51 protein-coding genes and 2 tRNA genes (2 of these 53 cut by a window edge) are annotated in these 55918 nt (G+C 72.4%); 29 read left to right on the top strand and 24 right to left on the bottom strand.

The genetic code is table 11. The features are described from left to right. On the bottom strand, positions 1-225 hold the 5' portion of the coding sequence (locus tag AB0O82_RS14985) for a YidC/Oxa1 family membrane protein insertase (protein ID WP_363583688.1). 468 nt of this gene lie to the left of the window's left edge; 225 of the gene's 693 nt are visible here — the first part of the coding sequence; its start codon is at positions 223-225; its stop codon lies beyond the left edge, outside the window. A gap of 81 nt (positions 226-306) precedes the next feature. Beyond that, positions 307-600: a DUF6412 domain-containing protein gene (locus tag AB0O82_RS14980; protein ID WP_063349248.1), complete on the bottom strand. Its 294-nt coding sequence runs from the start codon at positions 598-600 to the stop codon at positions 307-309. Between the two features lie 261 nt (positions 601-861). Here AB0O82_RS14980 and AB0O82_RS14975 point away from each other — a divergent pair, with 261 nt between their 5' ends. Both AB0O82_RS14975 and AB0O82_RS14970 read left to right on the top strand, forming a co-directional pair. Then, positions 862-1146 (top strand): type II toxin-antitoxin system Phd/YefM family antitoxin, encoded by a 285-nt coding sequence (locus tag AB0O82_RS14975; protein ID WP_363583686.1) that lies wholly within the window; start codon positions 862-864, stop codon positions 1144-1146. After that, positions 1139-1561 (top strand): type II toxin-antitoxin system VapC family toxin, encoded by a 423-nt coding sequence (locus AB0O82_RS14970; protein ID WP_350882649.1) that lies wholly within the window; start codon positions 1139-1141, stop codon positions 1559-1561. Before AB0O82_RS14975 ends, AB0O82_RS14970 begins: the two co-directional genes overlap by 8 nt. Positions 1562-1698: 137 nt before the next feature. On the opposite strand, the gene AB0O82_RS14965 is transcribed toward AB0O82_RS14970, so the two are convergent. From AB0O82_RS14965 to AB0O82_RS14955, 3 genes are all read right to left on the bottom strand, one after another. Then, on the bottom strand, positions 1699-2787 hold the full coding sequence (locus AB0O82_RS14965; protein WP_363583684.1) for a Gfo/Idh/MocA family oxidoreductase: 1089 nt from the start codon (positions 2785-2787) through the stop codon (positions 1699-1701). Between the two features lie 134 nt (positions 2788-2921). Then, positions 2922-3782 carry a right-handed parallel beta-helix repeat-containing protein gene (locus AB0O82_RS14960; protein WP_363583682.1) on the bottom strand — a complete coding sequence of 287 codons (861 nt, stop codon included), beginning with the start codon at positions 3780-3782 and terminating at the stop codon, positions 2922-2924. Between the two features lie 197 nt (positions 3783-3979). Beyond that, positions 3980-4417 carry a hypothetical protein gene (locus AB0O82_RS14955; protein WP_363583680.1) on the bottom strand — a complete coding sequence of 146 codons (438 nt, stop codon included), beginning with the start codon at positions 4415-4417 and terminating at the stop codon, positions 3980-3982. Positions 4418-4931: 514 nt separating this feature from the next. Between AB0O82_RS14955 and AB0O82_RS14950 the strand changes: the two genes are divergently transcribed. From AB0O82_RS14950 to AB0O82_RS14935, 4 genes are all read left to right on the top strand, one after another. Then, positions 4932-5711, top strand: coding sequence for an HAD-IIA family hydrolase (locus AB0O82_RS14950; protein ID WP_063349252.1), 780 nt, complete (start codon positions 4932-4934; stop codon positions 5709-5711). 96 nt (positions 5712-5807) lie between these two features. Beyond that, the gene (locus tag AB0O82_RS14945; RefSeq protein WP_363583678.1) at positions 5808-7058 is read left to right on the top strand and encodes a low temperature requirement protein A; all 1251 of its coding nucleotides are present in this window, start codon (positions 5808-5810) and stop codon (positions 7056-7058) included. 78 nt (positions 7059-7136) lie between these two features. Next, positions 7137-7865, top strand: a complete 729-nt coding sequence (locus AB0O82_RS14940; RefSeq protein ID WP_363583676.1) for a uracil-DNA glycosylase — start codon at positions 7137-7139, stop codon at positions 7863-7865. A 195-nt stretch (positions 7866-8060) separates the two neighbouring features. After that, entirely contained in the window at positions 8061-9134 is a 1074-nt protein-coding gene (locus AB0O82_RS14935; RefSeq protein WP_363583674.1) for a glycoside hydrolase family 6 protein, read from the top strand. Positions 9135-9205: 71 nt separating this feature from the next. On the opposite strand, the gene AB0O82_RS14930 is transcribed toward AB0O82_RS14935, so the two are convergent. From AB0O82_RS14930 to AB0O82_RS14915, 4 genes are all read right to left on the bottom strand, one after another. After that, positions 9206-11065, bottom strand: coding sequence for a galactose oxidase-like domain-containing protein (locus tag AB0O82_RS14930; protein WP_363583765.1), 1860 nt, complete (start codon positions 11063-11065; stop codon positions 9206-9208). A gap of 139 nt (positions 11066-11204) precedes the next feature. Next, complete coding sequence (locus AB0O82_RS14925) at positions 11205-13052, bottom strand: cellulose synthase catalytic subunit (RefSeq protein ID WP_363583763.1); 1848 nt, start codon at positions 13050-13052, stop codon at positions 11205-11207. Positions 13053-13933: 881 nt separating this feature from the next. Then, complete coding sequence (locus AB0O82_RS14920) at positions 13934-14671, bottom strand: 3-oxoacid CoA-transferase subunit B (protein WP_363583672.1); 738 nt, start codon at positions 14669-14671, stop codon at positions 13934-13936. Positions 14672-14675: 4 nt separating this feature from the next. Beyond that, positions 14676-15437: a CoA transferase subunit A gene (locus AB0O82_RS14915; RefSeq protein ID WP_363583670.1), complete on the bottom strand. Its 762-nt coding sequence runs from the start codon at positions 15435-15437 to the stop codon at positions 14676-14678. Positions 15438-15770: 333 nt separating this feature from the next. Here AB0O82_RS14915 and AB0O82_RS14910 point away from each other — a divergent pair, with 333 nt between their 5' ends. The 6 genes from AB0O82_RS14910 to AB0O82_RS14885 all read left to right on the top strand — a co-directional run bounded on the left by AB0O82_RS14910 (position 15771) and on the right by AB0O82_RS14885 (position 21846). Then, complete coding sequence (locus AB0O82_RS14910; RefSeq protein WP_363583668.1) at positions 15771-17045, top strand: substrate-binding domain-containing protein; 1275 nt, start codon at positions 15771-15773, stop codon at positions 17043-17045. A gap of 5 nt (positions 17046-17050) precedes the next feature. Next, on the top strand, positions 17051-17863 hold the full coding sequence (locus tag AB0O82_RS14905; RefSeq protein WP_363583666.1) for an ABC transporter ATP-binding protein: 813 nt from the start codon (positions 17051-17053) through the stop codon (positions 17861-17863). 71 nt (positions 17864-17934) lie between these two features. Next, on the top strand, positions 17935-18741 hold the full coding sequence (locus AB0O82_RS14900; protein WP_363583664.1) for an ABC transporter ATP-binding protein: 807 nt from the start codon (positions 17935-17937) through the stop codon (positions 18739-18741). Further along, entirely contained in the window at positions 18741-19607 is an 867-nt protein-coding gene (locus AB0O82_RS14895; RefSeq protein WP_363583662.1) for a branched-chain amino acid ABC transporter permease, read from the top strand. The genes AB0O82_RS14900 and AB0O82_RS14895 overlap by 1 nt, the downstream gene beginning before the upstream one ends. A gap of 251 nt (positions 19608-19858) precedes the next feature. Continuing rightward, positions 19859-20944: a branched-chain amino acid ABC transporter permease gene (locus AB0O82_RS14890; protein WP_363583660.1), complete on the top strand. Its 1086-nt coding sequence runs from the start codon at positions 19859-19861 to the stop codon at positions 20942-20944. Continuing rightward, positions 20941-21846 (top strand): alpha/beta hydrolase, encoded by a 906-nt coding sequence (locus AB0O82_RS14885; RefSeq protein ID WP_363583658.1) that lies wholly within the window; start codon positions 20941-20943, stop codon positions 21844-21846. Before AB0O82_RS14890 ends, AB0O82_RS14885 begins: the two co-directional genes overlap by 4 nt. An 89-nt stretch (positions 21847-21935) precedes the next feature. On the opposite strand, the gene AB0O82_RS14880 is transcribed toward AB0O82_RS14885, so the two are convergent. Together AB0O82_RS14880 and AB0O82_RS14875 are read right to left on the bottom strand one after the other, a co-directional pair. Then, a complete protein-coding gene (locus AB0O82_RS14880; protein WP_363583656.1) occupies positions 21936-23216 on the bottom strand; it encodes a hypothetical protein in 1281 nt (426 codons plus the stop codon). A gap of 377 nt (positions 23217-23593) precedes the next feature. Continuing rightward, complete coding sequence (locus AB0O82_RS14875) at positions 23594-24181, bottom strand: VTT domain-containing protein (protein ID WP_350882667.1); 588 nt, start codon at positions 24179-24181, stop codon at positions 23594-23596. 657 nt (positions 24182-24838) lie between these two features. Here AB0O82_RS14875 and AB0O82_RS14870 point away from each other — a divergent pair. After that, positions 24839-25930: an LLM class flavin-dependent oxidoreductase gene (locus AB0O82_RS14870; RefSeq protein WP_363583654.1), complete on the top strand. Its 1092-nt coding sequence runs from the start codon at positions 24839-24841 to the stop codon at positions 25928-25930. Between the two features lie 56 nt (positions 25931-25986). Here AB0O82_RS14870 and AB0O82_RS14865 read toward each other — a convergent pair whose 3' ends face one another. Then, entirely contained in the window at positions 25987-27954 is a 1968-nt protein-coding gene (locus AB0O82_RS14865) for an EAL domain-containing protein (RefSeq protein WP_363583652.1), read from the bottom strand. A 645-nt stretch (positions 27955-28599) separates the two neighbouring features. Then, a complete protein-coding gene (locus AB0O82_RS14860) occupies positions 28600-29025 on the bottom strand; it encodes an OsmC family protein (protein ID WP_363583650.1) in 426 nt (141 codons plus the stop codon). Positions 29026-29288: 263 nt separating this feature from the next. Between AB0O82_RS14860 and AB0O82_RS14855 the strand changes: the two genes are divergently transcribed. Next, the gene (locus AB0O82_RS14855) at positions 29289-29624 is read left to right on the top strand and encodes a chorismate mutase (protein ID WP_363583648.1); all 336 of its coding nucleotides are present in this window, start codon (positions 29289-29291) and stop codon (positions 29622-29624) included. A 155-nt stretch (positions 29625-29779) separates the two neighbouring features. Continuing rightward, positions 29780-30589: a signal peptidase I gene (gene lepB / locus AB0O82_RS14850; protein WP_363583646.1), complete on the top strand. Its 810-nt coding sequence runs from the start codon at positions 29780-29782 to the stop codon at positions 30587-30589. Here the strand turns inward: lepB and AB0O82_RS14845 are convergent. The 3 genes from AB0O82_RS14845 to AB0O82_RS14835 form a co-directional block, all read right to left on the bottom strand. Continuing rightward, positions 30552-31610 (bottom strand): EamA family transporter, encoded by a 1059-nt coding sequence (locus tag AB0O82_RS14845; protein WP_363583644.1) that lies wholly within the window; start codon positions 31608-31610, stop codon positions 30552-30554. The genes lepB and AB0O82_RS14845 overlap by 38 nt on opposite strands. A 180-nt stretch (positions 31611-31790) precedes the next feature. Beyond that, positions 31791-34220, bottom strand: a complete 2430-nt coding sequence (locus tag AB0O82_RS14840) for a transglycosylase domain-containing protein (protein ID WP_363583642.1) — start codon at positions 34218-34220, stop codon at positions 31791-31793. Positions 34221-34443: 223 nt separating this feature from the next. Continuing rightward, positions 34444-34517: transfer RNA gene (locus AB0O82_RS14835), tRNA-Lys, on the bottom strand. A 202-nt stretch (positions 34518-34719) separates the two neighbouring features. On the opposite strand from AB0O82_RS14835, the gene AB0O82_RS14830 reads away from it, so the two are divergent. Together AB0O82_RS14830 and AB0O82_RS14825 are read left to right on the top strand one after the other, a co-directional pair. Next, complete coding sequence (locus tag AB0O82_RS14830; protein ID WP_363583761.1) at positions 34720-35457, top strand: DUF998 domain-containing protein; 738 nt, start codon at positions 34720-34722, stop codon at positions 35455-35457. Next, on the top strand, positions 35454-36335 hold the full coding sequence (locus tag AB0O82_RS14825) for an alpha/beta hydrolase (RefSeq protein ID WP_363583640.1): 882 nt from the start codon (positions 35454-35456) through the stop codon (positions 36333-36335). Before AB0O82_RS14830 ends, AB0O82_RS14825 begins: the two co-directional genes overlap by 4 nt. A 111-nt stretch (positions 36336-36446) precedes the next feature. On the opposite strand, the gene AB0O82_RS14820 is transcribed toward AB0O82_RS14825, so the two are convergent. The 4 genes from AB0O82_RS14820 to AB0O82_RS14805 all read right to left on the bottom strand — a co-directional run bounded on the left by AB0O82_RS14820 (position 36447) and on the right by AB0O82_RS14805 (position 40629). Continuing rightward, positions 36447-36520, bottom strand: a tRNA-Lys gene (locus AB0O82_RS14820). 113 nt (positions 36521-36633) lie between these two features. Next, positions 36634-38706, bottom strand: coding sequence for an ABC transporter ATP-binding protein (locus AB0O82_RS14815; RefSeq protein ID WP_363583638.1), 2073 nt, complete (start codon positions 38704-38706; stop codon positions 36634-36636). After that, the gene (locus tag AB0O82_RS14810) at positions 38703-39632 is read right to left on the bottom strand and encodes an ABC transporter permease (RefSeq protein WP_350882605.1); all 930 of its coding nucleotides are present in this window, start codon (positions 39630-39632) and stop codon (positions 38703-38705) included. Before AB0O82_RS14810 ends, AB0O82_RS14815 begins: the two co-directional genes overlap by 4 nt. 16 nt (positions 39633-39648) lie before the next feature. Then, positions 39649-40629: an ABC transporter permease gene (locus AB0O82_RS14805; RefSeq protein ID WP_350882603.1), complete on the bottom strand. Its 981-nt coding sequence runs from the start codon at positions 40627-40629 to the stop codon at positions 39649-39651. Between the two features lie 345 nt (positions 40630-40974). Here AB0O82_RS14805 and AB0O82_RS14800 point away from each other — a divergent pair, with 345 nt between their 5' ends. Beyond that, positions 40975-42678, top strand: a complete 1704-nt coding sequence (locus AB0O82_RS14800; protein ID WP_363583636.1) for an ABC transporter family substrate-binding protein — start codon at positions 40975-40977, stop codon at positions 42676-42678. A 453-nt stretch (positions 42679-43131) separates the two neighbouring features. Further along, positions 43132-44322 carry a low temperature requirement protein A gene (locus AB0O82_RS14795; RefSeq protein ID WP_363583634.1) on the top strand — a complete coding sequence of 397 codons (1191 nt, stop codon included), beginning with the start codon at positions 43132-43134 and terminating at the stop codon, positions 44320-44322. Positions 44323-44335: 13 nt separating this feature from the next. Here AB0O82_RS14795 and AB0O82_RS14790 read toward each other — a convergent pair whose 3' ends face one another. Continuing rightward, positions 44336-45310 (bottom strand): LysR family transcriptional regulator, encoded by a 975-nt coding sequence (locus AB0O82_RS14790; protein WP_363583632.1) that lies wholly within the window; start codon positions 45308-45310, stop codon positions 44336-44338. A 260-nt stretch (positions 45311-45570) separates the two neighbouring features. Between AB0O82_RS14790 and snpA (AB0O82_RS14785) the strand changes: the two genes are divergently transcribed. The 4 genes from snpA (AB0O82_RS14785) to AB0O82_RS14770 all read left to right on the top strand — a co-directional run bounded on the left by snpA (AB0O82_RS14785) (position 45571) and on the right by AB0O82_RS14770 (position 50294). Then, on the top strand, positions 45571-46212 hold the full coding sequence (gene snpA / locus AB0O82_RS14785; RefSeq protein ID WP_363583630.1) for a snapalysin: 642 nt from the start codon (positions 45571-45573) through the stop codon (positions 46210-46212). A gap of 392 nt (positions 46213-46604) precedes the next feature. Next, positions 46605-47228: a snapalysin gene (snpA, locus tag AB0O82_RS14780; RefSeq protein WP_363583628.1), complete on the top strand. Its 624-nt coding sequence runs from the start codon at positions 46605-46607 to the stop codon at positions 47226-47228. A gap of 123 nt (positions 47229-47351) precedes the next feature. Continuing rightward, positions 47352-48011 (top strand): pentapeptide repeat-containing protein, encoded by a 660-nt coding sequence (locus AB0O82_RS14775; RefSeq protein WP_063349277.1) that lies wholly within the window; start codon positions 47352-47354, stop codon positions 48009-48011. Between the two features lie 207 nt (positions 48012-48218). Further along, a complete protein-coding gene (locus AB0O82_RS14770) occupies positions 48219-50294 on the top strand; it encodes a phosphocholine-specific phospholipase C (protein ID WP_363583626.1) in 2076 nt (691 codons plus the stop codon). Here AB0O82_RS14770 and AB0O82_RS14765 read toward each other — a convergent pair. Then, positions 50284-50832 carry a hypothetical protein gene (locus AB0O82_RS14765; protein ID WP_363583624.1) on the bottom strand — a complete coding sequence of 183 codons (549 nt, stop codon included), beginning with the start codon at positions 50830-50832 and terminating at the stop codon, positions 50284-50286. The two genes, AB0O82_RS14770 and AB0O82_RS14765, sit on opposite strands and share 11 nt — an antisense overlap. Before the next feature lie 180 nt (positions 50833-51012). Here AB0O82_RS14765 and AB0O82_RS14760 point away from each other — a divergent pair, with 180 nt between their 5' ends. The 6 genes from AB0O82_RS14760 to tgmC all read left to right on the top strand — a co-directional run bounded on the left by AB0O82_RS14760 (position 51013) and on the right by tgmC (position 55141). Continuing rightward, on the top strand, positions 51013-51255 hold the full coding sequence (locus tag AB0O82_RS14760) for a hypothetical protein (RefSeq protein ID WP_363583622.1): 243 nt from the start codon (positions 51013-51015) through the stop codon (positions 51253-51255). Next, complete coding sequence (locus AB0O82_RS14755; protein WP_363583620.1) at positions 51227-51760, top strand: DUF6879 family protein; 534 nt, start codon at positions 51227-51229, stop codon at positions 51758-51760. Before AB0O82_RS14760 ends, AB0O82_RS14755 begins: the two co-directional genes overlap by 29 nt. Positions 51761-51791: 31 nt before the next feature. Then, positions 51792-52640, top strand: a complete 849-nt coding sequence (locus tag AB0O82_RS14750; protein ID WP_363583618.1) for a helix-turn-helix transcriptional regulator — start codon at positions 51792-51794, stop codon at positions 52638-52640. A gap of 116 nt (positions 52641-52756) precedes the next feature. Beyond that, entirely contained in the window at positions 52757-53029 is a 273-nt protein-coding gene (tgmA, locus tag AB0O82_RS14745) for a putative ATP-grasp-modified RiPP (RefSeq protein ID WP_363583616.1), read from the top strand. Position 53030: 1 nt separating this feature from the next. Then, on the top strand, positions 53031-54002 hold the full coding sequence (tgmB, locus tag AB0O82_RS14740) for an ATP-grasp ribosomal peptide maturase (RefSeq protein WP_363583614.1): 972 nt from the start codon (positions 53031-53033) through the stop codon (positions 54000-54002). Beyond that, positions 53999-55141 (top strand): ATP-grasp peptide maturase system methyltransferase, encoded by a 1143-nt coding sequence (gene tgmC, locus AB0O82_RS14735; RefSeq protein ID WP_363583612.1) that lies wholly within the window; start codon positions 53999-54001, stop codon positions 55139-55141. The genes tgmB and tgmC overlap by 4 nt, the downstream gene beginning before the upstream one ends. A 21-nt stretch (positions 55142-55162) precedes the next feature. On the opposite strand, the gene AB0O82_RS14730 is transcribed toward tgmC, so the two are convergent. Together AB0O82_RS14730 and AB0O82_RS14725 are read right to left on the bottom strand one after the other, a co-directional pair. Beyond that, positions 55163-55366, bottom strand: a complete 204-nt coding sequence (locus AB0O82_RS14730; RefSeq protein ID WP_363583610.1) for a DUF397 domain-containing protein — start codon at positions 55364-55366, stop codon at positions 55163-55165. After that, positions 55363-55918, bottom strand: the 3' portion of a protein-coding gene (locus AB0O82_RS14725) for a helix-turn-helix transcriptional regulator (protein ID WP_363583608.1). 272 nt of this gene lie beyond the right edge of the window; only the last 556 of its 828 coding nucleotides appear in the window; its start codon lies off the right edge, out of view — the gene reads right to left on this strand; its stop codon occupies positions 55363-55365. The genes AB0O82_RS14730 and AB0O82_RS14725 overlap by 4 nt, the downstream gene beginning before the upstream one ends.

Genomic DNA, 55918 nt, shown 5'->3' with positions numbered 1-55918 from the left:
CTCCGGGCGGTCCTTGAACCGCCGGTTCACCTCGGCGACCTTCGGCGCCAGCCGCGCCCGCGACTTCTCCCCCCGCGCCGCCGCGCGCGCGAAGGGATGCAACGCCAGCCGGACGGCGACGGTGAACAGGACGATCGCCAGCGCGGTCGGCAGTACCTGGGCCAGCGCGGCGACGGCGGCATGGGCGACGGCGACGGCCGGGTCGAGAACAGCGAGAACGGACATGGTGGAGCGAGCCCTCCGGGGGTCTCGGAAAACGAGTGGTCGACGGAGGACGGCCGCGTGGAACGGCGGAAGACGACGAAGCTACGCGGCCGCCGGGGCCGCACCCGGTGCCCTCGGGCGTCGCCTGCCCCGGGCATCGGGATCGCGCTGCGGCAGGAAGGCCGTACGGAACGCGCGCCGCCGCAACACCCCGCTGCGCACCGCCGTGGGCGCCCGCGCGCCCAGCAGCCGCGCCCCCGCCAGCGTGCCCGCGACCGCACCGGCCAGCAGCGCCACGGCGGCGACCGCCGCCACCGACGCGACCGTCCCGCCCTCGGTCACCAGCTCCCCGGTCAGCACCCGGAGCAGCCCGAGCAGCATCGCGACGACGGTCATGCGCTGCTCCTCCTTCGGCGTGACGGACTCGGGGCTGCACGGACTTCGCGGCCCTCGGGCTTCGGTCCCACGGGCTTTGGGCCCACGGGCTTCTGGCCCCACGGACTCGGGGCCGGACTTCAGACGTTCAGGACGATCGCCGAGCCCGCCGAGTTCCCGCCCGGGCGCGGAATTCCCCGTAGCGTACCCGCCGCGCCGAGGTGCTTCGCGAGGCAGTGCAGGGGCGTAGCCGCAGGTGCTACACGGGGCTACCGTGGAGGGATGAAGACGATTACCCAGCGGGAGTTCCGGAACAACTCCGCCGCGGTGATGGACGCGGTGGAGGCCGGGGAGACCTTCCACATCACCAGGAACGGGGTCGAGGTCGCGGAGCTGCGACCGGTGTCCGGACGGCGGCGGCTCACGGCGGAGGAGCTGGTGGCGCGGCACGTGAAGCTGCCGCGGGTGGACTACCAGCAGATGCGCAAGGAGGCCGAGGAGTACTTCGGGCCGGAGGAGCTGGTGGGCGACGACGGCGACGACCCGTTCGAGCGGCGGCGTGGCTGAGCGCAGGCGGGCAGCCCGGCGGCGGCCGGCCGGGGTGCTCGACACCTGTGTCTACATCGATCTGGCCCTGCTCTCCCCGGCGAACCTGCCGGCCGTGCCGGAGCTGACCGCGATCACCTTCGCGGAGCTGCAACAGGGCGTGTCGATGGCCCGCGACGCGGTCAGCCGGGCGGCCCGGCTGGAGGTGCTGGGCGCGGCGATGGCCGACTTCGACCCGCTGCCGTTCGACGCGGCGGCGGCCGCCCGCTACGGCACGCTGGTGACCCTCACCATCGCCGCCGGGCGGCAGCCGCGCCCGCGCCGGATCGACCTGATGATCGCGGCCGTGGCCTCGGCCCACGGACTGCCGCTGTACACCCGCAACGTCGCGGACTTCCGGGGCCTGGGCTCGGCGGTGGAGATCATCGGGGTGTGACGGCCGCCGCTCGCCGGTGGAGCGGTGCTCTCGCTCTTCGTGCCGCTGGCCTGCCGCCCCCGCCCCGCTGGCTGGTCATCTAAGCAGCTTAGAAGTGGAATTGGGGGATGGAGGGGGGTGGCAGGCCCGGCAGCTGCTCAGCCCAGGCGGACCGCGGTGCCCGTGGCGGCGGAGGCCCGGGCGGCCTCCAGGACGGCCAGGGTTGCCACCGCGTCGCGCGGGTCGACCGGGGGCGGGGTGCCCGGGGAGGCCAGGGCGGCGGCGATGCCCGCGTAGAAGGCGGGGTAGTCGCCCGGCTCGGTGGGCAGGGCGATCGAGGACTCGTCGGTGCCGAGGGTGCCGTACTGCGAGGGCTGGTCGGCACCCCACGGGCGGGCGCCGTCCGGTCGGTGCCCGGCCCGCAGCTCCGCCTCCTGCGGGTCCATGCCGGGCTTGACGTACCCGGCGGCGTCGCCGAGCACCCGCAGCCGGGGGCCGATCAGCGGGGTGATGGCGCTGGTCCACAGGTGCGAGCGGGTGCCGGAGGCGTGGGTGAGGGCGAGGAAGGCGTCGTCGTCGACGACCGCGCCGTCCCGGCGCACGTCGACCTCCGCGTACACCGTCTCCACCGGGCCGAACAGGGTCAGCGCCTGGTCCACCAGGTGGCTGCCCAGGTCGTACAGCGTGCCGCCGACCTCGGCCGGGTCGGCGAGCTCGCGCCAGCCGGGCTTGGGCTTCGGGCGGAACCGCTCGAAGCGGGACTCGAAGCGGTGCACCCGGCCGAGCGCGCCGCCCCGGACCAGCCGGGCGGCGGTCAGGAAGTCGCCGTCCCAGCGCCGGTTCTGGAACACGGAGAGCAGGGTGCCCCCGGCCTCGGCGAGCTGGCACAGCTCCAGCGCCTCGGCGGCGGTGCCGGCCAGCGGCTTGTCGACGACGGTGGCCAGCCCGGCGCGCAGGGCGGCGCGGGCGAGCGGCGCGTGGGTGCGGTTGGGAGAGGCGACGACGACGAGGTCGAGCGCGTCCGGGTCGGCGAGCAGCTGCTCGGGGGTGTCGACGGCGCGGGCACCGGGGTGTTCGCGGCGCAGCTGCTCGCGGCGCTCGGGGTTGGCGGTGACCACGGCGTCCAACCGCAGCCCCGGCGTGGTGGCGATGAGCGGGGCGTGGAAGGCGGAGCCGGCCAGGCCGTAGCCGATCAGGCCGACGCGGAACGGGCGGTCCGGAGAGGACGAGGGGGTCGAGGCGCTCATGCGCCCACTCAATCACGAGGCGCCCGGTTGCTCCCGGTTTCGCAGTGGCGGAGCCGGGAGGCGGGGCGGACGTCGGTTCGCGTCCTCGCTCGTCGGACGGCATGGGGGCGAGACGTCTCAGGGCAGTTGACGGGTCAGCCGACGCAGCCGGGTACCGAGGGGGAGCTGCCGACGCAGTTGTCGGGGGTGTTTCCACTGACCGGTGTCGTGGTGAGTGTCATGGTGCCGTTCTGCCGGTAGATGCCGCCGGCCGTCATGACGGCATGGTTGGCGCTGATCTGGGTGCTGGTCAGCGTGGTGGAGGTGGAGCCGATGGCGGCGATGCCGCCGCCCTGGGACCCGGAGCTGTTGCCCGCGTCGATGAAACTGCTGGTGGTGGTGAGCGAGCCGCGCAGGCCGTTGTAGATCCCGCCGCCCTGGCCGGTGGCGCTGTTCCCGGCCACGGTGCTGTTCGTGAAGGTCGCCACCGCCCCCTTCTGGGGGGCGCCGATGTCCTCGTTGGCCAGGCCGCCGCCCCTGCCCTGGGCGGTGTTGCCGGTCAGGGCGCTGGCCGTGAGGGTCACCGCGCCGTAGTTGAGGATGCCGCCGCCGTCGGTGACGGCGGAGCCGTTGCTGAGGGTGACGTTGCCCTTGAGGGTGAGGCTGGCGCCCGCGGCCACCTTGACGATGCGGAAGCCGGCCGTACCGGCCGTCGTCGAGCGCGTGATGGTGTCGTTGTCACCGGTCAGGGTGATGGCGGTGGTGATGATCGGCAGCGCGTTCGCGCCGTCGGTGTCACTGCTGTGCGACGAGGCGATGGTGTAGACGCAGTCGGTCGCGAGGACGACGTTGCCCCCGCCGGCGCTGTTGGCGGCGTTGATCGCCGCGACCAGCGCCGTCTCGTTGCAGGCCACGGCCGCCTGTGCGGAGGTGGGGGCCAGTGCGGCCAGTGCGGCCAGCACGGCGGTCAGGACGACGGAACCGGCGAGGACCGGAATGGTGCGGATGCGTCGCATGACGCTCCCTTCGGGTTGATGGAGACCCCCGTGTTCGTGGTGCCGTGCCAGCAGCAGCAGCAGCAGCAGCTGCGGGCGCGGGCGCGGGCACGGGCACGGGCCCGGCTCGGCCCGCGCGAGCAGACCGGGCCGGGCCAGGCCGTGGAGGCTTCGCGCCACGGCCTGGCCCGGCGGCCGAGCGATGCCGCGCGTCCGTCTCAGGTGGTGGGGACCGGCGGAACGGCGCAGGCCTTCACGGCGGCGGTGCTGGCGGTGGCGGCGGTGGCGGCCGCGGTGGCGGCAGCGGTGGAGGAGGTGACCGCGGCGGCCTCGGCGGCGGCGGCGCTGGTGGCGGCTGCGGCCTCGGCGGCGGCGTTGGGTGGCACGGCTTGGGTCGCCGCGATGAAGGTCTTGAGGGCGGCGGCGGCCGACGCGGCGTCGGCCTGCGCCGCGGCTGCCGCGGTGGAGGCGTTGGCGGCGGCGACCGACGAGGAGACGGTGGCGGCCGCGCAGGCCACGGCGTCCCTGTGGGCCTGGCCGGTCGACGCCGAACTCGGTGTGTTCGTCGAGATGTTGGTGGCCCCGGCCGCAGCCGTGCCTCCGGCCAGCAAGGTGCCGATGGCAATAGCTGCGACGGCTATGCGATGGATCTTCATGGGTCCCTGTCCTGGGAAGGATGGGCTCACGTGCCCGGCAGCACAGCCGAACACGGATGCCACGGTGACGGGAGCCGAACCGGCTCCCACCAGAACAAGAACACCGAGCGGCCCGCCTGTCCCTTCGACCATCGCGCCGACGTGCTGAACAGCCGGACCGGAACTGTCCGACTTCCTGTGCGACTTCGCTGGTCAGGAGCGTGCGGGAAGGTCCGGTACGAACTGCCCGGTGGTCCCCTCATCGGCGTAGCGCGTTTGCGTGGACGAACCCGTCCACCGGCCGACTGCCTCCGTTCGCACCGCGGCCGTGCCCGGGAGGAAGTGGCGCACGCGGATGATGTTGCTGCCGGCACGTCGTGGCCGTTCCCGTCCGGGGCCGGGGTCGGCCCGAGGAGGCAGGCTCTAGGCTGGTCCGTGTTGGGGCAGCCAGTGGCGCCCGGCCGGCCGAGGGTGTCCGGTCCGGAGCGATGTGCGAAATCGTTCAGAACCGTTGCAAGACCAAGGAGACACCTACGTGGCAGACCGCAAGCCCATCGAGTCCTGGCTGACCGACATGGACGGCGTCCTCATCCACGAGGGCACGCCGATTCCCGGTGCGAAGGAGTTCCTGCGCAGATTGCGGGAGTCCGGCAAGCCGTTCCTGGTCCTCACCAACAACTCCATCTACACCCCGCGCGACCTCAGCGCCCGCCTGGCCGGGATGGGCCTGGAGGTGCCGGAGGAGTGCATCTGGACCTCCGCCCTGGCCACCGCCAAGTTCCTCAAGGGCCAGCGCCCGGGCGGCACCGCCTACGTGATCGGCGAGGCGGGGCTCACCACCGCGCTGTACCAGGCCGGTTACGTGCTGACCGACAACAACCCGGACTACGTCGTCCTCGGCGAGACCCGCACCTACAGCTTCGAGGCGCTCACCAAGGCGATCCGCCTGATCAACCAGGGCGCCCGGTTCATCTGCACCAACCCCGACGAGACCGGCCCGTCCCCCGAGGGCGTGCTGCCGGCCACCGGCTCGGTCGCGGCCCTGATCACCAAGGCGACCGGCGTCGAGCCGTACTTCGTCGGCAAGCCCAACCCGCTGATGATGCGCGAGGCGCTGAACACCGCCGGGGCCCACTCCGAGACCGCCGTGATGATCGGCGACCGGATGGACACCGACATCGTCGCGGGCATGGAGGCCGGCATGGAGACCATCCTGGTGCTCACCGGCCTGACCGCCGCCGCCGACGTCGAGCGCTTCCCGTACCGGCCGACCCGGGTGGTCAAGTCGATCGCGGACCTGGTCGAGCTGGTCTAGCCTCTGCGGTGCTGTCGTGGGCCCCGTTCCGGCCGGTCGCCGGAGCGGGGCCCGTTTCGTACCTGTGGTTCGTACCTGTGGGGAGGCGCCGGCGCAATGAGCGCGACGGGGGATGCGGGGCCGCCGGAGGCGCGGCGGGATGCCGGGGGCGTTGGCGGGGAGGCCGACGAGAAGCGGGTCACCTGGGCCGAGCTCTACTTCGACCTGGTCTTCGTCTTCGCGATCACCCAGGTCTCCGGGCTGCTGCACCACCACCACGACGCCACCGGGCTGGTCCGGGCGCTGGTGGTGTTCGTGCCGGTGTACTGGTGCTGGGTGGGCACCACCGTGCAGGCCAACATCCGGGACGTGGACAACCTGCGGGACCGCCTCGGCATCCTGGCGGTCGGGCTGGCCGGCCTGTTCATGGCGCTCGCCGTCCCGGGCGCGTACGGCGGGCGGGGCGTGCTGCTCGGCGCCGCGTACTGGCTGGCCCGGCTGGTGCTGCTGCTCCTGCTGATCCGCCTGCCGGGCGTCTGGCGCGGCCCGTACGGCGTCGGCGTGCTGGTCAGCGGGCCGCTGCTGGTCGTGGGCGGGCTGCTGCCGGCCGGGCCGCGGCTGGCCCTGTGGACGGCGGCCGCGCTCTGCGACCTGGCCGCGCCGCTGGTGTTCCGGCGGCGGCTGGCGGCGGTGGCGTACCACCCCTCGCACATGCCGGAGCGGTTCGCGCTGTTCCTGCTGGTGGCGCTCGGCGAGTCGATCGTCGGGATCGGCGGGACGGCGGCCGGCGCCCGGCTCGACGTGGCCGAACTCGCGGCCGTGGCCACCGCGTTCACCATCTCGGCGGGGCTGTGGTGGCAGTACTTCGTGTACGCGGCGGACGCCATGCGGTACGCCGTGGAGGTCGCCGACTCCCGGCGGGACGTCGTCCGGCGGATCTTCCAGTACGGGCACCTGGCGCTGGCCGCCGGGGTGATCGGGGTGGCGGTCGGCTTCGGGGAGACCGTCGCGGACCCGTGGCAGGCGTTGGGCCCGGGGTCGGTGGCGCTGCTGTACGGCGGGTGCGGGCTGTACCTGCTGACCTTCGGGTACACCCGCTGGATGATGTTCCGCAAGGTGGCGACGACCCGGGTCGGTGCGGCGGCGGTGGTGCTGGGGCTGGCGCCGGCGGTGGTGCGGCTGCCGGCGCTGGCGGTGCTGGTGGCACTGGCGGTGCTGCTGGTGGCGCTCAACGTGGTGGAGCACGTCCGGGTGGTGCGGGCGGTCGGTGCGGACCCCGCGCCGGTGCCGCCTGCCGGGTCCGCGCTGCCTGTTGGGTCCCCGCTGCCTTCTGCGGCTCCGGCGGCTTCTGCGGCTTCGGCGGAGTGAGTTGTCGGTGGGGCTGTGTAGCGTTCGGGGTGAAAGAGGGCGTGCGGCACAACAGCCGCGGTGTGGGAGGTAGATGTCGTGACGGACACGGTCGAGGCGGGCGTGGTGGAGGCCGGCGAGGGCGGCGGGCTGGAGCTGCCCGAGTCCTGGCGCCCGGTGCTGGGCGCCGAGACGGAGAAGCCGTACTTCGCCGAGCTGGCGGCCTTCGTGGCGGCCGAGCGTGCGCAGCACCAGGTGTTCCCGCCGAGCGGCCAGGAGTTCGCCGCGCTGGAGGCCACGCCGTACGAGAAGGTCCGGGTGCTGGTCCTCGGGCAGGACCCGTACCACGACGACGGCCAGGCCCACGGCATGAGCTTCTCGGTGCTGCCCGGCACCAGGACGCCGCCCTCGCTGCGCAACATCTTCAAGGAGCTGGACGCCGACCTCGGCGTCCCCGCCCCGGACAACGGTTACCTGATGCACTGGGCCGAGCAGGGCGTCCTGCTGCTCAACGCGGTGCTCACGGTGCGTGCGCACGAGGCCAACTCGCACAAGGCGAAGGGCTGGGAGAAGTTCACCGACGCCGTGATCAAGGCGGTGAGCGAGCGCGAGGAGCCGGTGGTCTTCGTGCTGTGGGGCAACTACGCGAAGAAGAAGCTGCCGCTGATCGACACGTCCAAGCACGTGGTCGTGCAGGGCGCGCACCCGTCGCCGCTGTCGGCCAAGCTGTTCTTCGGCAGCCGCCCGTTCTCGCAGATCGACACGGCGCTGGACGGCTTCGGCGGCGAGCCGATCGACTGGCAGGTGCCCAACCTGAAGCAGGGCTGAGCACCCGGGGCTGAGCGTCCGGGGGTTGGGTGAGGGGTGGTCCGGGCGGGCGGGGTCGCCCGTCCGCCCGCTCACGGCCACCCGGCGTTCACCGCCCGTCGCGGGCGGCCGGTGGCCGGTGTGCTTAGCTGGTGCCGACCGGTCGCCGGACCGGCTCTGGGGGAGGGGCGGTACGTGCGCCGGGTGGGACGGGTAGTGGCAATCCGACGGGCCGTGGGGGTGGCCCTGGTCGTGCTGTTGGCGGGGGCCGCGGGCTGTAGCGGTTCGACCGCCGGATCGGCCAAGGGATCACCCGGCGGCCCGGGCGGCGGTGCCTCGGCCGGCGGGCCCACAGCCGCGCCCACCGCCTCCGCCGCGAACCCGGGCACCGGCCCCGCGAGCCTCGCCCAGCTCCCCGGCCAGGCCTTCTACGTCTCCGACCAGACCAACGCCGCCCGGCAGGTGACCGCTCTGCGCGGCCAGGGCCGGCCGGCGGAGGCCGACACGCTGCTGCGGATCGCCGCCCAGCCCTCCTCGCAGTGGCTGGGCGAGCAGGGCGCCAAGGAGATCGCCGAACAGGTCAGCCGCCGGGCCGCCGAGGCGGACCGGACGGCGGTCTTCGTCGCCTACAACATCCCGCACCGCGACTGCGGCCTGTACTCGGCCGGCGGCGCCGCCGACGCGGCCTCCTACCGGGCCTGGATCAGCGGTGTCGCGGAGGCCCTCGGCGACCGCAAGGCCTGGGTGGTGCTGGAGCCGGACGCCGTCGCGCACACCCTGGACAGCTGCGGGATCAAGGGTGACCTGGCCGCTGAGCGGTACGGCCTGCTGGCCTTCGCCGTGCAGGAGCTGAAGAAGCGTCCGCAGGTGCGGGTCTACCTGGACGCGGGCAATCCCGGCTGGTCGCAGGACCCGGCCGAACTCTCCACCGCGCTGCGCAAGTCGGGGATCGCGGCGGCGGACGGCTTCGCGGTGAACGTCGCCAACTTCTACGACACCGGCCGCAACACGGCCTACGGCGGCCAGCTCTCCGCCGCCCTGGGCGGGAAGCACTTCGTCATCGACACCAGCCGCAACGGCAACGGACCGCTGGGCGGCGACGCCTGGTGCAACCCGCCCGGCCGTGCGCTCGGCGAGCGGCCGACCGCCGACACCGGCCGGGACGGTGTCGACGCCTACCTGTGGATCAAGAACCCGGGGGAGTCGGACGGCGAGTGCGGGCGCGGCGAGCCCCGGGCGGGCGAGTTCTGGCTGCCGTACGCGCTCGGCCTGGCGCAGGCCGCCCGCTGAGGGGGCCGCTCCGCACCAGTGCCGGTCCGCACCAGTGCGGCTCCGCGCCAGGCCGTGACGCACCGGTTCGCTCAGCCGGTCACCTGGATCCAGCGCGCGACCGACGGGGTGCCGGCGGCGTCGGTCAGGAACAGCATGTACCAGCCGGGCGGCAGCAGGTTGGGGTTGGCGGGGAGCGTGAGCGAGACCCCGTCGGCCGTGCGACCGCTGATGTCCAGGGCCACCGACCGCTGTTCGACGTCGGTCACGTGGGTGACCGAACTCGGCCGGATCAGCTTGGCGGTGGCGACCGCGTCCGGCCGGGCGGTGCCGATCCGCACGGTGGTGCCGAGCTTCGCGGCCCCCGGCGCGGCGGCCACCTGCGGGCGGTCGCCGTGGAACAGGTACGGCGGGGTGTAGATCTCGATGCGCTGCTCGAAGCCGCCCGGTGTGGTCTCGGCCTTGTCCGCGAACAGCGGGTTGGAACCGAGCACGGCCACCCGGCCGTCCGGCAGCAGCAGCGCCTCGGAGTGGTAGTTGCGGCCGACGGCGGGCTCGGCGGCGGTGCTGAAGCTGTTGGCGTCCGGGTGGTACACCTGCGCCTTGAGCAGGTCGCTGGCGCCCCGGCCCCGGTAGCCGCTGGAGCCGCCGGTGGTGAACACGGTGTCGTCCGGGAGGATCACGCTGTTCAGGTAGCGGGTGCCGCCGGCCGGCAGGTCCGGGCCCGGGGTGAAGGCGGGCTCGGCGGCGGAGAGGTCGACGATGTCGGTGCGGGCGGTGGACAGCGGCGACTCGCCGACGCCCCCGCCGCCGAGCACCATCACCTTCTGCGCCTGCGCGGGCGGCAGCAGCACCGAGGACGAGGTCTCGGTGAGGGCGGGGTCGCGCAGGCCGGGGACGGGCTGGAAGCCGTTGTTCGACAGGTCCCACACCCCGGGGTCCCGGCCCTTGTCGGCCGGGCCGTAGCCGGCGTTCGAGCCCGAGTAGAAGAGCTTGCCGGAGGCGGTCAGGAAGATCGACGGGTAGGTCGGGAAGTAGCGGTCCGGGCCCTTGGACCAGGTCTTGTTCTTCGGGTCGTAGATCTCGTTGTCGTTGCCGTTGAGGATCTCCCCGGTGTCGTCCAGGCCCGAGACGGTGACCACCCGTCCGTCTCCCAGCCCGGTGAGCGTCGGGTACCAGCGGGCGTACGCCATGTCGGTGACCTGCTCGTACAGCTCGGTGTCCGGGTTGAACTCGAACGCGGAGCGGATGCCCTGGTACTCCTGCTTGTCCAGGGTCAGCTTCGCGCTCTGCCCGTACAGGTTGTGGGCGTCGACCCCGGCCAGGCCCTTGATCCGGTACTGGGCGGGGGAGTCGGTGACGTAGCCGGCGCCCTCACCGACCGCCTCGACGAACACGTGCTGCTCGCCGGCGGTGACGACGGTCTGCTTGCCGGCGCCCGTCTTCACCGCGGCCGGGACGGTCACCGGCACGGTGGAGGCGTACTCGCGCCCGTTCGGGCCGACGAAGACGGTGCCCTTGGGGAACGTCCTGGCGCGCTCGGGGCTCTCGTTGCGTACCCGCATGACGCCGGCCGCCCTCTTCACCACGCCCGCCAGCTTCTCGTACCGCTGGGTGCCGCCGGCCACCAGGACGCGGCCGTCCGGCAGCGAGGCGTGGCCGCCGCAGAACATGTCGGCCGGGGTGGGTATCAGCTTGTAGGTGTTCGCGGCCGGGTCCCAGAGCAGGCTGCGGAAGCTGCCCGCGTCGAAGCGCTTCTCGTCGTTGCCGGAGCCGGCCACGATGAGGACCTTGCCGGTGCGCAGCAGTGTGGCGTGGACGGCGTTGACCCGGAACTCGGCGGGGAGCGTGAGGGTCTGCCAGTGGCCGTACTCCGCCTTGTAATCGGGGCGGTTGATCACGTACTGGTGGTACTGCTGGCCGGCGAAGCCGAGGACGGCGGGCGCGTTCATCCCGGCGACGGTCAGCGCGACGGTGCTGCCGAGGGCGAAGCGCTTGGTCCGGCCGGTCTTGTGGATCTTCACGGTGGTTGGTCCCCTCGTGAGGTTCGGGAGCTCGTGAGGTTCGGGGGTGCTGGCGGGTCGGGCGGCTTCAGCGGGTGGTGGTGTGCTCCGCCCGGTCGGGCACTGCGGGGGCGCCCGGCGGCGCGGCCGGGGCGGTCGGTGCGGTCGGGCCGCGCCGGGGATCGCGGGTGTGTCGGGGGCGGCGCTTCTCCAGGACGACCCTCGGGGTCGCCGCCGGACCGCCGGTGACGGTGAGCGTGGCCGTGGGCCGGGCGCGTCGGCGGCGGATAGCGTCGCCGGCCAGCACCAGGATCGGCAGCACGGTCAGGACCAGGGCGATCCAGGCCCAGGTGCGCATCGCGACGTGGTCGTAGCCGGTGAAGAAGGAGGCCGCTATCGCGCCGCCGAACACCAGCGTCCAGAACAGGTGGAAGCGGAAGGTGCTCACCCGGTCCGCGCTGGCCGAACGGCCCTTCGGCGTCACCACGAAGCGGCTGCGCCGCCGCAGCAGCGCCTGCACCAGCGAGGCCGCGTAGACCGGGCCGCAGAGCGCGGACATCAGCATGCCCGCGACCCCGGAGGAGCCTGCCGGCTCGTGCGGGCTGACGTTGTGCTTGCGGTTCCAGGTGTAGAGCAGCAGTTGGAGCGCGGCGGCGTCGCTGTACAGCATCATCCAGATCTCGGAGGACACGTGGACCCCCGAGGCACCGAACACCAGGTAGAGCACGCTGGACAGGCCGCCGAGCAGCCAGGTGAGCGCCGCCATCGGGTAGAAGCCCACCATCAGCGAGTAGTTGAGCAGCCGCCCGGGCGACAGCCGCCAGAGCACCCGCCAGTACTGGGTGAGCAGGGTCTCGTAGGTGCCGCGGCTCCAGCGCAGCTGCTGGGAGAAGAAGTCGGTCCAGGAGGACGGGCCCTCGCCGACCGCGAGCACGTCCGGGGTGTACACGGATTTCCAGCGTTCACCGGTCTCGGCGTTCCGGCTCCGGTGGAACTCCAGGCCGGTCGCCATATCCTCCGTGATGGAGTCGTACAACCCGCCGATCGACTGGAGCGCACGGATTCTGACGGCGTTGTTGGTGCCGACGAACATGGGCGCGCCGTAACGGTTTCCGGCGCGCTGGATGAGTGCGTGGAAGAGGTACTGCTGGCTCTCGGAGAATTTGGTGACGGCCGATCCCGAGCTGCGGTAGTTCCCGTACACCTGGGGTCCGACCACGAATGCCACGTCGGGGTCGCGGAAGTAGCCGAGCATCCGCTCGCAGAAGTCCGGCAGCGGGACGTGGTCGGTGTCCACCGAGACCCAGAAGTCGTAGTCGTCGCCGTGCGCCTGCAACCAGGCGTTGTAGTTGCCGTGCTTGGTGCCGGTGCGGAACCGGCCCTTGGGCTGGTTCCAGTACGGGCGGCCGAAGCGGCTGAAGTGGCGGACGCCCAGCTCGGTGCAGAGCGCCCGCATCGCAGGATCGTTTCCCTCGTCCAACAGCCAGACGTCGTACGGGCCGTCGTGCCGGACGGCGCGTGCCGCGACCAGCGTGGCCCGCACCATCTCCGCCGGTTCCTTGCCCGGCACGCAGGCGGTGACGAACGCGACCCGGGTGCCGGACTCCGGCGTCACCGGTATCGGATCGCGGGCGACGAGCGTGGCGTGGGTGTTGGACACGACGTTGACCAGCCGGAACACCTCGACCACGGCGATGATCCCGATCATCACCTTGTCGCCCAGCAGCACCAGGGCGTGCGTCTCGCCGGGGCGCTCCGGCCAGTGCTCCGGCAGCAGCAGCCAGACCAGCAGCACCACCTCCACCAGTGGGGCCGCCACCATCAGCAGGGCGGCGCGGATCCGGTGCGGCTCGCGGCGCAGCAGGCTGCGGTACTGGACGCGGTAGGAGGCGGTGGGGTCGACCTCTTGCGCGGCCTCCTGCGTGGCCTGGTGCATGGTTTCCTGTGCGGCCTGGTGCGCGTGCCACGGTGTCGGCGGGGCTCCGTGGTGGGCGGGCTCGGGCCGGTAGACGCCGCCGCCGAGGTCGTCCTCCTCGTCCGGGTCGTGTGCCGGGCCGGCCAGCCGACTGAAGTGACCGTAGTCGTACGGGGCTTCGGGTACGGGAACGGCGGCCAGGTCGTCGTCGAGCCGCCGTCCGGCGCCTCGCCCGCGGGCCGTCCCGGCGTCCTTCTGTCGCGCGAACGGCATGGTCATCGTCTGCTCCCCCCGGCCGGGGCCCGGCCGTGGCGGCGGGCCCGTTGGTGCGTGTTCAGACCGGGGGTATGCGATCCGCCGTTCCGCGGCGCGCCTGGCCGGCCGCGTTCGGCGGGGCTGGTCCGCTCCCCCCGGAGCCTTGCTTCGCCTTGCCTCTTGCCTCGAAAGCCGCCCCCGTGAAACACCGCCCGGTGGACCGCCGTTGTTTCCAAGCGGTTTTCGGGCCGTCATTCGCGTCATGCGCCTGCTCGCGCCGGTGGGCGTTTGCGAGCGGAATTCATTGCGCGCCTGCCGGGGACTTCGAATGCGGATCCCGGTGCGCTCCCGGCTTCCCCTCCGGGCACGCGGGATCCACGGCGCCCCCAACTCTCCCGGAGGGCAACCGTGATCGCAACCTGTCTGGGAAATGATCACCGCGCAAGCGTGAAGATCCCACGGTTCCCGGCCAATCCGCACCGCGGTGGTGCTAATGCGGCGAATTCGGCGGGCGGGGCGGCGGTAGTGGCGCCTCGGAGGCAAAGCGAACGGCCGGACCTCCCCGACGGAGGTCCGGCCGCTGCCGCGGGGCGGGGCCGGTGCGTCCGGTCCGGCTGGTGCTGGCCGGTCCGGTCGACCAGGTCCGGTCAGAGCGGTGGAAGGAGGGCGGCGCCCGTCGCGGCCTGGACGTCCGCGAATCCCGTGCCCGGGGCCGTCTCCACCACCCGCAGCCCGTCCGGCGTCACGTCGATCACGGCCAGATCGGTCACGATCCGGTTGACAACTCCGCGGCCGGTGGCGGGAAGTGAGAGCTCCTCGACGATCTTCGGGGAGCCGTCCCGGGCGGTGTGCTCCATGACCACGATCAGTCGGCGGGCCCCGTGCACGAGGTCCATCGCGCCGCCCATGCCCTTGACCATCTTGCCGGGGATCATCCAGTTGGCGAGGTCGCCGGCCGCCGAGACCTGCATGGCGCCGAGCACCGAGACGTCGATCCGGCCGGCCCGGATCATGCCGAAGGAGAAGGCCGAGTCGAAGTACGAGGCGCCGGGGGCGACCGTCACCGTCTCCTTCCCGGCGTTGATCAGATCGGCGTGCTCCGTGCCCTCGACCGGGTAGGGGCCCACGCCCAGGATGCCGTTCTCCGAGTGCAGCACCACCTCGACGCCCGGCGGGAGATGACTGGGGATCAGGGTGGGCAGGCCGATGCCCAGGTTCACGTACTGGCCGTCGCGCAGTTCGCGGGCGGCCCGGGCGGCCAGGGCGTTGCGCGGGTCGAGACCGGGCTGCGGGCGGTGGACGGGGTGCGGGTGGTGGACGGCCTGCGGTCGGTGGGCGGTCTGCGAGGTGGGCGCGGGGGCCGGGGTGCTGGTCGGGGTGGGCATCGGTTCAGGCCTCCTGGAGTGCGGGGCGGACGGTCCGGCGCTCGATGCGGCGGTCCGCGGGATCGGCGGCCACCACCCGGTCCACGTACACGCCGGGCAGGTGCACGGCGTCCGGGGCGAGCTCGCCCGCCTCGACGATCCGGTCCGCCTCGACCAGGGTGATCCGGCCCGCCGTCGCGCAGAGCGGGTTGAAATTGCGGGCGGCGGCGTGGAACACGCAGTTCCCGTGCCGGTCCGCCACCTCGGCCCGGACCAGCGCGAAGTCCGCCGTGATGGCTTCCTCCAGTAGGTACCGGCGGCCGCCGAACTCCCGGACCTCCTTGGCCGGTGAGGCCAGCGCCACCGAGCCGTCCGCCGCGTAGCGCCAGGGCAGCCCGCCCTCCTCGACCTGGGTGCCGACCCCGGCCGGGGTGTAGAACGCGGGGACGCCGGCGCCGCCGGCCCGCAGCCGCTCGGCCAGCGTGCCCTGCGGGGTGAGTTCCACCTCCAGCTCGCCGGAGAGGTACTGCCGGGCGAACTCCTTGTTCTCGCCGACGTACGAGGACGTCATCCGGGCGATCCGGCCCGCCCGCAGCAGCAGGCCGAGCCCCCAGTCGTCCACCCCGCAGTTGTTCGAGACCACCTGGAGGCCGGTGGTGCCGGTGTCCGCCAGGGCGCCGATCAGGGTGCTCGGGATGCCGCAGAGGCCGAAGCCGCCGACGGCCAGCACCGCGCCGTCGGGGATGTCCCCGACCGCGTCGGCGGGGGAGTCCAGGACCTTGTCCAAGGGATCACCTCGTGAGGAGTGGGATACGGGAGAGAGCACGCCCGGGCCGGGCCCGGCGGGAAGGCCCGGCGGCCCGCCGTCGGACGGCTGCCGAGCCCCTCCACCGTCACCGGCCGCGGGCCGCCGCAGCCATGGCGGCTCCCGCCATGGGCGGGTACGAGCCCGTGTCGGTTGGCCACACCCGAACGTCCGGGGAACGGCGCCGCCCGGGTGGTATGTCGGCCGGAGCCATATCACGGTGGGCCGATGCGTCGCCCGGGCACATGTCGCCAGTCCCACCGCACACCTACGGTTCCGGCATCCACCCCGCCGCACCCTCAGGAGTCGGTCACCATGCGCAGCTCGACAGCCCCCACTCGGCCCGCCTCCGGCGCCCGCCCGGGCGAGACCCTGACCGGCGGCCCGGCCCGGAAGCTCGCCGCCGTCGCGGCGTGCGTCCTGCTCGCCGCGGGCTGCGCCAAGGCCGGCACCGCCGGGACGGTCTCGGCGGACGGCGGTGGCGCGAAGAGCCCGGTCAAGGTCGGCCTGGTGTACTCCAAGACCGGACCACTGGCCGCCTACGGCAAGCAGTACCTGGAGGGCTTCAAGGCGGGGCTGAACTACGCGACCAAGGGCACCGGCGCGGTCGACGGACACAAGGTCGAGTTCGAGGAGCAAGACGACGCGGGCGACCCGGCCAAGGCGGTGTCCGCTGCCAAGGACCTGATCGGCAAGGGCTACAAGGTCCTGGCCGGTTCCACCGCTTCGGGCGTCGCCCTCCAGGTCGGCCCGATCGCCGCCCAGAACAAGGTGCTCTTCATCAGCGGCCCTGCCGCCGCCGACAAGGTCACCGGCTTGAACAAGTACACCTTCCGTTCCGGCCGCCAGTCCTTCCAGGACATCCGCACCGCGGCCTCGTTCATCGGTGACGCCAAGGGCAAGAAGGTCACCGTGCTCGCTCAGGACAACGCCTTCGGGCAGGCCAACGTGGCTGCCGTCAAGGCCGTGCTCGGCGCCCAGGGTGCGACGGTCGACCAGGTGCTCGCCCCGCCGAGCGCCACCGACCTCACCCCGTTCGCCACCCAGGCCAAGACCGCCAAGCCCGACCTGCTGTTCGTCGCCTGGGCCGGCGACACCTCCTCGGCGCTGTGGACGGCGCTCAACCAGCAGGACGTGTTCGCCGACACCAAGGTCGTCACCGGCCTGGACCTGGCCGCCTCCTACCCGCTGTTCGGCCCGGCGGCCGAGAAGATCTCCTTCCTGAACCACTACTTCGGCGGAGCCGCCGGCACCCCGGTGGAGAAGGCCATGGACGAAGCCGTCACCGCCGCCGGCGGGAAGACCGACATCTTCACGCCCGACGGCTTCACCGCCGCCCAGCTGATCGTGCACGCCGTCGAGGCCAACCACGGCTCCGCCGACGACACGTCGGACCTGGTCAAGGCGCTGGAGGGCTGGAGCTTCGACGGGGTGAAGGGGCGTACCACGGTGCGTGCCGAGGACCACGCCCTCCTCCAGCCGATGTTCCAGGCCCGGCTGACCGGCACCGGGGCCGCCGCCAAGCCCTCGGTGGAGAAGGCCCTGACCGCGGACGAGGTGGCGCCCCCGGTCACCCCGATGGCGGGCTGATCCCGATGCCCGCTCCCACCGCCCCCACTCCTTCCCCGGCCGGTTCCCCGGCCTCGGCCACGGTCTCGCCCGCCCCGGTGCTGCGGCTGGACGGACTCGGCTGGTCCGTCCGCGGGGTGCCGATCGTCGAGGACGTCTCCTTCTCGGTCGGCGAAGGCGAGTTCATCGCCTTCATCGGCCCCAACGGCGCCGGCAAGACCTCCCTCTTCAACCTGATCTCCGGCATCTATCCGGCGAGCCACGGCAGCCTCCACCTCGACGGTGTGGACGTCACCGTCGAGGCCGTGCACGCCCGGGCGCGCCGCGGCCTCGGCCGCACCTTCCAGACCTCCTCCCTCTGGCCGGGGATGACGGTCGCCGACCACGTCCGACTGGCCGCCCAGGCGGCGGCGGGACCGCGCGCCTCGTACCGGCTCTGGCGCCGTGCCGACCGGTACCAGGAGCAGCTGGCCGAGACCCTCCACCGCACCGAACTCACCCACCGTGCGGACACCTTGGCGGGCGCGCTCTCGCACGGCGAGAAGCGCAAACTGGAACTGGCCGTCCTCCTCGTCTCCGATCCGCGGCTGATCCTGCTGGACGAGCCGATGGCCGGGGTCAGCGCCGAGGAGGTACCGGCCCTTACCGAGCTGATCCGGTCCGTGCACCGCGACCTGGGCCGGACCGTCCTGATGGTCGAGCACCACATGGACGTCCTGCTCGGGCTGGCCGACCGCCTCGCGGTGATGCACCACGGCACGCTGCTCGCGCTGGACACCCCCGAGGCCGTGATGGCCGACCCGACCGTGCAACAGGCCTACCTGGGCGAGGCGCTGTGACCTCCTCTCCGCTCCCCTCGCCCGTCTCCACCTCCACCTCCACCTCCACCTCTGCCTCTGCCTCTGCGGCCGTGCCTACGCCTCCTGCCGTCCCTCTCCTCTCCGTACGCGATCTGCGGGTGGTCATCGGCGGGCTGCACATCCTGCACGGTGTCGACCTCGACGTGGCCCCCGCCGGGGTCACCGCACTCCTCGGCCGCAACGGCGCCGGCAAGACCACCACCGTCAAGGCCGTGATGGGCCTGGTGCCGCGCACCGGAAGCGTCCGCTTCTCCGGTGTCGAACTCGCCTCCCTTCCCACACACCTGGTGGTCCGTCATGGCATCGGCTACGCGCCCGAGGACCGGGGAATCTTCGCCGGCCTGACGGTTGCCGAGAACCTCCGCCTCGCCGAGCGCGCCGTCCGGGGCGGGGGCGAGGCGGACGAGCCGAACTATCCGCTCGTCCACGAGCTCTTCCCCGAACTCAAGCAGCGGGCCGGCCAGTTGGCCGGGACGCTCTCCGGCGGCCAGCAGCAGATGGTGGCGATAGGCCGGACGCTGCTCAACCGCAACCGGTTGATCATCGCCGACGAGCCCACCAAGGGTCTGGCGCCGAAGATCGTCGCGGAGGTGGCCGAGGTGCTGGCGCGAGCGGCCGAGGCCGTGCCCGTTCTCCTGGTCGAGCAGAACCTCGCCCTCGTCCGACGGCTGGCCGGCACCTGCGCCGTCCTGGCCGACGGCCGTACCGCCCACCGGGGCGACACCGCCGAGCTGTTGGCCGACGAGGAGGCCGCCCGCCGCCTGCTCGGCGTCGGCTCCCGTCACCCGCTCGCCGGCGGACCCCGGCCCGCCGCTTCTCCGGCCACCCCTGTCGTCACCGCGGAGGTGAAGCCCTGATGGACACCGTCGTCCTCCTCTCCTGTACCGGACTCGGTCTTGGTGCGCTGTACTTCCTGGTCGCCTCCGGCCTGTCGTTGATCTTCGGTCTGATGGACGTGCTCAACTTCGCGCACGGCGCCCTGCTCTCCATCGGCGCCTATGCCACCTGGTGGGCAGGCGCCGAGGCCGGCCTCTCCTTCTGGCTCGCGGTGCCGTTCGGCACCCTGGTCGGAACGGCCGCCGCCGTCCTGCTGGAGCTCTTCCTGATCCGCCCGCTCTACAGCCGGCCGCGCGATCAGATCCTCGCCACCGTCGGGGTCGGGCTCGCCGTGCCCGCCCTCCTGATGGGGGTCTGGGGCGCGGACGCCCGCCCCTTCCCCCAGCCGGCCGTGCTCTCCGGCACCTGGCACGTGCTCGGTGCGACCGTCCCGGTCAACCGCTTCGTGCTCGTGGCCGCGGCCGCGCTGCTGCTGCTCGCTCTTCGGTTGTTCCTCGCCCGTACCCGCTACGGGCTGATCGTCCGGGCCGGCGTCGAGGACCGGGCGATGGTCACGGCGCTCGGCATCGACGTCCGGAAGGCGTTCACCCTCGTCTTCGCCATCGGCGGGGCGGCCGCTGCGCTCGGCGGTGCCCTCGGTGGCCTCTACTTCGGTTCGGTCAATCCCGGCCAGGGGACCGGGCTGCTCATCTTCGCCTTCGTCGTCGTGGTGATGGGCGGCATGGGCTCCGTCACCGGGGCCGCCGTCGCCTCCGTGGGCGTTGGTCTCGTCCAGCAGTTCGCCAACTACTACACCGGCGCCGGGCTCGGTGACCTCTCGGTCGTCGTCCTGCTCGCCGTGCTGCTTCTCGTCCGACCCCGTGGACTCACCGGGAGGCTCGCGTGAGCGCCGAAACTCCGATCACGAGCACCGGTGGCCCCGCGGCCGACCGCAGCGCCGCCACCATGGCAGGGGGGACTGACACCAGCCCTGCCATGACCGCCATGCTGGCAGAGGGGACTGACACCAGCTCCGCCAACACCGTCACTGTGGCAAGGGGGACTGACACCAGCCTTGCCGGGACCCATTGTGAACACACGACCGACCTCGGCGCCATCCCTCGAACAGGTGATTCAGTCACTAATCGCTGGACACCGGTGCACAGAGCGCTACGCTGGTGGCCGATCGCCCTGCTGATCACGCTCCTTGTCGCCCCATATAGTGCGCTTCCCGTCCCGGGACTGCTCGACGGCCCGCTCGGCAGCCCCGGCAGCCTGCAACTGCTCGCCCTGTGCCTGCTCTACGGGGCCCTCGCCTCCGGCTACGACCTCCTGCTCGGCCGTACCGGACTGCTCTCCTTCGGCCACGCTCTCTACTTCGCGACCGGCCTCTACGCCACCGACCTCGGCATGCTGGAACTACGACTGCCGTTCGCCGCCGCGGCGGTCTTCGGCGTCGCCTGTACCGTCGCGCTGGCCCTGCTGCTCGGCTCGGTGAGCCTCCGCGTCACCGGCATCGGCTTCTCCATGGTCACCCTCGCCTTCGCCCAGGCCGGCTCGATCCTCGTCCAGCGCAACCCCGGTGGCGTCACCGGCGGAGAGGAGGGCCGCTCCGCCCCGGCCGACCTGCTGCCCTCCGGCCTGCTCGGGATCGAGAACACCGCCAACCTCTACTGGATCGCCGTCGGCTACCTGGTGCTGACGGTCGCCGTGGTCCACTGGGCCGTCAACTCGCCGGCCGGACGGGTCTGGGAGGGGATCAAGGAGAACGAGCGCCGGGTGGAGGTGCTCGGACTGCGGCCCTACGGCTACAAGTTGGTCGCCTTCGTCCTCGCCGGCGGCCTCGCCGGGTTGGGCGGGGTGGTCTACCTGCTGCTGACCGGCGGCGCCACCCCGCAGGCCGCCGGCTCCGACGCCACGCTCGCCCTGCTGGTGATGGTGGTGCTCGGCGGCTCGGGGACTCGCTGGGGTCCGCTGCTCGGCGGTGTCCTCTACACCTGGGCCGGCCACCGGCTCGGCGACCTCGCCAACTCGACGACGATCGCGGACCTGCCCGCGGTCCTGCGGGTGCCGCTCTCCCAACCCCTGTTCCTGCTGGGCACCCTGTTCGTCGCGGTGGTCTACCTGCTGCCCGGTGGCCTGGCTAGACTGCCTGCCCGCATCCGCGCCGCCCGATCCGCCCGTGCGGTCCGCACCCCGGCCGCTGCCCGGACCGCCCGTCCCACCGGAGGTACCCCCGCGTGAGCCAGTCGCCCCTGAAGCCCGAGGAGTTGACCGTCGCCGTGCCCGGAGGGGAGCTGGCGGTCCTGCGCTGGCCCGCCGCCGAGCCGGACGTCCCGACGGTCGTGGCGGTGCACGGCATCACCGCCAACGGCCTCGCCTGGTACGAGGTCGCCCGCCAACTCGCCGGGCGGGTCACCCTGCTCGCGCCCGACCTGCGGGGGCGCGGCGGGAGCCGCGCGGTCGCCGGGCCGTACGGGCTGGCCCGGCACGCCGACGACGTGGCCGCACTGATCACGGCCCTCGGCACAGGCCCGACCACCGTGGTCGGCCACTCGATGGGCGCCTGGGTCACCGCCCTGGCCGCCGTCCGGCACCCGGAACTCGTCCGCCGGGTGCTGCTGGTGGACGGCGCGCTGACCTTCCCGCTGCCGGAGGGCATCCGTGAGGAGGACGCGCTGGCCGCGGTGCTCGGCCCCGCGCTGGCCCGGCTGTCGATGACCTTCCCGGACCGGGACGCGTACCGGGAGTTCTGGCAGCGGCACCCGGCCTTCGGGGCGGCCTGGTCGGCGGAGATCGACGCCTACACCCAGCGCGACCTGGTCGGCGTCGAGCCCGAACTGCGCTCCTCCTGCGTGCTGGAGGCCGTGCAGACCGACGGTGCCCAGGTCCTGCTGGACCAGGACGCGGCCACCGCCGTGCACCGGCTGCCCTGCCCGGCCGAACTGCTCTGGGCCGAGCGCGGCCTGCTCGACGAGCCCCAGGGCCTCTACGACCACCAGCGGATCGGACTGGCCGGGCTGGACCGGGAGCGGGTGCCGGCCTCGCTCGTGCCGGACACCAACCACTACTCGATCCTCTGGGGAGAGCCGGGGGCCGAGCGCATCGTCCGCGGCCTGCTCGCGGACGTCACCGCCGCGGGGTAACGGGCCCGGCCCCGACGACGGCGGCCGGCGGGGTCCGTCCACCCCGCCGGCCGCGCCTGTCTCGTTCTGCCCTGCTCGGTCCGCCCGTCTCAGCCCGCGGCGCCGAGGAAGGTCTCCCAACCGCCGCTCGGCGCCTGGCCGACGTTGAGCGTGCGCAGCTTGCGCAGGGTGGACTGGTCCTGCACCTCCAGCCACTCGACCAGCTGCCTGAAGGAGACCAGCCGGACGTCCGGCTTGCCCGCGATGGTCTTGAGGGTCTCCTCGACGGCGTCCATGTAGATGCCGCCGTTCCACTGCTCGAAGTGGTTGCCGATGAAGAACGGCGCACGGTTGCTGTTGTAGGCGCGGTCGAAGCCGGCCAGGTAGGAGTCCTTGGCCTGGGTGCGCCAGTCGTTGTACTTGGACGGGTCGCCCTTGGTGCTGCCCGCGGACTGGTTGGCCAGGATGTTGTAGTCCATCGACAGCACCTGGAAGGTGTGCCCGGGGAACGGGATGGACTGCAGCGGGAAGTCCCAGACCTTGCCGTCCTGCACCTTCTGCGGCCATATCTGCAGGCCGCCGGAGGAGCTGGCGTCGTACTTCCAGCCCAGCTTCGCGACCGTCGGCAGGAGCGCCTTCTGGCCCTCCAGGCAGGGAGTGCGGCCGCCGATGAGCTCCTTCTTGTAGTCGAAGGGCAGCGGGTCGACGTCGGTGAAGCCGGTGTTGGTCCGCCACTGGGTCACGAAGCCGATCGCCTGGTCGATCTCGCTCTGCCAGTCCTCCGGGGTCCACATGTTGACCCCGTTCTTGTCCGGGCGGCTGGAGCAGAAGTGCCCGTTGAAGTGGGTGCCGATCTCGTGCCCGGCCAGCCACGCCTGGCTGACGAGCTTGAGCGTGCTCTTGACCGCGCCGTCCGACAGGTACGGGATGTCGGAGGCGCCGACCGAGTGCTTCGGCGGGTGGTACAGGTCGGCCTTGCCCTTGGGTAGGGCGTAGATCCCGGAGAGGAAGAAGGTCATCGTGGCCTTGTACTGTTCCGCCAGCTTGAGGAAGCGGGGGAACTGGCCGTCGTCGGTGCCACCCGCGCCGTCCCAGGAGAACACCACGAACTGCGGCGGCCGCTCGCCGGGCTTGAGCTTCTCGGGCTTCGGCTGGTTCGGCTGCGGGCCGGTGTCGGCGTTGGAGCCGTCGCCGATCGGAGTGCCCTTGGGCACCCCCGTCTTGGTCGGGTCGGTCGTGCCCGCCGGGGTGGTGCCGGGGCTGCCGCCGGTCGTGGGGGAGGAGGAGTTCTGGTTCGAACCGGATCCGCTGCTGGAACAGGCGGCGACCGCGCCGAGGGCCGCGGTCGCCGCGGTCGCACTGAGCACCGTCCTGCGCGAGATGCTGGTCATGGTCTCCCCTGGGTGCCGATGCCGGTGGTGAGGGCGGCCCGGGGCCGCACCGGTCAAATCGGGCAATTGATGAATTTTCCGCCGTTAGCATGCCATGTGGCCGCAGCGGCCACCAAGGCCGTCGACCCTCTACGAGAGTCAACACGTCAGCAGGACCGGGCTGGGCTGCAAGGATTCGTGGTCTGTTGCCGTCCTGTGACGCTTCGCTCCTCGCGCCGCCAGGGGAGTACGGTACCGCCGGTCCGGCGGGGCGGGTCAGAGTTCGTCATCGCTCGGTACGGCTCGTCGCCCGTCCGGGCAGAGCTCGCCGATCGCGGGGGCGCGGCGAGGGGCGGCCGGGGCGCCCGGGGCCGGGGGTGCAGGCCGAGGCGCAGCGGTCAGAGCGCGGCGAGCCGCCGGTTGCGGCGCACTATTCGCGCGATCGCGGTGCTGACGATGGTGGCGGCGGTGCAGGACACCGCGAGGCTCAGCCAGGCGGTGTCGAACCAGTGGCTGTTCAGCCAGCCCAGCGTCACGATGTAGGCGGCCCAGACCAGCGCCGCCAGTGCCGACCAGTGCAGGAAGCGGTGCGGGTGGGCGGGGGAGTGGCCGATGGCCACGTCCAGGACGGTCCGCCCGGCCGGGACGAACCGGGCGACCACCACCATGGCCGCGGCCGCCCCGTGAGGGCGTTCGACCAGGGCCTGCTGGACCCTGGTCACGCTGGCCGCCAGTTCCGGGCGCTGGGCGAGCCGGCGCTGGAGCAGCGGGGCGCCGCGCCGGGCGAGGTGCAGGAGGAGGAGGTCGCCGAGGAACGAGGCCACTGCCACGCCCAGGCCGAGCAGCACCGGGGCGCCGTCGATCCGCGCCGTCTTGAGCACCGCCAGGATGACCAGTGTCCCGCTGGGGATGAAGGGGAGGAGGGCGTCTCCGAGCACGGCGAAGAGCGCCAGGGCGCAGATCCACGAGGATCCGATCGCCGCCACGAAGTTCAAGGCCTGTACTCCCTCCACGCCGCCCGGGGGAGCAGGTGGCTGCTGAGGTCAACGCTAGCGCCTCGACTTTTCATGCCATGAAGCACCCCGGTATGCCATGGGTCACAGACCCCGGCCCCGACCTGCGCAAAGGCGCGAGCCCCCGGAGCGGGGTGCCGCTCCGGGGGCTCGCGGGGATCGATCGGCGCTGGTCCAGCCCGGCGATCTTGCTGGCGGAACGCGGATCCTGTTGGGCGATCCGGTCCTGTCCACCAGCCTGCCGGACGCCGCCCACCGGTCGCGAGCCCTCCGCCTGGCGACTTCCGGCGCTGGCATGAAGTCGCCAGGCGTGTCCGTGCGCTGGCTCTCCGTCATTCGAATGGCCGGTCGGCGGCACCGTACCGGGCCGTGCCCGCCGGCGCCGAGCAGGGCCGGATCGGGGCCGGATCGGGGCCGGCGTACGGGTCGGAGCGGGGTCGCTGCACGGGCCGCGACGGAGCGGGCGTGAGGTCGGCGCGGTGACCGGCGTGCAGGCCGGCACGTGCCGGATGCGGGAACAGCTGGCTCGGCGCGGTGGTTGACCCCGGTCGGCAGCAGCGACCGCCGGGCCACCCGAGACCCGCGGTCGCCCACCAGGGCCGGCTCACGAAAGCCAGAAGGGCGGACGGCATGACCACCGAGGACCAGCAGGAGCACCCGACCGAACCGCGGACCGGCGCGGCGATCCGGGGCACCGCCCGCGGCACGGCGCCCGCCCCGCTCTCCATCCTCGACCTGGCCACCGTGGGCGTCGGCTACACGCCCGCCGAGGCCCTGGCCGCGACCACCGCGCTGGCCCGCAACGCCGAGCAGTGGGGCTACCACCGCTTCTGGGTGGCCGAGCACCACGGCATGCCGGGAGTGGCCAGCTCCACCCCGGCCGTCCTGCTCGCCCACCTCGGCGCCAACACCACGACCCTGCGGCTGGGCTCGGGCGGGGTGATGCTCCCCAACCACGCCCCGCTGGCCATCGCCGAGCAGTTCGGCCTGCTGGAGGCCCTGCACCCGGGCCGGATCGACCTGGGGCTCGGCCGCGCCCCCGGCACCGACCCGGCCACCGCCCGGGCGCTGCGCCGCGGCCGCGCCGAGGGCGCCGACGACTTCCCGCAGCAGCTCGCCGAGCTGACCCACTTCCTCGACGGCGACTTCCCCTCCGGCCACCCCTACGCCCAGCTGACCGCCGTCCCCCGGGGCGACGGGCGCCCGCCGGTCTGGCTGCTCGGGTCCTCCGGCTTCAGCGCCCAGCTGGCCGGCCGCCTCGGCCTGCCGTTCGCCTTCGCCCACCACTTCAGCAGCGTCAACACCATCCCGGCGCTCGACCTCTACCGGGAGTCCTTCCGGCCCTCCGCGGTGCTCGCCGAGCCCTATGCGCTGATCGGTGTGAGCGCGGTCGCCGCCGAGGACGAGGGCGCGGCCCGTCGCCTCGCCCGCTCCGCGGCCCTCGGCATGCTCCGGCTGCGGCGCGGCAACCCCGGCCCGATCCCCACTCCGGAGGAGGCCGAGGCCTACCAGTACAGTCCGGCCGAGGCGGAGTTCATCGACAGCTGGCTCGACAACGTGGTGCTCGGCGCCCCGGGCGAGGTCGCGGACGGGCTGGAGGCCCTGCGCAAGCGGACGGGCGTCGACGAGCTGATGGTCACCTCGCACATCCACGGCCACGAGGCCCGGCTCCGCTCCTACGGCCTGATCGCCGAGGCGTACGGCCTGACGGCGGAAGGCTGACGGCCGAGGCCTGAGCGCGGGAGGCCTGAACGGAGCGGCCCGGCCGCCGGCCCCGGTTACCGGCTGGTGTCCGGGCCGGGGCGGCCCTCGCGGAGTATGGCGGCGACGAGCTCGGCCTCGCCCGGCCGGGCGAAGTACCAGCCCTGGGCGGTGTCGCAGCCGGTCAGCCGCAGCCGTTCGGCCTGCGCGGCGCTCTCGATGCCCTCGGCGGTGACGGTCAGGCCGAGGGTGTGGGCCAGCTGCACCATCGCGCCCACGATCTGCTCGTCGGCGTCGCTGCGGCGGGAGCCGAGCTCGGGGAGCTCCGAAGGGTTCGTCGCCGGGGCCGGGTCGCGGAACCCCTCGATGAAGGTGCCGTCGAGCTTCAGGACGTGTACCGGCAGCCGGGAGAGGTAGGCCAGGTTGGAGTAGCCGGTGCCGAAGTCGTCGATCGCGATCCGCACGCCCATGTCCGCGAGCGCCTGGAGCGCCTGCAACGGCCGTCCGCCGGGGCCGAGCAGGGCGCTCTCGGTGATCTCCAGCTGGAGCAGCCGCGCCGGCAACCCGGTGCGTTCGAGGGCGCGGGCGACGTCGGCGACCACGTCGGAGTCCCAGATCTGGCGGGCGGCCAGATTGACGCTCACGAAGGTCTCGGTCTCGGGGAACTCGGTGAGCCACTGCCGGGCCTGGCGGCAGGACTCCTCCAGCACCCAGGTGCCGAGGGGCACGATCGCGCCGGTCTCCTCGGCGAGCGGGATGAAGCGGTCCGGGGAGAGCGTCCCGTAGCGGGGGTGGCGCCAGCGGACGAGGGCCTCCGCGCCGTGGACGGCTCCGTCGGCCAGGCCGACCAGCGGCTGGTACTCGATGGTGAACTCGCCGCGCTCCAGGGCGGGCCGCAGCGCGGTGGCGAGGAGCTGGCGGGTCAGCTGGTGGGCGCCGCGGTCCGGGTCGTAGAGGGTCCAGCGGGCGCGGCCGTCGGCCTTGGACCAGTAGAGCGTGGCGTCGGCGTCCTTGACCAGGTCGGTGGGGGTGGTCTCGTGCACGGACCGTTCGACGACGCCGACGCTGGCCGTGATGACCAGCCGGTGTCCGGCGACGTCGAAGGGGTGTTCCAGTTCCTGGAGGATCCGGGCGGCCAGGTCGGTCAGTTGGTCGCTGCCCCGGCTGTCGGTGACCAGGACGGCGAATTCGTCACCGCCCATCCGGGCCACCAGGTGGGCGTCGTGCTCGGAGAACCCGCGGCGCAGCCGGGCGGCGACGGCGATCAGCAACTGGTCGCCGATGTGGTGCCCGAGCGTCTCGTTGATCGCCGCGAAGCCGTCGAGGTCCAGGTAGCAGACGCCGACCCGGCGCCCGTCCGCCGGTGCGAGGACGGTGTCGCTGGTGCCGGCGGTGTCGGGGGTGTTGGGGGTGTTGGGGGCCTCGGCGGGCTCAGCAGCCCCGGTGGCCCCGGTGGCCGTGACGCAGGCGGCGTCGAGCCGTTCGAAGAAGGACGTCCGGTTGGGCAGTCGGGTCAGCGGGTCGTGCAGGGCTTGGTACTCCAGGCGGTCACCGAGCCGGCGCTGCTCGGTGATGTCCTCCACCAGCGCGAGGGTGTAGAGCGGCTGGCCGGCGCCGTCCCGGATCAGCGAGACGGTGACCTTGCTCCAGACGGTGCGGCCCTCGCGGTGCTTGAGCTGCTTCTCCACGCGGAACCGCTCCCGCCCGCCGTGGACGAGTTCGGGGAAGAGTCGGTGCGGCATGCCCTCCGGATCGATGATCTCGTGCAGGTGGGTGCGGACCAGTTCGCCGACGCCGCGTCCGATCAGGGCGGCGAAGGCGGGATTGACCTCGATGATCCGGTCCTCGGGGTCGATCAGGGCCATCCCGATGACCGCGTCGCAGAAGGCGGCCCGGAAGCGGGATTCGCTGGCCCGCAGCGCGGCCAGCAGCCGGTCGTTCCCGCCGTTCTCCTGGCCGGGGCCGTCGACGGCGCTCCGGTGGGTGCCGTCGGTCAGCGGCGCCGAGCAGGTGGGGCAGAGCAGCATCCCGGGGTCGTCCAGCACGGTTCCCGTCGCACCCGTCGCACCCGTCGCACCCGTCGTGCCGACGGCCCGGCCGCCGGCCGCGACAGCACCGACGGCCGTGACGGAACCGGCGACGCCGACCGGACCGACCGGACCGACCGGACCGACCGAATCAACCGAACCAGCCGGACCGACGGTGCTGATGTTCGGGCCCAGGAGGGGTGTTGTGAGGTGACGGTGGTGCGGTGTTTCCTCGTGCCGCACGCCCGGGTGGTGTGCGTCGGCCCCCTCGTTCTGGCCCGGCACGGCATGCTCCCGTCCGCTGCTGACGCTGGATGCTGGTCCGGCCGGCCAATCGGGACTCCGGCGGCCGGCTCCGCACTCTGTCGAGGTCCTCGGAGTCGGTCCGGTGCGGGGCGCCCGCCGTGGGGCGCTGTCGCGCGGAGACCCGCGTGAAGAACAGGGCGCTGCGGCCGATCATAGGCCGCGGCGGCAACGCGCGGTGACCGCCGCCAGGGTGATTCGCCCGCTTTGTGATCATGTGCGGCGGTACATGCAGACGCCCCCGGTGCACATCACATGATGTGCGCCAGGGGCGCGTGCGCCGAGATCGCGCCCCCGGGCGCCGACCGCGCGCCCGGAGCGGCCGGAGCGCGCCGGGATCCGTCGCGATCCGTCGGGGCGTCAGGCCAGCTTGGCGGTGAGGGTGATGGTGGTGCCGGCGAGCGCCTTGCTGACCGGGCAGTTGGCCTTGGCGTCCTCGGCGGCCTTGGTGAAGTCGGCCTCGTCCAGTCCGGGCACCTCACCGGTGACGGTCAGGTGGATGCCGGTGATGCCGGTGCCGGGCTGGAAGGTGACGTCGGCCTGGGTGTCCAGCTTGACGGGCGGGGTGCCGGCGCCGGTCAGGCCGTGTGAGAGGGCCATCGAGAAGCACGCGGAGTGAGCGGCGGCGATCAGCTCCTCCGGGCTGGTCTTGCCGTTGGGCTGTTCGGCCCGGGCCGGCCAGGAGACGGGGTACTCGCCGATCCCGGACGAGGCGAAGGTCACCTGCCCCTTGCCGTCGAGCAGGTTGCCCTCCCAAGCGGTGCGGGCGGTGCGGGTGGTTGCCACGATCGGTACCTCCATTACTGAGGGACTGCTGAGTCGTCACTTCCGGTCATGCGCGCACCAGCCTACGGGGCGGCCCCGGTTCGGCCCGGGGCGGCACGGGCCCGGATCGGTACGGGGCGCCGGGTGGCGCGGGCGATGTCCGGATTGTGGACGGATCCGCCTAAAGGTGCGGCTCCACCACGGGGGCCCTGTTAGATTTGCCCGGGCCCGAGCCCGGCCGCTGTACGGCCGGGTGCCCACTTCAGACACCGGGAGCCGCCCCGATGACGGACCACCCCACGACCCCCGACGCCGGCCTGCCCGACGGGGTCGACGCCGCCGTGCGGGCGGAGCTGACCAGCCTGCGCGAGAGCATCGACAACATCGACGCCGCGGTGGTCCACATGCTGGCCGAGCGCTTCAAGGCGACCCAGCGGGTCGGCAGGCTCAAGGCCGAGCACAAGCTGCCGCCGGCCGATCCGGCACGTGAGCGCGACCAGATCAAGCGGCTGCGGGAGCTGGCCGCCGGGGCCAAGCTGGACCCGGTCTTCGCCGAGAAGTTCCTGACGTTCATCATCGCCGAGGTCATCCGGCACCACGAGGCCATCGCCCGCGCTTGAGAGCACCCCTGAGGGGGCCGGTGTTGAGCCGTCGAGAACGGCCCCGGCGCCGCCCGGCCCGGACATGTCGGGGGCGGCTAAACGCCGGATTTCGTGAGGCTCCGGGGTTGGCGTAGCGTGCAGGTTCCCCCAGCCGGAGAGGTGGAGCAGCGACGATGGCGGTGAACCTGCCCGAAACGCCGAGCGATGCCGGGTCCGGTCCGGCCCCCGCCGCCGGACGCGACCCCGGTGCTTCCGACGCCCGTGAAGCGCCCGGAGGCCGCGCCGAGGCCCGCCGCCGTGCGCGCGGTTCTCGCGGCCGCAAGGCCCGGCGGACCGGGCGCAGGCCCCGGCCCTGGTGGATCGAGATCCCGGCGATGGCGGCGGTGGGCCTGGTGGTCGCGCTGCTGATCAAGACCTGCCTGTTCCAGGTGTTCACCATCCCGTCCGGCTCGATGGAGAACACGCTGCGGATCGGCGACCGGGTGGGCGTGAACAAGCTGGCGCCGTTGACCGGCTGGAAGCCGGAGCCCGGGCAGCCGGTGGTGTTCAAGGATCCGGGTGGCTGGCTCCCGCCGCAGCCCATCGACTCGAACCCGTTCACCAACGCGGCCGGCTCGGTGCTGAGCTTCGTCGGCCTGGTGCCGCCGAAGGACGACAACTACCTGGTCAAGCGGGTCATCGCGACCGGCGGCCAGACCGTGCAGTGCACGGGCACCACGCTGACCGTCGACGGGAAGAAGGTCGACGAGCCGTACCTGCACCCCGGTGACGACTCCTGCGCGGGCCTGGACTTCGGGCCGGTGACGGTGCCCTCGGGCCACGTCTGGGTCGAGGGCGACCACCGCAGCGACTCGGCGGACTCCCGCTACCACCAGCGCGGTCCCGGGGACGGGGCCGTGCCGGTGGACAACGTGGTCGGGCCGGTGTCGGCCGTGGTGTGGCCGCTCAATCACCTCGACTGGTTCGGCTGGTTCGGCCGCTGACCTGCCGCTCGGCGGCGACCCGTTCCGGAGAGTCCGGAGAGCCCGGAGCATCCCGGGCGTCCGGAGCACCCCCGGCGTCCGCTGCCTCCACGGCCGCCGGCTTGCCGGTCTGCGCCGCGAAGGCGCCGGTCAGCACGAGCAGGCCGCCCGCGATCTGCGGCAGACCGAGGTGCTCGCCGAGCAGCACCCAGGCCAGCACGGTGGCGACGACCGCCTCCAGGTTGGCCACCACCCCGGCGACCGGGGGCGAGAGGTGCCCGACGGCGATCACGCCGGTCAGGTAGGCGAGCACGGTCGCGATCAGGATCATCCAGGCGGCCGGGAGCAGCGCGGGCAGGGTGTGCCCGTTCATCACCACGGATCCGCCGAGCGTGCTCCAGTCGGCCTGCCAGGGCCGGGTGAAGACGGTGAGCAGGACGGCGCCGATCAGCAGCCCGAACGCGCTGACCGCCAGTGGGTCGACCGGGCGCTCGCCCCGGCGTCCGGCGTCGGCGAGCACGAAGTAGCCGACCTGGCAGCAGGCCGCGCCGAGGGCGAAGAGCACGCCCAGCGCGTCGAAGCTCAGGCCGTTCCAGACCTCCACCACGCAGGCCAGCCCGGCGACCGCGACGCCGGCGCCGATCGCGGCGCCCCGGCTGATCGGCTTGCGCTGGACGAACTTGACGTAGCCGATGAGCAGCGGCGGTCCGAGGTACTCGATGAGCAGGGCGACGCCGACCGGGATGCGGGAGATCGCCGCGAAGTAGCAGGCCTGGACGCCGGCCACGGCGAGCAGGCCGAACCCGATCAGCAGGCCGGGGCGGCGCAGGACGGCGTCCCGGTGGCGGTAGGCGATGGGGAGCAGGGCCACGGCGGCGCCGGTGACCCGGAGCCACACCACGTGCAGCGGTGAGAGGCCGGCCTCGATCAGTGGTTTCGCGGCGGTGCCGGAGCCGCCGAAGGCGAACGCGGAGACCAGCGCGAGGCTGAGGCCGAGGGTTCTGCCCGTGGGGAGGGTGGGCGAGGCCGTTGATCTGTGCACCGACGCATTGTGGCAGTCATACCGGGCGGTCAGTAAGGTGCCATTCCGTCATTTGGTCCTGCACGGAACTGTGCGCAGCGGCGCACTCACCCGGCTCGCGCACGCCCCTGCGCCGTCCGCGCCCCCTCGCCGGCCCGAGCCCTCCCGCCACTCGGGCGCCCCGCCCCCCCGCCGCCGCCGCTACCCGGCGTTCGCCCCCGCCCCGGTGAGCGTGTCCGACCCGCCCGTGGGCTGGGTGGTCGGCTGCGTGGTCGGCGCCGTGGTCGGGCCGGTGGAGGGTGTCGGCCGACCGGTGGGCCGTCCGGTGGGCCGCGTCGTCGGCGGGGCGGTCGGCTGCTGGGTGGCCGGGGGCGCGGTCGGCGGGCTGGTCACACTGCCGCCGCCGGAGTTCGAGCCGCCGGCCGGCGTGGTCGGGCCCGAGCCGGCCCCGGCCCCGGCGCCGTCGCCCGGCGGGGTGGTCGGCGCCGCGGGGGCGGTCGAGGCGCCGTTCGAGCCGGTCCCGGTCGACGGGGTGCTGCTCGGCGAGGACGGGGCCGTCGGCAGATCGGTGGCGCCGGAGGAGTCGCCGCCGTCGGCCGGGGTCTGGAAGTCGCTGACCGGCACGCCCTTGAGCGCCGCCTTCATGTAGCTGGTCCAGATCTGTGCCGGGAACTGGCCGCCCGCCGCGCCGTCGATCCCGCCGACGCCGCTCAGGCTGACCTGGGCCCCGCTGCCCGGGTCCTGGCCGAACAGGGCCACCGAGGTGACCAGCTCGGGGGTGTAGCCGACGAACCAGACCGACTTCTGGTCGTCGGTGGTGCCGGTCTTGCCGGCCACCGGGCGGCCCAGTGCCTTGGCTCGCCAGCCGGTGCCGCCCGGGTCGTTCACCACGCCCTGGAGCATCGAGGTGACCTGGTTCGCGGTGTCCGTGCTGATCGCCTGGGTGGTCTTGTGCGCGGGCAGCGGGACGGCCTCGCCCTCGCGGTCCACGGACTGCACCAGCCACGGGGTGATCTGCTTGCCGCCGTTGTCCAGTGCCGCGTACACGCCGGCCATGTCGAGCACGCTCGGGGTGGCCGCGCCGAGCGGGATGGACGGCACCGGGTCGAGGCCCGGGGTGCTGCCGGGCAGGCCCAGCGCGATGCCGGTGTCCTTGACCTTCTGGAGCCCGGTGTCCTGGGCCAGCTGGGCGAACGCCGAGTTGACCGACCAGTCGGTGGCCTGCTGGAGGGAGATCTGGCCGTAGCTCCTGTCGCCCTCGTTCGGCGGCGCGTACGGGGTGCCCTTGCCGCCGCGGACCTTGCGGCCGCTGGTGCCGTCGTAGACGGTGCGCGGGGTGACGGTCCGGCCGTCCTGGGTCTTGGCGTTGTTCTCGAACGCGGCCGCCAGGGCGATCGCCTTGAAGGTCGAGCCGGCCTGGTAGTCCCGCCGGGTCGCGTTGTCGACGTAGTGCTTGACGTAGTCGACGCCGCCGTAGAGGGCGACGACCGCGCCGGTCTTCGGGTCCACGGAGACGGCGCCGGCCTGGGCGGCCGCGTCCTTCTTCCGCTTGTCCGGGTTCAGGGTGTCGCGCAGCTGCGCCTGGACGGAGTCCTGGAGGGCCTGCTGGCGGACCGGGTCGATGCTCAGCTTGATCGTGTAGCCGCCCTTGGCCAGCTCGGTCTCGCTGATGACCTGGTTCGAGGTGAGGTACTGGGTGGCCTCGTTCACCAGGTAGCCGGTCTGGCCGGACAGGCCCGGGTTGGGCTGCGGGTCCTTGACGTCCGGGAAGGTGGTGGCGGACCGTTCCTCGGCGGAGAGCCAGCCCTCCTTGACCATGCCGTCCAGCACGTAGTTCCAGCGGTTGACGGCGTTCTGCTTGCCGGCCGGGGTCGCGGTGGCCACGTCGTAGGCGCTCGGGGCGTTCAGCAGGGTGGCCAGGTAGGCGCCCTGGGCGGGGTTGAGCGCGGAGGCGTCGACGCCGAAGTACGCGTGGGCGGCGGCCTGGATGCCGTAGGCGCCGCGGCCGTAGTAGGAGGTGTTCAGGTAGCCGGAGAGGACGTCGTCCTTGCTCTCGGTGGCGTCCACCTTGATGGCTATGAAGAGTTCCTTCACCTTGCGGGTGACCGACTGCTTCTGGTTCAGGTACGTGTTCTTCACGTACTGCTGGGTGATCGTGGAGCCGCCCTGGGTGCCCGCGCCCTTGGCGGTGTTGACCGCGGCCCGGAGCAGGCCCTGCACGTTGACGGCGCCCTCGTGGTAGAAGTTGCGGTCCTCGGCGGCCAGTGCGGCGTGCTGGGCGGCGGGGGAGACCTTGTCCAGGCTGACGTTCTGCCGGTTGGTCTGGCCGGTGCGGGTGATCACGGAGCCGTCGGCGTAGAGCCAGGTGTTGCTCTGCGCGGTCGCGGCGGCGTGCGCGTCGGGGACCTTCACCAGCGTGACCCCGAGCACGAACAGGCCGACGCCGAGCAGCAGGGCCGCGGCGAGGCCGAGCAGGCTCATCCGCCAGGTGGGGATCAGTCGGCGCCAGCCGGTGCGCTTCGGGCGGCGGGGCTTCCCGCCGCCGGTCACGGGGGCGGCGCGCTTGAAGCGTTTGACCGGTCGGAGGCCTGTCGACGGCGTGCGACGGCCGCTCTGGGCGTTCTCGGACAAGGCGCGGCCTTTCCTGCGGGCGGACCGGGTCAGCCTGCACGGACGGGGACATCGGTGGTTAGGGACCTTTGTCCCGATTCCGGTTTACTGCCCTGGACGAGCCGGGCGGGCCGATTGGCTCCACCGGAACGGCAATCGAGACCGACATCACACGCAAAACGGACGTCGAAGGCCAAAAAATTGAGGAGCCCCTCGCTGCTGCGAGAGGCTCCCCAAATGTCTGTGCGCCGCCAGGGACTCGAACCCCGGACCCGCTGATTAAGAGTCAGCTGCTCTAACCAACTGAGCTAGCGGCGCCTGCTGACCTGGAAAACAATACACGGTCCCGGCGGGTGCCTCGAACCGCCCGGAACCGCCCGCGGCCGCGCGGGAACGAGCCCGCCGCCGAGGTGTCCGTTTCCGCCCGGTTGGGGTGCAGTTCGCCGCCGGTTAGGGTGGAACGGTGCCCAGCCCCAAGCCCGGACACCCGAACGCGCGGAAGGCGGTCGCCGCGCTGCTGATGCTCAGCGCCACGGCGTACACCGCGTGGGTGCTGGAGGTCGTGCTGAGCACCGGACTCGACCCGGTGCAGGCGTACATCAGCGAACTCGCGGCCGAGGACCAGCCGCTGGGCGGCCTGTTCCGGGCCACCGACCTGGTCGCCGGGCTCTGTGTGCTCGCCGCGGCCGTCACCGCCCTCGCCGGTGGGCAGGCCGGGCCGCGCGGCGCCCGGCGCGGGTGGGCGGTGGTCGGCTGGTCCGCCCTCGCCCTGTTCGGCGCGGCGACCGCCGCCGACTCCCGGCTGCCGCTCAGCTGCGCCCCCACCAGCGACGAGATGTGCGCCGCCCGCGAGACCGCCGGGCTCGTCCCCGCGACCCACACCGCGCACGCCGTCACCAGCAGCCTCGCCATGCTCGGTGCGCTCACCGGGCTGGCCGCGCTCACCGTCGCCGCCCGCCGCTACGGCTGGTGGCCGCCGGTGCGCCGGATCGGGCCCTGGCTGCTCGGCGCCGAACTGCTGGCCACCGGCTGGAGCCTGGCCGCGATCGCCGCCTTCGAGGCCGGGCGCGGCACCTGGGCGCTCGGGGCCGGCCAGCGGCTCCAGGTGCTGCTGGTGGCGCTCTGGCTGGCCGTCCTGGCGCTGAGCCTGGCCCTCCCCGCGGGGGCGCCGTCCGACGAATCCACCTGGTCCGACGCTTCTCCGCCGCACCGGGGGCCCCGGCCGGCCGAACGGCCCCCGGGCCGGGAGCCGGCATGACCGCACCCGACGACCCCCGCACCCGGGCGCGCTTCCTGCGCGTCGACGGCGTCCCGCTGCACGTCCGCACCGAGGGCAGCGGCCCGGTCTGCCTGCTCACCGGGGGCCTCGGCAGCAGCTGGTTCGACTGGGACCTGGTCGTCCCCTTCCTCACGCCCTACCGCACCGTGGTCCGCTTCGACCGGCCCGGCTACGGGCTGAGCGCCCCCGAGCCCGCCACCGGGCGGCCCGCTCCGACGGCCGCCGGCGAGGCCGAGCGGATCCGCGCGGTGCTGGACGGCCTCGGGCTGCGCGGGCCCTGCACCGTCGTCGGCCACTCGCTGGCCGGCTTCCACGTCGAGGCCTTCGCCCGGCTGCACCCCGACCGGGCCGCCGGGCTGGTCCTGGTGGACGGCAGCGTCGAACCGGCGGCCCGGCCGTACCCGGCCCCCGGCGCGCGCGACCTGGCGGCCCGGGCGCTCGCGGGCGCCGCCACCGCCGTCGCCGTGCCGTACCTGCTCGGCCCGACCGCCCGCCGACTGACGGCCCGGCTGTCCACGGTCTGCCGCGAGGACCTCGCCCCGGCGCCGCTGGTACGGCACTGCTACCGCACCGGCCGGGCCCTGCGCGCCCTGCTGCGGGAGAACGCGCGCTACCTCGACCTGGCCGCCGAGGTGGACGGGCTGCGGCGCACCCGGCCGCTGCCCGAGGGCCTGCCGGTCACCGTGCTCGCCGCCGACGACGGCTGCCGCAGCCGCCGTACCGAGGAGTGGCTGGCCGGCCAGCGGGAGCTGGCGGCGCTGCTCGGGGCCGACTACCGCACCACCGCCCCGGCCGGGCACCTGGTGATGTTCGACCGCCCGGACGCGGTGGCCTCCGCCGTCCTGGACACCTTCTGAGGCCGGGCATCCGTTGAGGCCGGGCACCTTCTGAGACCGGGCACCCGCCGCGACGCCCACTGAAACGCCTCAGGCCGCCCACCGAAGTGAGCGGCCTGAGACCTTGCCATGTGCGCCGCCAGGGACTCGAACCCCGGACCCGCTGATTAAGAGTCAGCTGCTCTAACCAACTGAGCTAGCGGCGCCTGCTGACCCGGAGAACTTTACACGGCACCCGGTCGATCCGCCGAATCGCTTTCGGGTGGTCACCCGCAGTGATCGTCCGCAGTGATCACCCGCGGCGATCGCAGGAGGCCGGCTACGACTCCGGGTAGTGGCAGGCCGCCTGGTGGTCCTGTGCGGGGGTGTCGTCGAGGAGCGCCGGCCGTTCCTGTTCGCACCGCGTGCGGGCGGCCGGGTCGGCGAGGCGGGCGTACACCGGGCAGCGGGTGCGGAAGGAGCAGCCGGTGCGGCGCTCGGTGGGGGAGGGCGGGTCGCCGGCGAGCAGGATGCGGTCGCGGGCGCGCTCGGCGGCGGGGTCGGGCAGCGGGACGGCGGAGAGCAGGGCGCGGGTGTAGGGGTGCCGGGGGCGGTCGAAGACGGCGGAGACCTCGCCCTGTTCGACCGTCCGCCCGAGGTACATGACGCTGACCCGGTCGGCGAGGTGCCGGATCACCGAGAGGTCGTGCGAGACGAACAGGTAGGAGAGGCCGAGTTCGGCCTTGAGCGCTTGCAGCAGGTTGAGCACCCCGGCCTGGATGGAGACGTCCAGGGCGGAGACCGGTTCGTCCAGGACCAGCAGTTTCGGCCGGACGGCCAGGGCCCGGGCGATGGAGACGCGCTGGCGCTGCCCGCCGGAGAACTGGTGCGGGTAGCGGGCGGCGTGGTCCGGGTCGAGGCCGACCTGGTGCAGCAGTTCGGGCACCCGGCGGGCGATCTCCTCGCGGGCGGCGTGCTGGGCGCGCAGTGGTTCGGCGATGATGTCGCCGATCGGCATCCGCGGGTCGAGGCTGGCCATCGGGTCCTGGAAGACGATCTGCAGCCGGGCGCGCAGCCGGTGGGCCTCGGCGCGGGAGAGCTCGGCGGTGTCGTGGCCGAGCAGTTCGATCCGGCCGGTCTCGGGGGCGGTGAGGTTCAGCAGTTCGAACAGCGTGGTGGACTTGCCGGAGCCGGACTCCCCGACCAGGCCGAGGGTTTCGCCCTCCCGGAGGTCCAGGTCGACGCCGTCCACCGCGTAGACCTCGCCGACCCGGCGCTTGAACACCGTGCCCTTGAGGAGCGGAAACGTTTTGCCAAGGCCGCTCACCGCCAGCACCGGCGCCCGCGAGCTCCGGTCCCCCCGGTCCTCCGGAGCGGCCGACGGGGCCGGAAGCGCCGGCACCGGGTAGACGTCGGCCGGCGCGGGCCGCCGCTCGGCCAGCTCCGCCGACCGGACGCAGGCCGCCAGGTGACCGTCGCCCCCGGCCAGTTCCGGCTCCGCCGCCGAGCAGCGCTCCTCCGCCAGCGGGCAGCGGGCGGCGAACGGGCAGCCCGGCGGCAGGTCGGCCATCGGGGCGGGTGCGCCGGGGATCGGGACGAGCGGGCCGCCGAGCCCGTCCAGCCGGGGCACCGCGCCGATCAGGCCGAGCGTGTACGGGTGGCGCGGGGCCGCGAACAGCTCGTCCACCCCGGCGGTCTCGACCACCCGCCCCGCGTACATCACCGCGACCCGGTCGGCCATCCCGGCGATCACCCCGAGGTCGTGGCTGACCAGGACGAGGGCCGCGCCGGTCTCCCGCTGCGCGGTGCGCAGCACGTCCAGCACCTGGGCCTGGATGGTGACGTCCAGCGCGGTGGTCGGCTCGTCGGCGAGCAGGATGTCGGGGTCGTTGGCGATCGCCATGGCGATCATCGCGCGCTGGCGCATGCCGCCGGAGAACTCGTGCGGGAAGCTGTCCAGGGCCCGTTCGGGGGCCGGGATGCCCACCAGGTCGAGGAGTTCGGCGGCCCGGCGGCGGGCGGCGGCCCGGTCGACCCGCTGGTGGATGCGGACGGCCTCGGCGATCTGGTCGCCGATCCGGTAGACCGGGGTGAAGGCGGACAGCGGGTCCTGGAAGACCATGGCGATCCGGCGGCCGCGGATCGCGGCGAGCTCCTTGCCGGGCAGCCCGACCAGTTCCCGCCCGTCCAGTCGCACCGAGCCCTGGACGCCGGCCGTCCTCGGCAGCAGGCCGAGCACGGACAGCGCGGTGACGGACTTGCCGGAGCCGGACTCGCCGACGATGCCGAGGGTCTCGCCGCGCCGCAGGGTGAGGTCCACCCCGCGGACGGCGGGGACGGGGCCGTGCGGCCCGGCGAAGTCCACCCGCAGGTCGCTGACGGCGAGCAGGGGGGTGTCGACGGTGGTGGTCACGGCTTCTTCCTCCGGGCGGAGCGGCGGCGGGGCGCGCCCCCGGCGGTGGGGTCGAGGGCGTCGCGCAGCCCGTCGCCGATCAGGTTGACGGCGAGGACGAAGAGCACCAGCAGCCCGGCGGCGAAGTAGAACAGCCAGGGGAACACCGGGGCTTCGCTGGTCCCGGCGGCGAGCAGGGTGCCGAGCGAGACGTCCGGCGGTTTGACGCCGAAGCCGAAGTAGGAGAGCGCGGTCTCGCTCATCACGGCGCCGCCGACCGCGATGGTGGCGTCGATGATGAGGAAGGAGGCGACGTTCGGCAGGATGTGGCGGGTGATGATCCGCAGCGGCCGCACTCCCATGAACCGTGCGGCGCGGACGAATTCGCGCTCGCGCAGCGAGATGGTCATCGAGCGGACCACCCGGGCGGTGATCATCCAGTTGAACAGGGCGAGCAGCAGTACGAAGGCGATCCAGCCGGCGCTCTTCAGCCGGGGCGAGACGATGGTGATGATCAGGAAGCTGGGGAAGACCAGCAGCAGGTCCACCGCGAACATCAGCGCACGGTCGGCCCAGCCGCCGAAGTAACCGGCGCAGGCGCCGACCAGGGAGGCCAGCACGGTGGAGAACAGGGCCACCAGCAGGCCGATGACCAGCGACTTCTGCAGGCCGCGGACGGTCTGGGCGAAGACGTCCTGGCCGATCCCGTTGGTGCCGAACCAGTGCTCGGCGGACGGCGGTTGGTGCAGCGCGCCGAAGTCGGGGGCGGCGTAGTCCCAGGGCGTGAGGTACGGCCCGCCGAAGGCGAGCGCGAACAGCAGCAGGACGATCACGGCTCCGGCGACGGCCCCGCGGGCGGCCAGCAGCCGGGCGAGGACGAGCCGGGCCCGGCCGGTGGTGCGGGGGGCGGCGGCCGGGGCGGCCGGTTCCACGGCGACGGTGGTCACGTCAGTTCACCTCCGGTCAGGACCGCACGCGCGGATCGAGGGCGGCGTGCAGGGTGTCGGCGAGGAAGCCGGAGGCGAGGACGACGACGGCGGTGAACAGGTTGACGGCGACGACCGAGTTGACGTCCTGTTCGTTGATCGACTGGATCAGCCACTCGCCCATGCCGTGCCAGCCGAAGATCGTCTCGGTGAAGATCGCGCCGGTGAAGATGCCCAGGAAGCTGTAGGCGAACATGGTCGACATCGGGATCACCGCGGTCCGCAGCCCGTGCTTGACCAGCGCCCTGCGGCGGGTGAGCCCCTTGGCCTCGGCGGTGCGCAGGTAGTCGGAGCCGAGCACGTCGAGCATGGTGCCGCGCTGGTAGCGGCTGTAGGTGGCGAGGCCGCCGAGCGCGAGCGAGATGGTGGGCAGCAGCAGGTGCAGCGCCCAGTCGGCGAGGTGGGCGCCGAGGCCGCCGGTCAGTCCGGGGGTCTCGTAGCCGGTGAACGGGATGACGTCGTGGCCGGCCGCGTCCTTGGCGGCGATGGCGCCGTTCTTGAGGAACAGCGCGACCAGGAAGACCGGGGTGGAGAGCAGGACGAAGGAGAGCACGGTGAGCAGCCGGTCGGAGATCCGGTACTGGCGGACGGCGCTCCAGGCCCCGGCGGCGATGCCGAGGACGATGCCGAGCAGGCTGCCGAGCAGCAGCAGCCGCAGCGAGACCCAGACCCGGCGGCCGAAGTCGTCGGTGACCGGGGTGTCGTGGATGGTCCGGCCGAGGTCGCCGTGGAGCAGCCCGTCGGCCCAGTGGCCGAAGCGTTCGACGACCGGGGTGCGGTCGTTCAGGTTGAGCGCGGTGAGCTGGCGCTCGACCGACTCGGCGGCCGGGCGGGGGACCTTGGCGTCGAAGTAGGTGCGCGGCTGGAGGGCGGTCGCGGAGATCGCGTACGCCAGGAAGACGGCGGCGATCAGCAGCACCGCGTAGTAGCTCAGGCGCTTCGCCAGGTAACGGAGCATCAACGGCCGCCCGGGGTGGGGGAGGGGCCGACGCGTCTGGTGGGCATCGGGTGGTGGCCTTCGGTCGGGGCCCGTTCAGGCCTTCGGACGGCAGGAGGACGAGGCGGTACGGGGAAAGCGCAGGTCAGAGTCTGGCAGCGGTGCGCGGCCGGGGTGTTGCGGCAGTATTGCCGCGGATGACTTCTGGATCAGGTGTGCGGTCCTCCCCCTGGTGACGGAACTGATCGGCTGTTACGTTCTGCTGGCTCGGTGCCGACTTGGCTGCCCACGCTCAAGCCCCGCCACACCTCGCGCGGCACAACTGCCCGTTACCGCCCGTTTCGAAGACCTCACCAGGGGGACTCCATGGACGCTTCCACCACGGCCCGCCGCCTCGGCCGGGCGACTGCCCTCGCCGTCGCCGTCGCGCTGGCGGTCACCGCGTGCACCTCGGGCGGGGGCGGCTCGGCCGACAAGGTGGCGAAGAGCGAGCCGCCCCGGCAGGACTCCCAGGACATCAACGCCAAGCCGCTGGACCAGGTCAAGGACGGCGGCGAGGTGCGGTTCCCGCTGTACCAGTGGATCACCCAGTGGAACCCGCTCCAGGTGGACGGCACCTACGGCGACGCGGTCTCGATCATGCGCGCCCTGGAGCCGTCGCTCTTCAACACGGACGCCTCCGGCACCTTCCAGCCCAACGCCGACTACCTGCTGGACGCCAAGGTCACCTCGACCTCGCCCGAGGTGATCACCTACAAGCTCAACCCCAAGGCCAAGTGGTCGGACGGCAAGCCGCTCAGCTACCTGGACTTCAAGGCCGACTGGCAGGCCAGCAACGGCAAGGACCCGGCGTACAACATCGCCGACCCGTCCGGTTACGAGCAGATCTCCGCCGTCGAGCAGGGGGCCGACCCGAGCGAGGTGAAGGTCACCTTCTCCGAGCCGTACGCGGACTGGCAGAACCTGTTCCGCCCGCTGATCCCGGCGGCCGGCATCGCCACCCCGGACGACTTCAACAAGGGCTGGGTGGAGAAGATCCCGATCACCGCGGGCGCGCTGAAGATCGGCGTGGCGGACAAGACCGCGCAGACCCTCACGCTCGTCCCGGACCCGGCCTGGTGGGGCACCAAGGCCAAGGCGGACAAGATCACCTTCCGGGTGATGACCCAGTCCGCGACCACCCAGTCGTACCTCAACAACGAGATCGACCTCGCCACGGCCGGCACCGCCGCCGCGTACGGGCAGCTCAAGGACGCCAAGGACACCGCGATCCGGGCCGCCAGCCCGTGGGACGAGGTGCACATCTCCTTCGGCTCCGGCGGCGCGCTGGCGGACCAGAAGGTCCGCCAGGCGCTCGGCAAGGCGCTCGACCGGTCCGCGCTGATCAAGATCGCCAACAACGGGGTGCCGGTGGAGTTCAAGCCGCTCGGCAACCACATCTTCATGCCCAACCAGACCGGCTACCAGGACAACTCGGGCGAGTGGGCGAAGTTCGACGTCCCCGCCGCCAAGAAGCTGCTGGAGGACGCCGGTTGGAAGGAGGCGGGCGCCGGCCAGCCGCGCACCAAGGACGGCCAGTCGCTGCAACTGCACTGGACGGTCAACGAGTCCACCCCGCAGGCCCAGATCGACCTGGCCACCGCCGCCGCCGCGATGTGGCTGCAGGCCGGGGTCAAGGTGAGCCTGGACAAGGTGCCCGCCAACGACTTCTTCACCAAGTACGTGAACCCGGGCAAGTTCGAGATCGCGAGCTGGCGCAACACCGACTCGTTCCCGCTCTCCAAGAGCCTGGGCAACTTCCGTCTGCCGGTGGGGGACAACACCTTCAACAACCCCTCGCGGATCGGCAGCCAGGAGGTCGACGACCTGCTCAAGAAGGCGGCCGGGACGGTCGACCCGGTGGAGGCCGCGAAGCTCTACAACCAGGCCGACGCGAAGATCTGGGAGCTCGGCCACACCGTCGAGCTCTACCAGCGGCCGACCGTGGTGGCGACGCGCAAGGGCCTCGCCAACTACGGCGCCTTCGGCCTGGCCGGGGAGGACTACGCCAAGGTCGGCTGGGAGAAGTAGCCCCCGCCGCGGACGCGGCGAGAGCGACCGGGCGGCAGGCGCTGGCGAGCAGCGCGGTGATCACGAGGCCGGTGGTACGGACACGGGAAGGCCGGCTCTGCCGCCCCCGCTCTCCTGCCACCGGCCTTGACCTTCCGCGTTGCCCGCAGGCCGCCCGTGTCGTGGGGCCCCGCAAGGCCCGCGCTCGCTTCCAACCGGGGACGAATCTAGCGGGGCCGTCCGGCCGGCCGCGGCGCAGCGCGCGGGGCGCGCCCGGAAACCCGCCGCGCTGTCACCCGGTTCGCGCACCGGGGCGTCAACTACGGCTGACGGCAAGGAAAAAAGCGAACGAAAGGCGCAATCGATCCCGGGACCGCGAACCGCTGCGCCCGTCGCGCCGGTGCGTGCGCGGGGCCCGGGCCGCTGCCAGGATGCGCGGGACAGCCAGACCCTCCCGAACCCGGAGCAGCACCGATGGCCAGCGAATCCGCCGCCGCCCCCCACCCGCGCCCCGTCGACCCGCCCCCGGTGCGCCGGATGGTCCCGCGCGACCGGGACGAGCCGCACCGGGTCGCCACCCCGCTGGAACTCTTCTTCGACCTCTGCTTCGTGGTCGCCGTCGGCCAGGCCGGGCGCGAGCTCGCCCACTCCCTGGCGGCCGGCCACTACGGCGACGGCCTGCGCGGCTACGCGATCGCCTTCTTCGCGATCTGGTGGGCCTGGATGAACTTCACCTGGTTCGCCTCCGCGTACGACTGCGACGACGTGCCGTACCGGGTCACCACGCTGGTGCAGATCGCCGGGGTGCTGGTCCTCGCGGCCGGGGTGCCACGGCTGTTCGCCACCCAGGACCTGACGCTGGCGATCGCCGGGTACGTGGTGATGCGCCTGGCGATGGTCACCCAGTGGCTGCGGGCGGCGGCCAGCGAGCAGGGCGAGGCGCGCCGGGTCGCCGTGCGGTACGCGGTCGGGATCGCGATCTGCCAGGTGGGCTGGGTGGTGGTGGTGCTGCTGCCGGACGCCGTCCGGCCGGTGGTCATCCCGCTCGGGGTGCTGTGCGAGCTGGCCGTGCCGGTGGTCGCCGAACTGCGGATGCAGACCTCCTGGCACCCGCACCACATCGCCGAGCGGTACGGGCTGTTCACCCTGATCGTGCTCGGCGAGACGGTGGCGGCCGCGACGGTCGCGGTGCAGTCGGCGGTGGACGAGCACGAGGAGCTGGGCCGGCTGCTGCCGGTGGCGATCGGCGGCCTGCTGATCTGCTTCGCGGCCTGGTGGATCTACTTCGCCCGGCCGGTCCACGAGCACCTGCGCTCCAACCGGCAGGCCTTCGCCTGGGGGTACGGCCACTACCTGGTGTTCGGCGCGGCCGCCGCGATCGGCACCGGACTGGAGGTGGCGGTGGAGTCGGCCGTGCACCAGGCGGAGATCTCCGCGACGGCCGCCACCGCGACGGTCACCGTGCCCACCGCGCTCTACCTGCTCACGGTCTGGCTGCTGCACTCCCGGCACACCAAGACCGGCTTGGCGCAGGCGCTGGCCCCGACCGGGGCGGTGCTGGTGCTGGCCTGCACGGCGTTCGGGGGCTCCGGTGTGCCGGCGGCGGGCCTGGTCTGCGCGCTGACCGTGGCGGTGGGCGTGCTGCTGCACAGCCGGGAGGGCTGACGGGGGCTGATTCTCAGGCGCAGTCCAGCAGGATCGGCTCGTGCCGGGCCAGCCAGGCCAGGTAGGCCGGGTTGACCTTGGCCAGGTCCAGGTAGGCGGCGCGCAGTTCGCCGTACAGCGCGTCCAGCGCGGGCTGGCTGAGCGCGCGAGGGCGCCAGGTGAGCAGCAGTCGGACGGCCAGCGGGTCCCCGTACACGGGGCGCACCACCGTGCCGGGACCGGGGGCGGAGGTCGGCTGGCAGGGGCGGACGGCCTCGCCGGAGGCGACCAGTTCGGCGGCGGTGGCGTTGTCCCGCACCTGGACCACCCGGGGGTTGAGCCCGGCATCGCTGAACACCCGGCGCATCGCCGCGTACTCGTGGTCGGCGGTCGGGTCGACCATCCAGGTGTCCTCGGCGAGGTCGGTCAGGTGGACGACCGGGCGGGCGGCGGCCGGGTGTCCGGCGGCGAGCGCGACGAACTGGGGCTCACGGGCCATCAGCACCCGGTGCTCGGCGTCAGGCGGCACCCGTAGCGGGAAGCCCTCGCTCTCGTAGACGAAGGCCACGTCCAGCTGGTCGGCGGCGACCATCCGCAGCAGGGCGCTGGCCGAGACGTCGACGTGGATGGTGGTGTCGGTGTCCGGCAGCCGTTCGTGCACCCGGCGCAGCCAGGCGGCGACCGCCCGGCTGCCGACGCTGCCGATCCGCAGCCGGCGCTGCCGCCCGGGGCCGGCCGCGTCGCGGGCCTCCTGGCGGGCGGCGGCCACCAGCGCGGCCATCTCGGTGATCACCGGCCGGGCCCGGGACAGCACCGAGTGGCCGAGCGCGGTGGGCCGGCTGCCGGTCTGCTCGCGGGTGAACAGGGTGCCGCCGATGGCCCGTTCGATGCGGTGCAGCTGGGTGGTGAGGGAGGGCTGGGTCATGCCGAGCTGGAGCGCGGCCTTGCGGAGGCTGCCGGTGTCGGCGATAGCGCACACCACCCGGAGGTGTCTCACGTCGAGCTCCACGCCCGGAGCATAGACGCCACCCGGCCTTGTCGCCAAGGACATGACAGAACAAGGCACGGTGGGAGGGCGCGCCGCGGGCCCCGCCGGTATGCGGCGGTGCTATCGCCGGTTGACATCATCCGCCGCGGGCCCGGGCGGGTCGAAGCTCAGGGACAGCGAATCCGCCCCGGCCCCACCGGGGCGCCCCCACCGTCGCCGCAGCCGTGTCCGGCCCCCACCGGCCCCGGCGGTTCGGCGTACCGCGAATCCGGAGCCCCCACATGAAGCGATCCGTGCTGTCCGCGACCCTCGGCCTGGCCCTCGCGGCCGGTCTCGCCGTGCTGCCCGCCACCGCCGCGTCCGCCGCCACCCCCGGCCCGGCCGTCCAGGGCTACACCGCCTCGACGTACGCCGGTTCGGCCGCCGAGGCCGCGAACAACCAGGCGTTCTTCCACGCCGTGATGGCCTCCGCCAAGGCCAAGCAGGCCGCCAACCCGTGGCTGCAGACCGTCACCGTCACCTACGACACCGCCAGCGCGCCCTCCTTCACCAGCCAGATATCCCAGGCCGCGCAGATCTGGAACAGCTCGGTCAGCAACGTCCAGCTCCAGGCGAGCAGCGGCACCGGCGACTTCTCGTACTACGAGGGCAACGACAGCCGCGGCTCCTACGCCAGCACCGACGGCCACGGCCACGGCTACGTCTTCCTCGACTACCAGCAGAACCAGCAGTACAGCTCGCTGCGCGTCACCGCGCACGAGACCGGGCACGTGCTCGGCCTGCCCGACAACTACTCCGGCCCGTGCAGTGAGCTGATGTCCGGCGGCGGCCCCGGCCCGTCCTGCACCAACCCCTACCCCGACAGCAACGAGCGCGGCCAGGTCGACAGCCTCTGGTCGAACGGCGTCGAGTCCGTGAACTAGGCAAGCCCGTGAACTGGGCAAGTCCGTGAACTGGGGAAGCCCTCGAATCGGAGGAGCCCGCGAACTCGTTGCGGTACCAAGGAAGTTGCCGATGCCCTTCGGGTGCGGCGGGCCGCCCGGCCGGAATCGGGCGGCCCGCCGCTCGGTTGCTTCCCCGATCGGGAGCCTAACCGCCGGTGGAGCGGAATGCCAGGGGCACGCGCGAGTCAAGGCCGGTTAAAGACATCTCAAACCCCTTTTCCACAAGGGGTATTGATCGAAGCTATCGCGGGTTGACATCATCCGCCCGCCCGCCGGGCTGCCCGAAGCTCTGGGGACATCACCCGCTGACCAGGTGTCCCCCAGGGCCGGCCCCCAACCGGCCACGGCACCACCGGAATCGGAGCCCCCACATGAAGCGATCCGTGCTGTCCGCGACCCTCGGCCTGGCCCTCGCGGCCGGTCTCGCCGTGCTGCCCGCCACCGCCGCGTCCGCCGCCACCCCCGGCCCGGCCGTCCAGGGCTACACCGCCTCGACGTACGCCGGTTCGGCCGCCGAGGCCGCGAACAACCAGGCGTTCTTCCAGGCCGTGATGGCCTCCGCCAAGGCCAAGCAGACCGCCAGCCCGAACCTGGCGACCGTCGTCGTCACCTACGACGCCAGCTCGGCACCGACCTTCCGCACCCAGATAGCCAACGCCGCGCAGATCTGGAACAGCTCGGTCAGCAACGTCCAGCTGCGGGCCGGCTCGGGCGGCGACTTCTCGTACTACGAGGGCAACGACAGCCGCGGCTCCTACGCCAGCACCGACGGCCACGGACGCGGCTACGTCTTCCTCGACTACCAGCAGAACCGGCAGTACAACTCGGTCCGGGTGACCGCGCACGAGACCGGGCACGTGCTCGGCCTGCCGGACCACTACTCCGGCCCGTGCAGCGAGCTGATGTCCGGCGGCGGCCCCGGCACCTCCTGCACCAACCCGTACCCGAACAGCACCGAGCGCAGCCGCGTCAACTCCCTCTGGGCGCGCGGCTGACCTTTCTGAGGACCACACCTCGGCCCGGCCGCAGTCCGCTGCGGCCGGTCCGGGGCGTTGTCGGTGCCGCGTGCGAGCATTCGGGCGAGACCCGTTCGCCCCCGACCGTGAGGTGCCGCCGCCATGCCGCGTTCCGCCCCCGACCAGCTCACCGACCTGCCGTACGCGGACCTGCTCCGCCCCCACACCGGGCGGCTGCGCAGCGACGAGCGCTACGACACCACGCACTTCGACGGCGGCGAGCACACCGACGAGTCGGCGGCCGGGGCGGCGTTCCTGGAGTGCGCCTTCACCGGGGTCGCGCTCAGCGGGGTCAAGCTGCGCCAGGCCCGCTTCAACGAGGTCTGGGTGCAGGCCGGCCGCTGGGTGGCCTGCGACCTGAGCGACACCGAGTGGCAGGACAGCGCCTTCGTCGGCGGCGTGCTGGCCGGGGTCGCCGGATACGGCTCGGCGCTGCGCCGGGTGGTGTTCCGCGGCTGCAAGCTGGAGGCGGTCAACCTGCGGGCGGCCGTGCTGCGGGACGTCGTGTTCGAGGACTGCCTGCTGCGCGACGTGGACTTCGGCGAGGCCAAGCTGACCGAGGTGTCCTTCCCCGGCTCCACGCTGGAGGAGGTCCGGCTGCGCGGTGCCACCCTGAAGAAGACCGACCTGCGCGGGGCCGCCCGGCTCGGACTCGCGGACGGCCACCAGGGGCTGCGCGGCGCGGTCATCAGCTCCACCCAACTGCTGGAGCTGGCGCCGCAGTTCGCCCAAGCGCTGGGAATCGAGGTCAAGGACCGCTGACCAGCCACCCGCTCCGTCCCTCCCCGGCGTTTCCGCCGCCCGTTCAGCCCGGCGTCGCTCGGTGACACCCGGACGAACAGTCCGCCAACCCTGCCGCGCGCATCTGGTGGACGCCTCCGGCCGGGGTGGAAGATGCTGCGCGATCGATGAGCCCCGACTTGTGTACACAACATCGCCAGATCGCCAGTGAAGGGACGGGCCGGGCTGATGGCCGAGCTGAGTCGTAGGAAGTTCGTCACGCTGTCCGGTGCCGCCGCGGCGGGACTCGCCGTGGCAGGCACCAGCGCCGCAGGGGCCGCCCCCGGCGCGCCCGCGGTGGCCTCCACCGCCACGCTCCAGCAGACCGGCACCATCAACGACGTGCAGCACGTGGTGATCCTGATGCAGGAGAACCGCAGCTTCGACCACTACTTCGGCACGCTGCGCGGCGTGCGCGGCTTCGCCGACCGCAGCGCCATCCAGATAGCCGGCGGCTACAGCGTCTTCAACCAGCCCAACGGCCTGCTCGGCCGCCAGTACCCGTGGCAGTTCAGCCAGACCAAGCCGGCCGGCGGCGCCGACCCCGAGCGCCTCGCCCAATGCAACGGTGACCTCAGCCACGGCTGGAGCGATCAGCACAAGGCCTGGAACAGCGGCAAGATGGACTCCTGGGTCGCCGCCAAGGGCAACGTCCGCACCCTCGGCTTCCTCACCCGCCAGGACATCCCGTTCCACTACGCGCTGGCCGAGAACTGGACCATCTGCGACGCCTACCACTGCTCCGTGCTCAGCGCGACCGGCCCCAACCGCACCTACCACTGGTCCGGCCAGATCGACCCGGCCGGCAGCGCCGGCGGCCCCGCGTACGACGGCGGCGACGAGAAGGGCCTGCGCTGGCAGACCTACGCGGAGGCACTGGAGAGCGCCGGCGTCAGCTGGAAGGTCTACCAGAACGCCGCCGACAACTACGGCGACAACGCCCTCGCGTACTTCACCCAGTTCTCCGGCGCCCCGGCCGGCAGCCCGCTGGCCGTCAAGGGCATGGGCTCGGTGCCCAAGGCCACCGGCAGGACCCCGGACGACATCGCCGCCGCGATCAGGGCCGACGTGCTGAACGGCACCCTCCCGCAGGTCTCCTGGATCGTCCCCGACCAGGCCTCCTCCGAACACCCGTACGCCACCCCGGCCGACGGCGCGCACTTCGTCCACCTGGTGATCGACGCGCTGAACGCCGACCCGAACGTCTTCAACTCGTCCGTCCTGTTCATCAACTACGACGAGAACGACGGCTTCTTCGACCACGTCCCGCCGCCGGCCGCCCCCGCCGGCACCCCGGGCGAGTTCTACAACGGCACCAACATCGGCCTCGGCTTCCGCGTCCCCATGATCGCCGTCTCGCCCTGGACCCGCGGCGGCTGGGTCAACTCCGAGACCTTCGACCACACCTCCGTGCTGCGCTTCCTGGAGACCTGGACGGCCGCCCTCGGCACGCCCGCGCAATGCCGGAACATCAGCGACTGGCGCCGCCGCGTCTGCGGCGACCTGACCAGCGCGTTCGACTTCGCCAACCCGGTCTACGGCCTGCCCGGGCTGCCCGACACCTCGCAGACCATCGGCCTGTCGGCGTGCGGCCCGCTGCCCAACCCGGCCCCGATCAACAACCAGTTGCCGATCCAGGAGACCGGCACCCGGCCGGCCCGCGCCCTGCCGTACCAGCCGAACGCCAACCTGGACCACCTGGAGTTCGGCTCCGGCGGGGTGATGAAGGTCTGGATCACGATGGACAACGGGGGCACGGCAGCAGCGAAGTCCGCCCACTTCGCCGCCTACGCCAACGCCTACCGCAGCGGCGGCCCCTGGCAGTACACCGTCGACCCGGGCGGCACCACCAGCGACTTCTTCAACTGCGGCACCAACTTCGGCGGTGGCCCCTACGACCTCACCGTCGTCGGCCCCAACCGCTTCCTGCGCCGCTTCAAGGGCGACGCCACCAAGGCCGGCAAGAACGCGGCCGTCACCGCCTCGTACGCGGTCGAGCCGGGGACGGGCAAGCTGGCGGTCTACTTCAAGCTCGCCAACTCCGGTACGACGCCGCTGACCTTCACCATCGCCTCCAACAACTACCGGACGGACGGCCCCTGGACGTACCAGGTCCCCGCCGGCGGCAACGTCACCGATTTCTTCAACGCCGTGGCCTATAACAACGGCTGGTACGACTTCACGGTGACGGTGGACGCGGACGCCGGCTGGTCCCAGCGCTTCACCGGCCACCTGGAGACGGGCACCCCCAGCGTCACCGGCTGACGGTCGTTGCTACATGGACGGAGACCCCACTACCCGCCTCGCCGGGCAGTGGGGTCTTGGGCGGACCGAACAGGGGGATCGGACGGCGAAGTCGCACGGTCCCGTCGCCACCGTGGATGCCGTGCTGGGGCTGGAGGTCTCCGTGCACCCACCCTTCGGCGTGGAGGTCTGCCACGGCGCGGCACAGCCCGACCGCAGCGGCCAGGGCCTCGTCCCGCCCTCCTTCGCCCTTGCGCAGGGGGCGGAGGGCCTGCCAGGTGGACGGTCCGACCAGCCACGGGGTGACGAACCAGACGCCGTCGTCGAACCGGCCGGCGGTCACGGTGTAGCCGGGGAGCTGGTCCAGCACCGAGGCTTCCCGCGCGGTGACCTCGGCGGCCTCGCCGGTGCCGAGCTTGATACTCGCGACGCCCCGCGGACCGGTCGCCTTCCAGACCGCCGAGCCCCGCCGGTTGCTGATCTCCTCCAGCTCCAGCGGTCCGCAGATGGCCGCCGCGGTTTTCAGCGCTTCGGCGGCCTCAGGAGTGAACTCGCCCATTCTCTTACTGCCTTCCACTCGCAAGGGATGTGCCGCTTGCGAGATGCGTCGGACCCGCTCCGAATGCGCCGGCCTGCTCCCCTTGCGCTCTTGAATGTCCGTCATCTCTGCGGAACGGTAATGCAAGGACGCGCAACCGGCTTGGCACGGGAGGACCCGATGGCACTACGGTTCAACGGGATGGACCCCGAGACCCAGGGGAACGGATCGCCGACGGTGTGGGTGGACGACCACGAGCGGGAGCTGGTGTTCCAGGGCTGGAAGCCCAGGGAGGAACTGCTGACCGAGGTCAGCACGACCGAGTGGGTTCCTGGCCACACGATCGGCGTCCCCGAGGGTGAGGCCGTGGTCCGTATCCCGCTCCGCATGGCGGCGATCATTAGGAAGGCACTCGATGACGCAGAACGTTCCGGACTTCTCTGACCTGCTCAAGGCCGCGCAACACTCGGCCGTGCACCTGGAGATGCGTGACTGGTACGGCGTGGGCGATGAGTCGACGGACTTCGCACGCTTCCAGCGGAGCGGCGTCCACCCCGATCTCGACCCCGAGTCCGAGGGCTGGGCCGGGTGGGTGCCTCTCGTCCGGGAGGCCGTCAGCCGGGGCGTGGTCATGCGCAGGGCCCGGATCGTTTCGGAGCCGGTGACCGACTACATCCGCTTCGAGCACGCCGGGACCGCCGTGAACGTCGCGGCCGGCGAACAGGTCCGTTGGCTTCCGCGCCGCCGGGCGTCGGACATCGCACTACCGGGCAATGACTTCTGGGTCTTCGACGGCCGGTTGGTCGAGTTCAACCACTTCACCGGCGTCGGGGACTGGGCCGACCCCAAATATGAACTGTCCGAGGACCCGGCGGTGGTGAAGCTCTGCGTCTCGGCCTTCGAAGCCGTCTGGGAGCGGGGCATCGACCACCCGGAATACACCGTCTGACCTCTGCGATATCCCACCGGACAGCCAGTTCATGCCCGCTTCTCCCTCATCCAGCGCGCAGGCCGCCCGCGCCGCCGTTGCCGCGCGTCTGCGCGAGCTGATGCTGGACGCCGGCCTCAAGGGGCAAGAACTGTCTGCCCGGTGTGGATGGCACCCGGCGAAGACCTCGCGCATCCTCTCCGCGAAAACGGCCCCTTCCGATGCGGACGTTCGGGCCTGGTGCATCGCCTGTGGCGCCGAGGAACAGGTGCAAGACCTCATTGCCACGGCGCGCGCGGTGGAGTCGATGTACATGGAGTGGCGTCGGCTCCAGCGCAACGGCATGCGCAAGGTCCAGGAGGACGTCTACGCGCTGAACGAGCGGGCCCGTCTGTGCCGGGTGTACGTGTCCAACGTCGTGCCCGGATTCTTCCAGACGCCGGCCTACGCCACGGCCTTGATGCGCTCCATCACGCAGTTCCAGGGAACTCCCGACGACGTGACAGAGGCCGTTGCCGCCCGCGTGGCCCGCAGCCGGTTCCTGTACGAGGGCGGCCGCCGGTTCGTGGTGTCGATGGAGGAGTCAGTGCTGAGGTACCGCATCGGCGATACCGAGGTGATGCGTGGCCAGCTTCGGCACCTGCTCACTGTGGGGCCGCTCGCCACCGTCTCCCTCGGGATCGTTCCGTTCACCGCCCAGCGCACCGTCTGGCCGCTGGAAGCGTTCTACTTGTTCGATGACCGGCACGCCGTGGTGGAGACCCTGACAGCCGAGATCAACGTCAGGCAGCCTCGCGAACTGGCCGACTACGCCAAGGCGTTCGTCCAGCTGTCCGAAGCGGCCGTCTACGGGGACGCGGCTCGCGCCGTGATCACAGCCGCGCTCGACACTCTCGGGTGAATCGGCGCAATATCTCGCAACTTCGTTGAGGCCGGGCGTGGCTTCTCCCTACCGTCGTTGGTGTTGCTCGGGCCGTGGAAGAGCACGGCAACGAAGAACATGGAGGCGCAGCACAGATGACAACCGCACCGTGGGGCACGACCCGAATGGGTCCGTACCCGGACACCCGCTCGGTCCCTGCCGTCTCGGCCGTGATCGACCCCGAAACGCAGGTTGCCGTGTTCGTGGACGATCAGGGTCGCAAGGTCGAGATGGGGGCGCACGGCACCAGCACGGAGACCAGCACGCCCACGAACACGGGCGGCGGTGACGGGCAGAGCGGCGGGCAGAGCGCACCCACCGACATGGACAGCATGCCAGCGAACGACCAGGACCAGGGCGCCGGCTGACATGGCGCAGGATCGACACCGGGCTGTCCTGGTCCTGACCAACGCGCACGACGTGACGGCCGATGTGGTGCTCCGCATCCTGGCCGAGCGCCGAGTCCCGGTCGTCCGGGTGGACCCCGGTGCCGATCTGCTCGGGGGTGCCTCGCTGACCGCCCACTACAGCAGGAGCGAGCAGCGGGGCACTCTCCGCACATCAAGCCGGGAACTCGACCTCACTCGGGTGCGGTCGGTCTGGGTCCGCCGGCCCTCGCCCTACCGGGCGCCGCCGGGACTGGACGAACACGCGTCCAAGTTCACCAGTGCGCAAGCATTTTGGGGTGCTGGCGGCATCTTCGCGTCGCTTCCCGACGCCCACTACGTCAATCACCCGTGGCACATCCGGAACGCGGAGTACAAGCCCGCACAGCTTGTCGTGGCGGGCCGGAGCGGTTTCCTGGTGCCGAACACGGTCATCACCGCCGATACCGACGAAGCGCGCCGGTTCTGCGCCGACCAGTCCGGCGGAGCCGTCTACAAGCCGGTGTGGGACAGCCGGTACCGAGCCCCCGACGGCACTGCGCAAACGGTGTGGGTACGGGAAGTCGATCCGGCCGAGATCACCGACGCCGTGTCCGTGTGTCCGCACATGTTCCAAGCCGCCGTGTCCAAGTCGTTCGACGTGCGGGTGACCGCCGTGGGTGACCGGTTGTTCGGTGTCCGGATCGGCAGTCCCGATCTCGACTGGCGCGAGCGTCAAGACCTGATGACGTGTACGCCGATCGAAGTGCCCGGGCCCGTTGCGCGCTCTGTGATCGCTTATCTGAACGAACTCCGCTTGGTTTACGGTGCGTTCGACTTCGCGGTGACCGCCGCAGGTGACTGGTACTTCCTTGAGTGCAACCCCAACGGCCAATGGGCCTGGCAGGGTGTCGACACCGCTTCGGCGATTGCCCACGCCATCGCCGACCAACTGGAGAAGGGCCCCGACTCGTGAGCGCATCGGCTCAGCTCCGCGCCGCCCTGGTGGACGGGCTCACCGGGGACGATGCGGTCGACGATCCGGCCTGGAGGGCCGCCGCGTTGGCGGTGCCCCGGGAACTGTTCGTCGGATCGTTCTTCGCGGCGGTCCCGGGAAGCAATCCGACCGCGTACCGCCCGGTGCACAGGACCGACCCTGGTTGGCTGGAGCAGGTCTACTCGAACGAGACGCTGGTCACCCAGCTCGACGGGCGGACCCGCCCCGAGGACGTGGCCGAGGGGGCGGTGATCGGGACTCCGTCGTCATCGTCCACCTTGCCGTCGCTGGTGCTGCGCATGTGGCACCAGCTCGGCGCCGAGACCGGGCACCGGGTGCTGGAGATCGGCACGGGGACCGGCTACTCGACCGCCCTCGGCGCGCACCGCCTCGGGGACGCCAACCTGACCAGCATCGAGTACGACCCGGCGGTCGGCGCCACTGCCGCTGCCGCGATCAAGGCGGCGGGGTTCGCTCCCCGGCTGGTCATCGGTGACGGGCTGCTCGGCGACCCGGACGGGGGCGAGTACGACCGGCTGATCGCCACCTGTGCGGTCCGGTACCTGCCACCCCGCTGGCTGCACCAGGTGAAGCCCGGCGGCGTCATCCTGGCCACCCTGTCCGGGTGGGGGCTCGGGTTCGGACTCGTGCGGCTGGTCGTGACGGCCCCGGGAGAGGGGACGGGGCTGTTCATGCCCGGCTACACCAGCTTCATGATCGCCCGCCCGCACGACCGCCCGCCACGCCAAAGCCTCTCGCTGCTTCCGGGGGACGAACGTCCGTCGCGGATCGACCCCGAGGTCATCGGCACGTGGACCGGCAGTTGGGTCGCCCAGCTCGCGGCGCCCTCGGCCGAACGGATGGGAGCCGGCGGGCACCAGATCCTCTCCGACGTGGCCACCGGATCGCAGGCCCGGACCATGTCCAACCCTGACGGGGGATGGGCCGTGGTTCAGCGTGGCCCGCTCCGGCTCTGGGACCAGGTGGAGAACGCCGTCGAAGCCTGGCAGCGGGCCGGCGAGCCGCACCAGGAGGGGTTCGGCATGACGGTCTCGGCGGCCGGGCAGCGGGTCTGGATCGGAAGTGCGGACGGACCGGGCTGGAACCTGCCGATCTGACCCTTGTGCTCAGACCGGGCGTCAGGCGGTGTCGAACTCGCCGGCTCGGAGGGCGGAGACGAAGGACTGCCAGGCCTCGGTCGCGAAGAGGAGGGCCGGGCCGTCGGTGTCCTTGGAGTCTCGGACGGGGACGGTCCCGGACGGGATCAAGTTCCCCGCGACCTCGATGCAGTCGCCGCCGTTGCTGCTGTACGAAGACTTGAACCACTGAGGCTCGGCGGTCACGGTAGTTCCTCTCTCAGCTGGCTGATCAGGGCCACAGACTCGGCTTGTGAGAGTGCGAGGGCCTGTAGCTGATAGTAGGCCGTGAGGATCGGCGGTACTGCGCCGCTGTCCCGTTCCAGGTTCCCTTGTTGCGCTGATTCGGCGTAGGACATCAGCGATCGGTCCGGAAGGGTGATGATGTTCACCGGGAGATCGAACGATCGTTCCTCGCCTATGGCGTACGGAGCCACCTGGAGAACGGTGTTGGGCATCCGGGCGAAGGCTGCAAGCTCGTCGAGCTGGGCGGCCATGATGGACTTTCCGCCGACCGGCCGTCGGATGCAGCTCTCATCCAGGACGACGTGGATCAGCGGAGGGGTTTCCCGGCGCAAGTTCGCCTGTCGGCGCGCAAGGTAGGCAACCCGCTCCTCGGCCTGGTCCTCCGTGATGCTGCCCCGCCGGAGCGCGCCCGCCGCGATGGCCCGTGCGTAGTCCATGGTCTGAAGCAGCCCCGGCACGATACCCAAGGTGAACAGTCTCAGTTCCACCGCCCTTGACTCGTGCGCGACGTAC

Origin of the sequence: Kitasatospora sp. NPDC088264 (assembly GCF_040685715.1) — a bacterium.
GTDB lineage: Bacteria > Actinomycetota > Actinomycetes > Streptomycetales > Streptomycetaceae > Kitasatospora.
The sequence above is the reverse complement of the archived record's forward strand: the minus strand, read 5'-3'. Positions and strand labels throughout refer to the sequence as shown.

Excerpts from the sequence above, each read along its gene's own strand:
- AB0O82_RS14980 (WP_063349248.1), bottom strand. The coding sequence starts at position 600 with ATGACCGTCGTCGCGATGCTGCTCGGGCTGCTCCGGGTGCTGACCGGG.
- AB0O82_RS14975 (WP_363583686.1), top strand. The coding sequence starts at position 862 with ATGAAGACGATTACCCAGCGGGAGTTCCGGAACAACTCCGCCGCGGTG.
- AB0O82_RS14965 (WP_363583684.1), bottom strand. The coding sequence starts at position 2,787 with ATGAGCGCCTCGACCCCCTCGTCCTCTCCGGACCGCCCGTTCCGCGTC.
- AB0O82_RS14960 (WP_363583682.1), bottom strand. The coding sequence starts at position 3,782 with ATGCGACGCATCCGCACCATTCCGGTCCTCGCCGGTTCCGTCGTCCTG.
- AB0O82_RS14955 (WP_363583680.1), bottom strand. The coding sequence starts at position 4,417 with ATGAAGATCCATCGCATAGCCGTCGCAGCTATTGCCATCGGCACCTTG.
- AB0O82_RS14945 (WP_363583678.1), top strand. The coding sequence starts at position 5,808 with ATGAGCGCGACGGGGGATGCGGGGCCGCCGGAGGCGCGGCGGGATGCC.
- AB0O82_RS14930 (WP_363583765.1), bottom strand. The coding sequence starts at position 11,065 with ATGAACGCGCCCGCCGTCCTCGGCTTCGCCGGCCAGCAGTACCACCAG.
- AB0O82_RS14925 (WP_363583763.1), bottom strand. The coding sequence starts at position 13,052 with ATGCACCAGGCCACGCAGGAGGCCGCGCAAGAGGTCGACCCCACCGCC.
- AB0O82_RS14920 (WP_363583672.1), bottom strand. The coding sequence starts at position 14,671 with ATGCCCACCCCGACCAGCACCCCGGCCCCCGCGCCCACCTCGCAGACC.
- AB0O82_RS14910 (WP_363583668.1), top strand. The coding sequence starts at position 15,771 with ATGCGCAGCTCGACAGCCCCCACTCGGCCCGCCTCCGGCGCCCGCCCG.
- AB0O82_RS14905 (WP_363583666.1), top strand. The coding sequence starts at position 17,051 with ATGCCCGCTCCCACCGCCCCCACTCCTTCCCCGGCCGGTTCCCCGGCC.
- AB0O82_RS14895 (WP_363583662.1), top strand. The coding sequence starts at position 18,741 with ATGGACACCGTCGTCCTCCTCTCCTGTACCGGACTCGGTCTTGGTGCG.
- AB0O82_RS14880 (WP_363583656.1), bottom strand. The coding sequence starts at position 23,216 with ATGACCAGCATCTCGCGCAGGACGGTGCTCAGTGCGACCGCGGCGACC.
- AB0O82_RS14870 (WP_363583654.1), top strand. The coding sequence starts at position 24,839 with ATGACCACCGAGGACCAGCAGGAGCACCCGACCGAACCGCGGACCGGC.
- AB0O82_RS14855 (WP_363583648.1), top strand. The coding sequence starts at position 29,289 with ATGACGGACCACCCCACGACCCCCGACGCCGGCCTGCCCGACGGGGTC.
- lepB (WP_363583646.1), top strand. The coding sequence starts at position 29,780 with ATGGCGGTGAACCTGCCCGAAACGCCGAGCGATGCCGGGTCCGGTCCG.
- AB0O82_RS14830 (WP_363583761.1), top strand. The coding sequence starts at position 34,720 with ATGCTCAGCGCCACGGCGTACACCGCGTGGGTGCTGGAGGTCGTGCTG.
- AB0O82_RS14825 (WP_363583640.1), top strand. The coding sequence starts at position 35,454 with ATGACCGCACCCGACGACCCCCGCACCCGGGCGCGCTTCCTGCGCGTC.
- AB0O82_RS14805 (WP_350882603.1), bottom strand. The coding sequence starts at position 40,629 with ATGCTCCGTTACCTGGCGAAGCGCCTGAGCTACTACGCGGTGCTGCTG.
- AB0O82_RS14800 (WP_363583636.1), top strand. The coding sequence starts at position 40,975 with ATGGACGCTTCCACCACGGCCCGCCGCCTCGGCCGGGCGACTGCCCTC.
- AB0O82_RS14795 (WP_363583634.1), top strand. The coding sequence starts at position 43,132 with ATGGCCAGCGAATCCGCCGCCGCCCCCCACCCGCGCCCCGTCGACCCG.
- snpA (WP_363583630.1), top strand. The coding sequence starts at position 45,571 with ATGAAGCGATCCGTGCTGTCCGCGACCCTCGGCCTGGCCCTCGCGGCC.
- snpA (WP_363583628.1), top strand. The coding sequence starts at position 46,605 with ATGAAGCGATCCGTGCTGTCCGCGACCCTCGGCCTGGCCCTCGCGGCC.
- AB0O82_RS14775 (WP_063349277.1), top strand. The coding sequence starts at position 47,352 with ATGCCGCGTTCCGCCCCCGACCAGCTCACCGACCTGCCGTACGCGGAC.
- AB0O82_RS14770 (WP_363583626.1), top strand. The coding sequence starts at position 48,219 with ATGGCCGAGCTGAGTCGTAGGAAGTTCGTCACGCTGTCCGGTGCCGCC.
- AB0O82_RS14765 (WP_363583624.1), bottom strand. The coding sequence starts at position 50,832 with ATGGGCGAGTTCACTCCTGAGGCCGCCGAAGCGCTGAAAACCGCGGCG.
- AB0O82_RS14760 (WP_363583622.1), top strand. The coding sequence starts at position 51,013 with ATGGACCCCGAGACCCAGGGGAACGGATCGCCGACGGTGTGGGTGGAC.
- AB0O82_RS14755 (WP_363583620.1), top strand. The coding sequence starts at position 51,227 with ATGACGCAGAACGTTCCGGACTTCTCTGACCTGCTCAAGGCCGCGCAA.
- AB0O82_RS14750 (WP_363583618.1), top strand. The coding sequence starts at position 51,792 with ATGCCCGCTTCTCCCTCATCCAGCGCGCAGGCCGCCCGCGCCGCCGTT.
- tgmA (WP_363583616.1), top strand. The coding sequence starts at position 52,757 with ATGACAACCGCACCGTGGGGCACGACCCGAATGGGTCCGTACCCGGAC.
- tgmB (WP_363583614.1), top strand. The coding sequence starts at position 53,031 with ATGGCGCAGGATCGACACCGGGCTGTCCTGGTCCTGACCAACGCGCAC.